At 62.5% G+C, this 56,475-nt stretch carries 53 protein-coding genes (2 of these 53 only partly in view); 26 read left to right on the forward strand and 27 right to left on the reverse strand.

Going from position 1 to position 56,475, the window contains the following annotated elements:
- The 6 genes from Q8L25_RS21015 to cyoA all read right to left on the reverse strand — a co-directional run.
- Positions 1-295, reverse strand: partial view of an ATP-binding protein gene (locus Q8L25_RS21015; RefSeq protein ID WP_308921237.1) — the 5' end (the start) only. 1,055 nt of this gene lie to the left of the window's left edge; the window shows 295 of its 1,350 coding nt (coding positions 1-295); its start codon is at positions 293-295; the stop codon falls past the left edge of the window.
- A complete protein-coding gene (locus Q8L25_RS21020; protein ID WP_374694189.1) occupies positions 279-1,103 on the reverse strand; it encodes an SURF1 family protein in 825 nt (274 codons plus the stop codon). Before Q8L25_RS21020 ends, Q8L25_RS21015 begins: the two co-directional genes overlap by 17 nt.
- A complete protein-coding gene (gene cyoD, locus Q8L25_RS21025) occupies positions 1,100-1,504 on the reverse strand; it encodes a cytochrome o ubiquinol oxidase subunit IV (protein ID WP_308921239.1) in 405 nt (134 codons plus the stop codon). Before cyoD ends, Q8L25_RS21020 begins: the two co-directional genes overlap by 4 nt.
- Positions 1,501-2,136 carry a cytochrome o ubiquinol oxidase subunit III gene (gene cyoC, locus Q8L25_RS21030; protein WP_308921240.1) on the reverse strand — a complete coding sequence of 212 codons (636 nt, stop codon included), beginning with the start codon at positions 2,134-2,136 and terminating at the stop codon, positions 1,501-1,503. The genes cyoD and cyoC overlap by 4 nt, the downstream gene beginning before the upstream one ends.
- Positions 2,129-4,132 (reverse strand): cytochrome o ubiquinol oxidase subunit I, encoded by a 2,004-nt coding sequence (cyoB, locus tag Q8L25_RS21035; protein WP_308921241.1) that lies wholly within the window; start codon positions 4,130-4,132, stop codon positions 2,129-2,131. The genes cyoC and cyoB overlap by 8 nt, the downstream gene beginning before the upstream one ends.
- An 87-nt stretch (positions 4,133-4,219) precedes the next feature.
- Positions 4,220-5,203, reverse strand: a complete 984-nt coding sequence (gene cyoA / locus Q8L25_RS21040) for a ubiquinol oxidase subunit II (protein WP_308921242.1) — start codon at positions 5,201-5,203, stop codon at positions 4,220-4,222.
- Between the two features lie 216 nt (positions 5,204-5,419).
- Between cyoA and Q8L25_RS21045 the strand changes: the two genes are divergently transcribed.
- Positions 5,420-6,766, forward strand: coding sequence for an MFS transporter (locus Q8L25_RS21045; protein WP_308921243.1), 1,347 nt, complete (start codon positions 5,420-5,422; stop codon positions 6,764-6,766).
- 74 nt (positions 6,767-6,840) lie between these two features.
- Here the strand turns inward: Q8L25_RS21045 and Q8L25_RS21050 are convergent, their stop codons facing one another.
- Complete coding sequence (locus Q8L25_RS21050; RefSeq protein ID WP_308921244.1) at positions 6,841-7,296, reverse strand: Hsp20/alpha crystallin family protein; 456 nt, start codon at positions 7,294-7,296, stop codon at positions 6,841-6,843.
- A 421-nt stretch (positions 7,297-7,717) separates the two neighbouring features.
- Between Q8L25_RS21050 and Q8L25_RS21055 the strand changes: the two genes are divergently transcribed.
- From Q8L25_RS21055 to Q8L25_RS21070, 4 genes are read left to right on the forward strand one after another with little or no spacing between them, the layout of a single operon-like run.
- Positions 7,718-11,209: a response regulator gene (locus Q8L25_RS21055; RefSeq protein WP_308921245.1), complete on the forward strand. Its 3,492-nt coding sequence runs from the start codon at positions 7,718-7,720 to the stop codon at positions 11,207-11,209.
- On the forward strand, positions 11,209-12,120 hold the full coding sequence (locus Q8L25_RS21060; RefSeq protein WP_308921246.1) for a CheR family methyltransferase: 912 nt from the start codon (positions 11,209-11,211) through the stop codon (positions 12,118-12,120). The genes Q8L25_RS21055 and Q8L25_RS21060 overlap by 1 nt, the downstream gene beginning before the upstream one ends.
- Positions 12,110-13,294 carry a hybrid sensor histidine kinase/response regulator gene (locus Q8L25_RS21065; RefSeq protein WP_308921247.1) on the forward strand — a complete coding sequence of 395 codons (1,185 nt, stop codon included), beginning with the start codon at positions 12,110-12,112 and terminating at the stop codon, positions 13,292-13,294. Before Q8L25_RS21060 ends, Q8L25_RS21065 begins: the two co-directional genes overlap by 11 nt.
- A gap of 2 nt (positions 13,295-13,296) precedes the next feature.
- Positions 13,297-15,798, forward strand: a complete 2,502-nt coding sequence (locus tag Q8L25_RS21070) for a response regulator (RefSeq protein ID WP_308921248.1) — start codon at positions 13,297-13,299, stop codon at positions 15,796-15,798.
- On the opposite strand, the gene Q8L25_RS21075 is transcribed toward Q8L25_RS21070, so the two are convergent.
- Positions 15,795-18,236: a response regulator gene (locus Q8L25_RS21075; RefSeq protein ID WP_308921249.1), complete on the reverse strand. Its 2,442-nt coding sequence runs from the start codon at positions 18,234-18,236 to the stop codon at positions 15,795-15,797. The genes Q8L25_RS21070 and Q8L25_RS21075 overlap by 4 nt on opposite strands.
- A 165-nt stretch (positions 18,237-18,401) precedes the next feature.
- Here Q8L25_RS21075 and Q8L25_RS21080 point away from each other — a divergent pair, with 165 nt between their 5' ends.
- Genes Q8L25_RS21080 through Q8L25_RS21090 form a run of 3 tightly spaced genes read left to right on the forward strand, consistent with a single transcriptional unit; the run spans position 18,402 to position 19,953 of the window.
- Positions 18,402-19,307, forward strand: a complete 906-nt coding sequence (locus tag Q8L25_RS21080) for an alpha/beta hydrolase (protein WP_308921250.1) — start codon at positions 18,402-18,404, stop codon at positions 19,305-19,307.
- On the forward strand, positions 19,304-19,522 hold the full coding sequence (locus Q8L25_RS21085) for a hypothetical protein (RefSeq protein ID WP_308921251.1): 219 nt from the start codon (positions 19,304-19,306) through the stop codon (positions 19,520-19,522). Before Q8L25_RS21080 ends, Q8L25_RS21085 begins: the two co-directional genes overlap by 4 nt.
- The gene (locus Q8L25_RS21090) at positions 19,519-19,953 is read left to right on the forward strand and encodes a DUF6678 family protein (protein WP_308921252.1); all 435 of its coding nucleotides are present in this window, start codon (positions 19,519-19,521) and stop codon (positions 19,951-19,953) included. The genes Q8L25_RS21085 and Q8L25_RS21090 overlap by 4 nt, the downstream gene beginning before the upstream one ends.
- A gap of 225 nt (positions 19,954-20,178) precedes the next feature.
- On the opposite strand, the gene Q8L25_RS21095 is transcribed toward Q8L25_RS21090, so the two are convergent.
- Positions 20,179-20,688: an SRPBCC domain-containing protein gene (locus Q8L25_RS21095; protein ID WP_308921253.1), complete on the reverse strand. Its 510-nt coding sequence runs from the start codon at positions 20,686-20,688 to the stop codon at positions 20,179-20,181.
- Positions 20,689-20,819: 131 nt separating this feature from the next.
- Here Q8L25_RS21095 and Q8L25_RS21100 point away from each other — a divergent pair, with 131 nt between their 5' ends.
- Genes Q8L25_RS21100 through Q8L25_RS21115 form a run of 4 tightly spaced genes read left to right on the forward strand, consistent with a single transcriptional unit; the run spans position 20,820 to position 25,449 of the window.
- Positions 20,820-21,254, forward strand: a complete 435-nt coding sequence (locus tag Q8L25_RS21100; RefSeq protein ID WP_308921254.1) for a MarR family transcriptional regulator — start codon at positions 20,820-20,822, stop codon at positions 21,252-21,254.
- A 59-nt stretch (positions 21,255-21,313) separates the two neighbouring features.
- Positions 21,314-22,819, forward strand: coding sequence for a DHA2 family efflux MFS transporter permease subunit (locus Q8L25_RS21105; RefSeq protein WP_308925770.1), 1,506 nt, complete (start codon positions 21,314-21,316; stop codon positions 22,817-22,819).
- A gap of 23 nt (positions 22,820-22,842) precedes the next feature.
- Positions 22,843-24,270, forward strand: a complete 1,428-nt coding sequence (locus Q8L25_RS21110) for an efflux transporter outer membrane subunit (protein WP_308921255.1) — start codon at positions 22,843-22,845, stop codon at positions 24,268-24,270.
- An 18-nt stretch (positions 24,271-24,288) separates the two neighbouring features.
- Complete coding sequence (locus tag Q8L25_RS21115) at positions 24,289-25,449, forward strand: HlyD family efflux transporter periplasmic adaptor subunit (RefSeq protein ID WP_308921256.1); 1,161 nt, start codon at positions 24,289-24,291, stop codon at positions 25,447-25,449.
- A gap of 125 nt (positions 25,450-25,574) precedes the next feature.
- Here Q8L25_RS21115 and fusA read toward each other — a convergent pair whose 3' ends face one another.
- Positions 25,575-27,680: an elongation factor G gene (gene fusA, locus Q8L25_RS21120; RefSeq protein ID WP_308921257.1), complete on the reverse strand. Its 2,106-nt coding sequence runs from the start codon at positions 27,678-27,680 to the stop codon at positions 25,575-25,577.
- 237 nt (positions 27,681-27,917) lie between these two features.
- Between fusA and Q8L25_RS21125 the strand changes: the two genes are divergently transcribed.
- Positions 27,918-29,036, forward strand: coding sequence for a phospholipase A (locus Q8L25_RS21125; RefSeq protein ID WP_308921258.1), 1,119 nt, complete (start codon positions 27,918-27,920; stop codon positions 29,034-29,036).
- Between the two features lie 57 nt (positions 29,037-29,093).
- On the opposite strand, the gene Q8L25_RS21130 is transcribed toward Q8L25_RS21125, so the two are convergent.
- The 9 genes from Q8L25_RS21130 to mltG all read right to left on the reverse strand — a co-directional run bounded on the left by Q8L25_RS21130 (position 29,094) and on the right by mltG (position 35,893).
- Positions 29,094-29,294 carry a hypothetical protein gene (locus Q8L25_RS21130; protein ID WP_308921259.1) on the reverse strand — a complete coding sequence of 67 codons (201 nt, stop codon included), beginning with the start codon at positions 29,292-29,294 and terminating at the stop codon, positions 29,094-29,096.
- Between the two features lie 167 nt (positions 29,295-29,461).
- A complete protein-coding gene (locus Q8L25_RS21135) occupies positions 29,462-29,710 on the reverse strand; it encodes a hypothetical protein (protein WP_308921260.1) in 249 nt (82 codons plus the stop codon).
- Between the two features lie 100 nt (positions 29,711-29,810).
- Positions 29,811-30,734, reverse strand: a complete 924-nt coding sequence (locus Q8L25_RS21140) for a methyltransferase domain-containing protein (protein ID WP_308921261.1) — start codon at positions 30,732-30,734, stop codon at positions 29,811-29,813.
- A 240-nt stretch (positions 30,735-30,974) separates the two neighbouring features.
- On the reverse strand, positions 30,975-31,622 hold the full coding sequence (locus Q8L25_RS21145) for an ankyrin repeat domain-containing protein (RefSeq protein ID WP_308921262.1): 648 nt from the start codon (positions 31,620-31,622) through the stop codon (positions 30,975-30,977).
- Between the two features lie 19 nt (positions 31,623-31,641).
- On the reverse strand, positions 31,642-32,421 hold the full coding sequence (locus Q8L25_RS21150) for a TatD family hydrolase (protein WP_308921263.1): 780 nt from the start codon (positions 32,419-32,421) through the stop codon (positions 31,642-31,644).
- A gap of 237 nt (positions 32,422-32,658) precedes the next feature.
- Positions 32,659-33,174, reverse strand: a complete 516-nt coding sequence (locus Q8L25_RS21155; RefSeq protein ID WP_308921264.1) for an N-acetyltransferase family protein — start codon at positions 33,172-33,174, stop codon at positions 32,659-32,661.
- Positions 33,175-33,209: 35 nt separating this feature from the next.
- A complete protein-coding gene (locus tag Q8L25_RS21160; RefSeq protein WP_308921265.1) occupies positions 33,210-34,238 on the reverse strand; it encodes a DNA polymerase III subunit delta' in 1,029 nt (342 codons plus the stop codon).
- A 5-nt stretch (positions 34,239-34,243) separates the two neighbouring features.
- A complete protein-coding gene (gene tmk / locus Q8L25_RS21165) occupies positions 34,244-34,885 on the reverse strand; it encodes a dTMP kinase (protein ID WP_308921266.1) in 642 nt (213 codons plus the stop codon).
- Positions 34,886-34,906: 21 nt separating this feature from the next.
- Positions 34,907-35,893: an endolytic transglycosylase MltG gene (gene mltG, locus Q8L25_RS21170; protein ID WP_308921267.1), complete on the reverse strand. Its 987-nt coding sequence runs from the start codon at positions 35,891-35,893 to the stop codon at positions 34,907-34,909.
- 192 nt (positions 35,894-36,085) lie between these two features.
- Here mltG and Q8L25_RS21175 point away from each other — a divergent pair, with 192 nt between their 5' ends.
- Genes Q8L25_RS21175 through Q8L25_RS21185 form a run of 3 tightly spaced genes read left to right on the forward strand, consistent with a single transcriptional unit; the run spans position 36,086 to position 38,188 of the window.
- The gene (locus Q8L25_RS21175) at positions 36,086-37,162 is read left to right on the forward strand and encodes a folate-binding protein (protein ID WP_308921268.1); all 1,077 of its coding nucleotides are present in this window, start codon (positions 36,086-36,088) and stop codon (positions 37,160-37,162) included.
- 7 nt (positions 37,163-37,169) lie between these two features.
- Entirely contained in the window at positions 37,170-37,460 is a 291-nt protein-coding gene (locus tag Q8L25_RS21180) for a DUF4936 family protein (RefSeq protein WP_308921269.1), read from the forward strand.
- Complete coding sequence (locus Q8L25_RS21185) at positions 37,451-38,188, forward strand: NRDE family protein (protein ID WP_308921270.1); 738 nt, start codon at positions 37,451-37,453, stop codon at positions 38,186-38,188. The genes Q8L25_RS21180 and Q8L25_RS21185 overlap by 10 nt, the downstream gene beginning before the upstream one ends.
- Before the next feature lie 33 nt (positions 38,189-38,221).
- On the opposite strand, the gene Q8L25_RS21190 is transcribed toward Q8L25_RS21185, so the two are convergent.
- Complete coding sequence (locus Q8L25_RS21190; protein ID WP_308921271.1) at positions 38,222-38,983, reverse strand: transporter substrate-binding domain-containing protein; 762 nt, start codon at positions 38,981-38,983, stop codon at positions 38,222-38,224.
- A 246-nt stretch (positions 38,984-39,229) separates the two neighbouring features.
- On the opposite strand from Q8L25_RS21190, the gene Q8L25_RS21195 reads away from it, so the two are divergent.
- The 6 genes from Q8L25_RS21195 to Q8L25_RS21220 all read left to right on the forward strand — a co-directional run bounded on the left by Q8L25_RS21195 (position 39,230) and on the right by Q8L25_RS21220 (position 46,334).
- Positions 39,230-40,231, forward strand: a complete 1,002-nt coding sequence (locus tag Q8L25_RS21195) for a LacI family DNA-binding transcriptional regulator (RefSeq protein WP_308921272.1) — start codon at positions 39,230-39,232, stop codon at positions 40,229-40,231.
- 30 nt (positions 40,232-40,261) lie between these two features.
- The gene (gene xylB / locus Q8L25_RS21200; protein ID WP_308925771.1) at positions 40,262-41,743 is read left to right on the forward strand and encodes a xylulokinase; all 1,482 of its coding nucleotides are present in this window, start codon (positions 40,262-40,264) and stop codon (positions 41,741-41,743) included.
- A 12-nt stretch (positions 41,744-41,755) separates the two neighbouring features.
- Positions 41,756-42,709: a transaldolase gene (tal, locus tag Q8L25_RS21205; protein ID WP_308921273.1), complete on the forward strand. Its 954-nt coding sequence runs from the start codon at positions 41,756-41,758 to the stop codon at positions 42,707-42,709.
- A 74-nt stretch (positions 42,710-42,783) separates the two neighbouring features.
- A complete protein-coding gene (locus tag Q8L25_RS21210; RefSeq protein ID WP_308921274.1) occupies positions 42,784-43,719 on the forward strand; it encodes an ABC transporter substrate-binding protein in 936 nt (311 codons plus the stop codon).
- Between the two features lie 80 nt (positions 43,720-43,799).
- The gene (locus Q8L25_RS21215; protein ID WP_308921275.1) at positions 43,800-45,299 is read left to right on the forward strand and encodes a sugar ABC transporter ATP-binding protein; all 1,500 of its coding nucleotides are present in this window, start codon (positions 43,800-43,802) and stop codon (positions 45,297-45,299) included.
- A 24-nt stretch (positions 45,300-45,323) separates the two neighbouring features.
- A complete protein-coding gene (locus Q8L25_RS21220; RefSeq protein ID WP_308921276.1) occupies positions 45,324-46,334 on the forward strand; it encodes a ribose ABC transporter permease in 1,011 nt (336 codons plus the stop codon).
- Positions 46,335-46,441: 107 nt separating this feature from the next.
- On the opposite strand, the gene Q8L25_RS21225 is transcribed toward Q8L25_RS21220, so the two are convergent.
- The 4 genes from Q8L25_RS21225 to Q8L25_RS21240 all read right to left on the reverse strand — a co-directional run bounded on the left by Q8L25_RS21225 (position 46,442) and on the right by Q8L25_RS21240 (position 49,564).
- Positions 46,442-46,909, reverse strand: a complete 468-nt coding sequence (locus Q8L25_RS21225) for a GNAT family N-acetyltransferase (RefSeq protein ID WP_308921277.1) — start codon at positions 46,907-46,909, stop codon at positions 46,442-46,444.
- Between the two features lie 30 nt (positions 46,910-46,939).
- Entirely contained in the window at positions 46,940-47,935 is a 996-nt protein-coding gene (locus tag Q8L25_RS21230) for an NADP-dependent oxidoreductase (protein WP_308921278.1), read from the reverse strand.
- 83 nt (positions 47,936-48,018) lie between these two features.
- Complete coding sequence (locus Q8L25_RS21235; protein ID WP_308921279.1) at positions 48,019-48,321, reverse strand: Dabb family protein; 303 nt, start codon at positions 48,319-48,321, stop codon at positions 48,019-48,021.
- A 64-nt stretch (positions 48,322-48,385) separates the two neighbouring features.
- The gene (locus Q8L25_RS21240; RefSeq protein ID WP_308921280.1) at positions 48,386-49,564 is read right to left on the reverse strand and encodes an acetyl-CoA C-acyltransferase; all 1,179 of its coding nucleotides are present in this window, start codon (positions 49,562-49,564) and stop codon (positions 48,386-48,388) included.
- Between the two features lie 213 nt (positions 49,565-49,777).
- Between Q8L25_RS21240 and Q8L25_RS21245 the strand changes: the two genes are divergently transcribed.
- Complete coding sequence (locus tag Q8L25_RS21245; RefSeq protein WP_308921281.1) at positions 49,778-51,478, forward strand: MFS transporter; 1,701 nt, start codon at positions 49,778-49,780, stop codon at positions 51,476-51,478.
- A 92-nt stretch (positions 51,479-51,570) separates the two neighbouring features.
- Here Q8L25_RS21245 and Q8L25_RS21250 read toward each other — a convergent pair whose 3' ends face one another.
- The gene (locus tag Q8L25_RS21250) at positions 51,571-51,774 is read right to left on the reverse strand and encodes a hypothetical protein (RefSeq protein WP_308921282.1); all 204 of its coding nucleotides are present in this window, start codon (positions 51,772-51,774) and stop codon (positions 51,571-51,573) included.
- A gap of 185 nt (positions 51,775-51,959) precedes the next feature.
- Here Q8L25_RS21250 and Q8L25_RS21255 point away from each other — a divergent pair, with 185 nt between their 5' ends.
- Complete coding sequence (locus tag Q8L25_RS21255) at positions 51,960-52,742, forward strand: nucleotidyltransferase domain-containing protein (protein WP_308921283.1); 783 nt, start codon at positions 51,960-51,962, stop codon at positions 52,740-52,742.
- On the opposite strand, the gene Q8L25_RS21260 is transcribed toward Q8L25_RS21255, so the two are convergent.
- Positions 52,739-53,638, reverse strand: a complete 900-nt coding sequence (locus Q8L25_RS21260; RefSeq protein ID WP_308921284.1) for a LysR family transcriptional regulator — start codon at positions 53,636-53,638, stop codon at positions 52,739-52,741. The genes Q8L25_RS21255 and Q8L25_RS21260 overlap by 4 nt on opposite strands.
- 110 nt (positions 53,639-53,748) lie before the next feature.
- Between Q8L25_RS21260 and Q8L25_RS21265 the strand changes: the two genes are divergently transcribed.
- Together Q8L25_RS21265 and Q8L25_RS21270 are read left to right on the forward strand one after the other, a co-directional pair.
- Complete coding sequence (locus Q8L25_RS21265; protein ID WP_308921285.1) at positions 53,749-53,988, forward strand: DUF2798 domain-containing protein; 240 nt, start codon at positions 53,749-53,751, stop codon at positions 53,986-53,988.
- A gap of 146 nt (positions 53,989-54,134) precedes the next feature.
- Entirely contained in the window at positions 54,135-54,971 is an 837-nt protein-coding gene (locus Q8L25_RS21270) for an alpha/beta fold hydrolase (RefSeq protein ID WP_308921286.1), read from the forward strand.
- A 49-nt stretch (positions 54,972-55,020) separates the two neighbouring features.
- On the opposite strand, the gene Q8L25_RS21275 is transcribed toward Q8L25_RS21270, so the two are convergent.
- Positions 55,021-56,475, reverse strand: the 3' portion of a protein-coding gene (locus tag Q8L25_RS21275; RefSeq protein WP_308921287.1) for a 3-hydroxyacyl-CoA dehydrogenase NAD-binding domain-containing protein. Its footprint extends 633 nt past the window's final position; the window shows 1,455 of its 2,088 coding nt (coding positions 634-2,088); its start codon lies beyond the right edge, outside the window; it ends in the stop codon at positions 55,021-55,023.

A 56,475-nucleotide genomic window follows, 5' to 3' on the forward strand; every position in this document is an offset into this window, starting at 1 on the left:
GGGCCAGGAACAGCGCCGTGTTCGACACGGGCTGGCGTTCATGCCAGCGCAGCAGGCTGGCGAGGTTGAAGGCGATCAGGCAGGACAGCACTTCGAGCATGTAGGGCACGGGCAGTGCGATGCCCAGCCCCACGCCGACGCCGAAGATGGTGCTGATCTGGCCGATCACGGCCAGCCAGCGCAGCTGGATCAGCAGCTTCATGTTCTGGTGACCGGCCGGATGTTCCATCTCGGCCGCCACCGCGCCGCGCTCCAGTACTTCGCGGTTGGGGACTATTTCAATCTTGCCCGGCATGGTAGACAGGAGAGTTGGCGGCCACCGGCCGCCGGCGACGGCGTGCTTCGCGCACGATCCACCAGCTGATGCCGGCCACCATCAGGGCCAGCGCATACCAGGTCAGTGCATACACCAGGTGGCTGTTGTGGAAGGAAATCACGGTCAGCCCGCCCACCGGTGCGTCCGGTGCGCTTTCCAGTCCCTTGGCGGCATCCACAAAGTATGGCGCCACATTGGTCAGCATGTTCGACTGCGCAATGGCCGCCACGTCGCGCGAATACCAAAGCTGTTTGGCCGCATCGTTTTCACGCAGGAAGCCGCCACGCGGTTCGCTGATGCGCAGCAAGCCGTCGATGGTGACCGTGCCCGCCGGCGTGCCGGCGGCGATGCCCTTGCGGTCCTTCACGAAGCCGCGGTTGACCAGGATGGTCGTGCCGTCGGCCTGGCGCAGCGGCGTGATCAGCCAGAAGCCGCTGCCGAGTTCCGTGGTGGCTTGCACCAGGGTATTGAATAGGGGGAGATAGATACCGGAGAGGCGCACATGGCGGTACTCGTCCGTTTGCTGCGTGACATTGGCCCAGCTTGCGGGACCAGGTGCGTCCGTTGCCGGCGCATGTACACGTTGTTCGACGCGCTCGATCAGGTCAAGCTTCCATTGCAGGCGCATGACTTGCCAGGTGCCCAGGGCACAGAATCCGGCAAAAACGATCACCGCAAGCACGGCCAACGCAGTGCGTATGGCCGTGCCGCGTGGGCCTGGCATGGCATCTTGCGATGCCGTGCCAGGAGCGCGCCCGGTGTTGCCTGGGCGCGGTTGGTTCATCATGGAGCCGATTGCGAATGCATGGCGTCAGGCATCATGCTTGGCATCATGTTGTGGTTCATGTGGTACATGACCCACAGCGAACCGGCCATGGCGATGACGACGATCATGATGGTGAAGATCATCGCCATCATGTTCCAGCCGCCTTCCGATTTGCTGTTCATGTGCAGGAAGTACACCATGTGCACCACCACTTGCACCGCAGCGAAGCCCAGCAGGACCAGGCCCATGGTGCCGGTGTTGGTGATGGTTTTGTTCATCACCAGCCAGAACGGGATGGCAGTCAGGATCACCGACAGGATAAAGCCGATGGCGTAGGTTTTCAGGCTGCCATGGTCATGCTGGTCATGGTAGTGGCCGTCATGGCCGTGGCCATGGTCGTGGTGATTATCGTGGCCGCTCATGGCAGGACTCCCATCAGGTAGACAAAGGTGAAGACGCCGATCCAGATCACGTCCAGGAAGTGCCAGAACAGCGACAGGCACATCATGCGACGGCCGTTTTCCGGGGTCAGGCCATGCTTTTTCAACTGGAACATCAAGGTCACGAGCCAGATCACGCCGAACAGCACGTGCAGGCCGTGGGTACCGACCAGCGCGAAGAACGAGCTCAGGAAGGCACTGCGCTGCGGGCCGGCGCCTTCGTGGATCAGGTGAATGAACTCATACATTTCCAGCGACAGGAAGGCGACGCCGAACACGCCGGTGATGCCCAGCCACAGCAGGGTCGAGCCCAGGTTCTTGCGCTGCATCGCCAGCATGGCGAAACCGTAGGTAATCGACGACAGCAGCAACATGGCCGTGTTGACGGCCACCAGTGGCAGGTCGAACAGCGCGGCGCCGGTCGGGCCGTCCGCGTAGTTGCGGCCCACCACCGCGTAGGTGGCGAACAGACAGGCGAAGATCAGGCAATCGCTCATCAGGTAAAGCCAGAAACCCAGCAGGCTGCCGTTTTCCGGATGGTGCTCGCGCACAAAGAAGTTCTTGCGCTCTCCGGCGGCGGGTGCGCCGGTGTTATGGACGATGGTTTCAGACATGGCTGCTCAGCAATTTAGTGTAAGCGTTTTCGGTACGGATGACTTCGTCGGCCGAAATGTAGTAATCACGCTTGTAGTTAAAGGTGTGGACGATGATCGCCACCATCATGGCCAGGAAGCCGACACCGGCGACCAGCCACATTTGCCAGATCAGGCCAAAGCCGACCACGGCCGCCAGTGCGGAGACCACGAAACCTGCCCAGGTGTTCTTCGGCATGTGGATCTTCGTGAAGCCCGACGTCGGACGCTCGTAGCCGTGCTTCTTCATGTCGGTCCATGCATCGAGTTCATGCACTTGCGGCGTGAAGGCAAAGTTGTAGTCTGGCGGTGGCGACGAAGTCGACCATTCCAGCGTACGGCCGCCCCATGGGTCGCCGGTCACGTCGCGCAGTGCGGCGCGGTTGCGGAAGCTGACATAGAACTGCATGATCATCGAGCCGATGCCCAGTGCGATCGAAACGGCGCCAAACCAGGCGATGATGGTCCAGATCTGCAGCGATGGATCGGTGAAATGATTCATGCGGCGGGTCACGCCCATCAGGCCCAGCACGTACAGCGGCATGAAGGCCAGGTAGAAGCCGACCAACCAGAACCAGAACGAGCATTTGCCCCAGAAGGTGTCCAGCTTGTAGCCATAGGCTTTCGGGAACCAGTAGTTGATCGCGGCGAACACGCCGAACACCACGCCGCCGATGATGACGTTATGGAAGTGGGCGATCAGGAACAGGCTGTTGTGCAGCACGAAGTCGGCCGGTGGAACCGCCAGCAGCACGCCGGTCATGCCGCCGATGGTGAAGGTGACCATGAAGCCGATCGTCCACAGCATCGGCAGTTCGAAGCGGATACGGCCGCGGTACATGGTAAACAGCCAGTTGAAGATCTTCGCGCCGGTCGGGATCGAGATGATCATCGTCGTGATGCCGAAGAAGGAGTTGACGCTGGCGCCCGACCCCATGGTGAAGAAGTGGTGCAGCCATACCAGGTAGGACAGGATCATGATGACGCACGTCGCGTACACCATCGAGGCGTAGCCGAACAGGCGTTTCGAGCTGAAGGTGGCGACGACTTCCGAGAACACGCCGAAGATCGGCAGCACCAGGATGTAAACCTCAGGGTGACCCCAGATCCAGATCAGGTTGACGTACATCATGGCGTTGCCGCCCAGTTCGGTCGTGAAGAAATTGAAACCGGCGGTACGGTCCAGTGCCAGCATGGCCAGCACGGCCGTCAGCACAGGGAAAGCGGCAACGATCAGCACGTTGGTGCACAGCGCGGTCCAGGTGAATACCGGCATTTTCATCCAGGTCATGCCTGGCGCGCGCATCTTGACGATGGTGGCGATCAGGTTGACGCCGGACAGCAAGGTACCGACCCCGGCAATCTGCAAGGACCAGATGTAATAGTCCACCCCCACGTCCGGACTGGCGGCAATGCCCGACAGCGGTGGATACGCGAGCCAGCCGGTACGGGCGAACTCGCCGACGAACAGCGAGGCCATCACCAGCACGGCGCCCATGGTCGTCATCCAGAAGCTGAAGTTGTTGAGGAACGGGAAAGCCACGTCGCGCGCACCGATCTGCAGTGGCACCACGTAGTTCATCAGGCCCGTCACGAAAGGCATCGCCACGAAGAAGATCATGATCACGCCGTGAGCGGTGAAGACCTGGTCGTAGTGATGCGGCGGCAGGAAGCCGGCATTGTCGCCAAAGGCGATCGCCTGCTGGGTACGCATCATCAGCGCATCGGCAAAGCCGCGCAGCAGCATGATGATACCGAGGATCATGTACATGATACCGATTTTTTTATGGTCGATACTGGTGATCCAGTCGCGCCACAGGGTACCCCAGACGCGGAAATACGTCAGCGCCGCGACCAGCGCGATGCCGCCCAGGGCGACGCCTGCAAAGGTCGCCAGCAGGATAGGTTCGTGAAATGGAATTGCATCCCAAGTCAGACGGCCGAAGATAAGCTTCGTCAGATCAATATGGTCTAGCATTGTTACTCTCAGAAAAAAGGGAGGCGCCAGGCAAGCGGCGCCAGTATCTGCCGCGCTAACTGACGCGCGGCGGGATTCATGCGGTTGTTACTTGGCTTGAACGCCCTTTTCAACCACTGCATCGCCAGCGACTGCCGCCGTGACAGACGCTACCGGGCTATCCGCCAATGCCAGTTTGTAAGGCTGGACCGGCGTCACGCACAGCGCGTCGGAAACGATGGTGCGATTCAGGATGGCCTTGTACAGATCGACCGGCACATTGCTGTAGCGGCGCACGGGATCGCGCTCGCTCGGCTGGACCAGGGTCAGGTAATCGTCGCGGTTCAGCGCGCCGCCACCAGCACGGGTGGTCGCCACCCATTTGTCGAAGTCCGCATCGTTCACGCCATGGAACTTGAAGCGCATGCCCGAGAAGCCGGCGCCGCTGTAGTTGGCGGAGAAACCGTCGTAGACGCCCGGCTTGTTGATCACGGCGTTGAGCTTGGTCTCCATGCCCGGCATGGCGTAGATCTGACCTGCCAGCGCCGGAATGAAGAACGAGTTCATCACCGACTGGGCGGTAATCTTGAAGCGGATCGGACGATCGACCGGCGCATACAATTCATTGACTGTGGCAATGCCTTGCTCTGGATAGATGAACAGCCATTTCCAGTCCAGCGCGACCACTTCGACGATCATCGGCTTGGTGCTCTCCGGAATCGGACGATTCGCGTCGATACGGCTCAGCGGACGATATGGGTCCAGGGTGTGGGTGCTGATCCAGGTCAGCAGGCCCAGCACGATGATGATCAGCAGGGGTGCGCCCCAGATGATCAGCTCGAGACGCGTCGAGTGGTCCCAGTCCGGCTCATATTTGGCCGCGGTGTTGTTTTTTCTGTAGCGCCAGGCGAACAGCAGGGTGAGAGCGATTACCGGAACGATAATCAGCAGCATCAGCAGAGTGGAAATGACAATCAGATTGCCTTGCTGGACTGCGATGTCACCGGACGGATTCAGTACCACCGTATTGCAACCTGCCAATAAGGTAAGGGGTAACAGCGCCAGTCCGTGACGAACTTTGAGTGAAAACATACAGGAAAGTCCAGTACAGGGGATGAAGATATGGTACTTTATTCTTACTGGAGCACAATGGCAATTGGACGTTTTGTCCACCCCTGGGCTCGGACTCCATTCAGCAGTTAAGGACTTGTCCTACAGCTACTGTCTGAGTAGTCCTACTCCGGGCTTGAGACTCCTGGGGTAAGTTATACGTGTTGTCGAACTCGAAACTATATAAAGAGGCTCATCATGTCCAGCACGCGCACCCATAGCGGCGATGTACCCGCTGATTTCTCCCCCCACTCTCTGCGCGACGCACGCGGAGCCGGCACCGTCGAATCCCATATCGACCCCGGTGAGATCGCCGTTGGCGTGATCATCGGCCGCGCTTCCGAATACTTTGACTTTTTTGTCTACGCCATCGCCTCGGTGCTGGTGTTCCCGCAGGTGTTCTTCCCGTTCGAGGAACGCCTGGAGGGCACATTGTACGCGTTCCTGATCTTTTCCTTTGCCTTCATCGCCCGTCCCTTCGGCACCGTGATCTTCATGGAAATCCAGCGCCGGCTCGGGCGCAGCGCCAAGCTGACCATCGCCCTGTTCCTGCTGGGCGTGTCCACCGCCGGCATCGCCTTCCTGCCGACCTACTCGCACCTGGGCTTTGCCGCCATCGTCTGGCTGGCCGTCCTGCGCATCGGCCAGGGCGTGGCGCTGGGCGGCTCATGGGATGGCCTGCCGTCGCTGCTGGCCCTGAACGCGCCTGAAAACAAGCGCGGCTGGTATGCCATGCTGGGCCAGCTGGGCGCTCCGGTCGGTTTTTTGATCGCCGGCGGCCTGTTCTGGTACATGCTGACGGCCCTTTCCACGGAAGAATTCCTTGACTGGGGCTGGCGCTATCCTTTCTATGTGGCGTTCGCCATCAACGTGGTCGCGCTGTTTGCCCGCCTGCGCCTGGTGTCGACCAATGAATACGCCAAGCTGCTCGACGAGCGCGAGCTGCAGCCCGTCAGCGTCTTTGAAATGAGCCGCGGCCAGGGCCGCAACGTGATGATCGGCGCGCTGGCCGCGCTGGCCAGCTACGCGCTGTTCCACCTGGTCACCGTGTTCCCGCTGTCGTGGGTCTCGGTCTACCAAACCCGCGCCGCCTCGGACTTCCTGCAGGTGCAGATGGTGGGCGCGATACTGGCCGCCGTCGGTATCGTGCTGTCGGGCCTGCTGGCCGACCGTTTCGGCCGCCGCACCACCCTGGGCACGCTGGCCGTGCTGATCGCCATCTTCAGCGCCTTTATTCCCAGCCTGATGGGTGGCGGCAATACCGGCCAGGACGCCTTCATCCTGATCGGCTTCAGCCTGCTGGGCCTGTCGTATGGCCAGGCAGCCGGCGCCGTGACGGCCAACTTCCCTGCCCGCTTCCGCTATACCGGCGCGGCGCTGACGTCGGACCTGGCCTGGCTGGTCGGCGCCGGTTTCGCCCCGCTGGTGGCGCTGGGCCTGTCGGCCAACTTCGGCCTGGCCTACGTCAGCTTCTACCTGCTGTCGGGCGCCGTCGCCTCGCTGGCGGCACTGAGCCTGAACCGGGCGCTGGAGATACGCAACTGAGTGCTATATAAGTAGCGAAAAAAACGGGACCCGATCGGGTCCCGTTTTTTATTGCCTGATGATTTACACCGTCATTATTGTATTTGCAGCTGCTTGCCGCCCGTCCCCGCTTTTTTCTGCAGGGTCAGCTGCAGCACGCCGTCCACATAGCGGGCTTGCGAATTGCTGTCGTCGACTTCCTGCGGCAGGCTGAAGCTGCGGTATTGCTGGCCATACATCCTTTCGTTGCGCACCGCCTTGCCGGCCTCGCCATCCTCATGCTCCTGTTTCAGTTCGGCGCTGATCGACACGCGGTGGCCGTCGATGGCCACCTTGATGTCGTCGCGGTTGACGCCGGGGATTTCGGCCTTGACCAGGTAGGCTTGCTCGGTTTCGGAAATATCGACGCGCATGCGCGGCACGGCGTCGCGCGCGCGCAGCACGGGGCTGAAAAAATCGCGCATCAGCTCGTCCATGTCGCTGAAGGGATCGAAACGGCTCAGTGCATGAAAGGGATCGCGCGGATCGCGGGACATCAGTTGATTGGCCATGATAATCGCTCCTGTTCGGTTGGTTGCGGCGGCAGGCCGCGCCTATTAATACTAGGCGGGCAACGCACGCAATGTTTGAGACCGATCAAATAAGCACCACGCCATTATGCTAGCGTCCGCCTCTCCCCACGCAGGATGTCAAGGCACCATATCATCCGCCCCGCCACTCTGTGGCTGCATCGGTGCCTTGCCGCCGGCATCGACGCCCCCTGCCGGAATGTTTCACGCGCCCGGCTTTCTGGCAGCGCGCAAATGACCGGTTTCCCTGACATGATTCCTCATCTTTTTGATCACACCGCACGCGTGCGTCATTGCCGCGCTCGCGCCGCCTGCTATGCTAGCGCCTGCCGCACGTTTGCGCCTCAGAAATATTGCTTTTCAGTTAAAATTATTTACCTCTGATTATTCTTCCACGGACCCGATGAATACCAAGACCCCGATCGACACTTTCAGTTTCCGGCGCATTCTTGCCCGTAATGTTACCTTGCCGCTGGTGGTCGGGGTGCTGACCGCCCTGGTCTTCGTCGGCCTGATTGCCTATTTGCTCAGTGCGCTGCGCTCGGTCGAGCATTCCGAGCGCGTGATCGGCAACGCCAATGAAGTGATGAAACTGTCGGTCGACCTGGAAACGGGCATGCGCGGCTATCTGCTGACGGGCGACGAGACCTTCCTGGCGCCGTATAAATCGGGCAAGGCCAAGATCGCGGTGGAGATGACGACCTTGCTGGAGCTGGTGGCGGACAGCCCGATCCAGCAGGATCGCCTGCGCCGCATCCGCGCGCTGCAAAGCCAGTGGACCGAGTACGCCGAATCGATCATCAGCCAGCGCCGCAACAACCAGGAATACCTGGCGCGCGTGCGCCAGGGCGAAGGCAAGCTGGAATTCGACGAAATCCGCCGCGAATTCCTGTCCTTCCTGGGCATGGAACAGCGTTTGCGCCAGGAGCGCGGCGACTCGGCCGAAGCGCGCACCATGATGGCGGTGGTGGTCTTCCTGCTGCTGAGCCTGGGCTTGTCGGGCTTGCTCGCCTTCCTGGGCCGGCGCGAACTGATGCGCTTGTCCGATATCTACAATGCGGCGCTGGAGCAGCGCGGCAAGGATAACGATGTGCTGCAGGAGCAAGCCTGGCTGCGCACCGGCCAGACCGAACTGGCCGACTACACCAGCGGCCAGCTGGCCCTGCCGCAGCTGGGCCGGCAGGTGCTGGACTTCCTGGCCAACCGCCTCGAAGTGGCGGTGGCGACGATCTATGTCACCGAAGACGACGGCAGCCTGCGCCGCGCGGCCGTGTATGGCTTCAGCGACCAGCATATCCAGGACAAGCAGGTCTTCAAGCAAGGCGAAGGCCTGGTCGGCGAAACCGCGCGTGAAAAACGGCTCAAGCATATCAAGCAGGTCCCCGACAATTATCTGATGGTGAACTCCAGCCTGGGCCACGGTTCGCCGCTGGAACTGGTGCTCACGCCGGTGGACAACGAAGGCGTCGTCAACGGCGTGATCGAACTGGGCTTTACCCGCCCCGTGGCCCAGCGCGAACTGGAACTGCTGCGCCTGATCGCCGCCAACGTCGGCACCTCGCTGGAAGCGGCGCTGTACCGCCAGCGCCTGCAGAACGTGCTGGAAGAAACCCAGCAGTTGAATGAAGAACTGGAAGTGCAGCAGGAAGAGCTGCGCACCGCCAATGAAGAGCTGGGCGAGCAGTCGCGCGTGCTGGAACAATCGCAGTCGCACCTCGAAGAGCAAAAAGCGGCGCTGGAGCAATCGAACGAGCAGCTGGCCGTGCAGGCCCTGGCGCTGGACCAGAAGAACGTCGCCATCGGCCAGGCCCACGACCAGCTCGAAGCGCGCGCCGAAGAGCTGCAGCGCGCCAGCCGCTACAAGTCGGAATTTTTGGCGAATATGTCGCACGAGCTGCGCACGCCGTTGAACAGCTCGCTGATCCTGTCCAAGCTGCTGGCCGACAATAGCGGCGGCAACCTGACACCGGAGCAAGTGACGTTTGCGCAAACCATTTATTCGGCCGGCAATGACTTGCTGACCCTGATCAACGATATCCTCGACATTTCCAAGGTCGAGGCGGGCAAGCTGGACCTGACGCCGGAAGCCATCCCCTTCAATGAACTGCTGAGCAGCCTGAAGATGCTGTTCGGCGCCCAGGCACAGCAAAAGAAACTCGCTTTCACCGTCGCGGTCGCGCCTGGCACGCCGCCGTCGTTCGTCAGCGACCGCCAGCGCCTGGAACAGATCCTGAAAAACCTGTTGTCGAACGCCATCAAGTTCACCGATACCGGCAGCGTCTCGGTGCAGGTGGCGGCGGACGCGGCCGGCCATGTGCGCTTCCAGGTACAGGACAGCGGCATCGGCATCGCCGACGATCAGCAGCAAAAAGTCTTCGACGCCTTCCACCAGGCCGATGGCACCACCAGCCGCCGCTACGGCGGCACGGGCCTGGGCCTGTCGATTTCGCGCGACCTGGCCACCCTGCTGGGCGGCGCCATTGAATTGTCGAGCACGCCGGGCCAGGGCAGCACATTCACCCTGGTGCTGCCGATCGACTGGCAGGAACGCGCCGTGCCGGAGGATGAGGCACCGGTGCCCGCCAGGTCCGCGCCGCCGGCCCATATCCGTACCAGCGCGGCCGCCATCGCGCCCCTGCCCGTGCCGAAACCGGTGCCGGTCGCCACCTTCAAGGATGACCGCGAAAGCGTGCCGGCCACGCGCAGCGGGCAGCGCTCGGTGCTGGTGATCGAGGACGAGCCGGCGTTTGCCGGCATCCTGTTCGACCTGGCGCATGAAATGCATTACCAGTGCCTGGTGGCGCACGGCGCCGAGGAAGGCTTGCGCCTGGCGGCCGAGTTCCTGCCCGACGCCATCCTGCTCGATATCGGCCTGCCTGACCGTCCGGGCCTGCTGGTACTACAAAAGCTCAAGGAAAACCCGCTGACCCGCCATATCCCCGTGCATATCGTCTCGGGCAATGACCAGGTGCAGGCGGCGATGCAGCTGGGCGCCGTCGGCTACGCCACCAAGCCGCGCACGCGCGAGCAATTGAAAGACGTGTTCCTCAAGCTGGAATCGAAATTTACGCAGAAAATGAAACGCATCCTGCTGGTCGAGGATGACGAACGCCAGCGCGAAAGCGTGGTGCACCTGATCAGCGACGACGATGTGGAAATCACCGCCGTGGCGCTGGGCGAAGAAGCGCTGGCCCTGCTGAAAACGCAGATTTTCGACTGCATGATCATCGACCTGAAGCTGCCCGATATCCAGGGCAACGAGTTGCTGGAGCGCATGGAGCATGAAGAGCTGTGCTCGTTCCCGCCCGTGATCGTGTATACCGGCCGCAACCTGAGCCGCGAAGAAGAAGCCGACCTGATGAAGTATTCGCGCTCGATCATCATCAAGGGCGCCCGTTCGCCCGAGCGCCTGCTCGACGAAGTGACCCTGTTCCTGCACAAGGTGGAGTCGGAACTGTCGACCGAGCGCCAGGGCATGCTGCAGCAGGTGCGCAGCCGCGAGCGCGTGTTTGAAGGGCGCAAGATCCTGCTGGTCGACGACGACGTGCGCAATATCTTTGCCTTGACCAATGCGCTGGAGCAAAAAGGCGTGGTGGTGGAAATCGGCCGCAACGGTTTTGAAGCGATCAGCAAGCTCAATAGCGTGGACGATATCGACCTGGTGCTGATGGATGTGATGATGCCGGGCATGGACGGCCTGGAAGCGACGCGCCAGATCCGCGCCGACGGCCGCTACAACAAGCTGCCGATCATCGCGATTACCGCCAAGGCCATGAAGAACGACCAGGAAGAATGCCTGCAGGCCGGCGCGTCCGACTACCTGGCCAAGCCGATCGACCTGGACCGCCTGTACTCGCTGCTGCGCGTCTGGATGCCGAAGATGGAACGCATCTGATGCTGATCGACTACACGGAGGCGCAGCTGCAGGCGTTGATGGATGCCATCTATCAGCGCTACAGCTACGATTTCCGTGATTATTCCGCGCCCTCGCAACGGCGCCGCCTGAACCACGCCTTGGGTCGCCTGCACTGCAGCACCCTGGACGAGCTGCAACGCAAGGTGCTCAAGGATGCGGGCGCCTTTGGCCAGCTGCTGCAGATGCTGACCGTGCCCGTCACCGAGATGTTCCGCGATCCGGCGTTTTTCCTGGCCCTGCGCGAACAGGTGGTGCCGGTGCTGAAAACCTATCCGTCGCCGAAGATCTGGGTGGCAGGCTGCTGTACTGGCGAGGAGGCGCTGTCGCTGGCCATCATCCTGCACGAGGAAGGCTTGCTCGAGCGCAGCCTGATCTATGCCACCGACATCAATCCGGTGGTGCTGGACAAGGCCCGCCTGGGCGTTTATCCGCTGCTCAGCATGCAAGACTACGGCGCCAACTACACGGCGGCAGGCGGCCTGGGCAGCCTGGACGAGTATTACACGGTGGAACATGCGACGGCGCGCTTCGACAGCCGCCTGCTGGACCGCATCAATTTTGCCGACCACAGCCTGGCCACCGACAGCGTGTTTGCGGAAACGCAGTTGATCTGCTGCCGCAACGTGCTGATCTATTTTAATAAAGCCCTGCAGGACCGCGCCCTCGGGCTGTTCCATGAATCGCTGTGCCACCGGGGATTCCTGGGGTTGGGCAGCAAGGAAAGCACGAATTTCAGCGCCTTTGCCACGCAATTCGAGCAGCAATCAGGACCGGAAAAGCTGTACCGCAAGCGCCCTTCGTTCGGCGCCCAGCGACAAGAGACGCGGCACAAGCCGCGCCAGGATGCACAGCGAGACGAAGCAACACCAGGAAACCGCCATGATGAATGAAACCCGCACCAAACTATTGATCGTCGACGACCTGCCGGAAAACCTGCGCGCGCTGAACGCGCTGATACGCGAAAACGACCGCAGCGTCTACCAGGCCTCGTCCGGCGAAGAAGCGCTGGCCTTGCTGCTGGAACACGATTTCGCGCTGGCCATCCTCGACGTGCAGATGCCGGAAATGGACGGCTTCGAGCTGGCCCAGCTGATGCGCGGCACCGACAAGACGCGCCATATCCCGATCGTGTTCGTCACGGCGGCCGGCAAGGAAATGAATTTCTCGTTCCAGGGCTATGAAAGCGGCGCCGTGGACTTTTTGCACAAGCCGCTCGATATCAATGCCGTGCAAAGCAAGGTCAATGTCTTCGTTGCCCTGCACCAGCAGCGTGCCGAGACGCGGCGCCAGGTGCAGGCGCTGGAACACAGCCGCCAGCAGCAGGAAGCGCTGCTGCAAGAGTTGCGCGCGACGCAGGCCGAGCTGCAGCGCTCCCTGCGCATGCGCGACGAATTCATGTCGATGGTGGCGCACGAGCTGCGCACGCCGCTCAACACCCTGTTCCTGGAAACCCAGATGCGCACCCTGAACCTGGAACGCGGCAACCTGGCCGCTTTCGCGCCGGAAAAATTGCCGAAGATGGTGGCGCGCGACGCACGCCAGATCCGCAGCATGGTGCGGCTGATCGACGACATGCTCGACGTCTCGCGCATCAGCAGCGGCAAGCTGTCGATACGGCGCGAACCGGTCGACCTGGCCGCGCTGGTGCGGCGCGTGGCCGAGGACCTGGCGCCCGGCCCGGACCAGTTGCGGGTGCAGGTGCAGGAAGACGCGTGCATCGAAGGCTATTGGGACGGTTTCCGCGTCGAACAGATCGTCGTCAACCTGATCAGCAACGCCCTGCGCTATGGCGACGGCAAGCCGGTCGACATCAGCCTGGCGAAAACCCGCAACAGCGCGGTGATCGAGGTGCGCGACCATGGCATCGGTATCGGCCCCAAGGACCAGGAGCGCATCTTCGACGCCTTCGAGCGCGTGATGCACCAGGACCGCACGGGCGGCCTGGGCCTGGGCCTGTTCATTACCAAGCAGCTGGTCGACGCCCACGGCGGCGCCATCACCCTGCAAAGCCAGCCCGGCCATGGCGCGCTGTTCAGCGTGACCCTGCCGCTGGCGGGATCGTGACCATGGCGACCATCCCTGCCCCGGCGCAGTTCCCTGCGCAGTTCCATGATTTCCTGTTGCGGCTGGACCGCAGCCTGCGCCAGCTGGAAGATACCGGCGAAATCCTCTCCGTCTCGGCGCGGCTGCTGGGCCAGCAATTGCAAGCCCAGCAAGTGGCCTGCTTCGATATCGGCCAGCAGTTGCGCTATGCCACCTTGCAACATGCCTGGAGCGACGGCCTGGCGCCCGGCGCGGCCGGCGAATATTTCCTCGGTGAATACGCCGCCGGCCTGGCGGCCGAGCTTGAAGCGGACCGCCCGGTGGCGGTCGACGATGTGAGCGGCGACCCGCGCACGGCCGCGCCAGGCGCCCTGGCCACCTTCGCGCGGCTGGGCATCCAGGCCTTTTTGAATATTCCCATCGTCAAGGACGGCCGGCTGGCGGCCTTGTTCGTGGTGCACAGCCGCGCGCCGCGCGCCTGGCAGGCGGTCGAGATCGCGCTGGCCGTGCAGGCGGCCGAACGCATCTGGGCCAGCTTGCTGCGCGCCCAGGCCCAGGCCCAGCTGCGTGCCCTGAACGCCGACATGGAACGGCAAGTGGCCGAGCGCACGCGCGAATTCGGCCTGACCTGGCGCATCAGCCCCGATTTGCTGGGCGTGCTGAACCTGGAAGGCCGCTTCGAGCATCTCAATCCCGCCTGGGAAACCACCCTGGGCTGGTCCGAGCAGGAAGTGCGCAACATGGCCTTCATGAGTTTGATCCACCCTGACGACCGCGACGCCACCCTGGCGGTCTGGCAAGCGCTGCTGCAGGGCCAGCCCGCGCTGCGCTTTGAAAACCGCTACCGCGACAAGGCCGGCGGCTGGCACTGGCTGCAATGGGTGGCGGTGCCGGAAAATGGCAAGATCTATTGCAGCGCGCGCGACATCAGCGAAGAAAAGGACGCCGCGCAAGCCTTGCGCGCGGCCCAGGAATCGCTCGACCATAGCGTTTCAGCGCTGCTGCAATCGCAAAAGCTCGAAGCGCTGGGCAAGCTGACCGGTGGCGTGGCGCATGATTTCAACAATGTGTTGCAGATTATCTCGGGCAATCTGCAACTGCTGCAAATTACGGTGGGCAGCGATCCGCAGGCGGCCAAGCGCATCGCCAGTTCCAGCGCCGCCGTCGAACGGGGCGCCAAGCTGTCGGCGCAATTGCTGGCCTTTGCCCGCCGCCAGCCCCTGAAACCGCTGGTCACCGACCTGAAGGCGCTGCTGCGTTCGACCGAAGACCTGCTGCGGCGCGCCGTCGGCGAGACGGTCGACACGCAGGTGCATGTCGCCGGCGACGCCTGGCAGGCGCTGGTCGACCCGAACCAGCTGGAAAACGTGATCCTGAACCTGGCCATCAATGCGCGCGACGCGATGGATGGCCGCGGCAAGCTGACGGTGTCGCTCTTCAATTGTGCGCTCGACGGCACGGAAGACCTGGCGGCCGGGCAATACGTGCAGCTGTCCATCAGCGACACGGGCAGCGGCATCGCGCCGGAGCTGATCGACAAGATCTTCGAACCGTTCTTTACCACCAAGAAAGAAGGCGAAGGCTCGGGCCTGGGCTTGTCGATGGCCTATGGTTTCCTGAAGCAAAGCGGCGGCCACCTGCGCGTCGAAAGCACGCTCGGCGCGGGAACCACCTTCCGCATCTACCTGCCGCGCTCGCTCGACGGCGTGACGGAACTGCCTTTGCAACTGACGGGGCCAGTGCTGGGCGGCAAGGAAACCATTTTGGTGGTGGAAGACGATCCGCACGTGCAAACCACCGTGGTCGACATGTTGCACGGCCTGGGCTATAGCGTGCTGAAGGCGTCCGATGGCCAGGGCGCGCTGAACATCGTCGCCGGCGGCGTGCCGGTCGACCTGCTGTTTACCGACGTGGTAATGCCCGGCCCCGTGGCCAGCACGGAACTGGCGCGCCAGGCACGGCAGCTGCTGCCCGAACTGGCCGTGCTGTTTACCTCGGGTTATACGCAGGACGCCATCATGCATGGCGGGCGGCTCGATGCGGGCGTGGAGTTGCTGAGCAAACCCTACAGGCGCGAAGACCTGGCGCGGCGCATCCGCCATCTGCTGGCCAACCGCCAGCATGTGGCCCGCCTGCAGCAGGAACTGGAGCAACCATCGCCCCCCGCCACCGTGCGGACAGGCGGACGCAGCATTTTGCTGGTGGAAGACAACGACGACGCGCGCGCCATGACCAGCGAATTGCTGGACATGCTGGGCCATGACGTGACGGCGGTGGGATCGGCCGAAGAAGCGCTGCCGCTGCTGGCCATGCAGGGCCTGGAAATCTTGCTCACCGATATCAGCTTGCCGCGCATGTCAGGCACCGAGCTGGCCATGCTGGCGGCCAGGGACCATCCGCACCTGCAAGTGGTGTTTTCCACCGGCCACGCGCCGGCCAATTCCGGCGTGCAAGATCCGTCGGCCCGCTTCCTGCTCAAGCCGTTTTCGGTGGAGCAGTTGCAGCAAGCCTTGCAGGCAGACTAGGAACGTTTCAGCGCGGCGGCCAGCTCTTCCAGGCCGAACGGTTTTTGCAGGAAACGCGCCTGGCGGCCATGCGCCAGGCTGGCCGCCCAGCCGTGGCCGGACGCGAAAATCACCTCCAGCTGCGGCGCTTCGGCGCGCGCGCGGCGCGCCAGTTCCAGGCCGGACATGGCGGGCAGGCTGATATCGGTCAGCAATATCTCCAGGTCAGGCAGCGATAACAGCGGCAAGGCTTCCTCGGCGCTGGCCGCGCCATGCACCGTATGGCCCAGCATATTGAGCATTTCCATGCTCATCTCGCGCGCGTCGTCATTGTCTTCCACCAGCAGGATGCGGCGCCCCGACGGATCGGGTGCGCCGGGCAAGCGCCGGTCCGCCAGCAGATGGCGGATGCGCCGCGCCAGGTCTTCGCGCCGGTACGGTTTGCTGAGCAACTCGACGCTGGGTGCCAGCCGCCCGCCCTGCATGATGGCGTTATAGGTATAGCCCGAAGTAAACAGCACGGCCAGCCCCGGCAGCAGCAGTTTCGCCTGGCTCGCCAGTTCGGTGCTGTCGACCGGACCGGGCATGACCACGTCGGTAAACAGCAGGTCGACCCTGGCGCCGGCCTGCAATTGCCGCAGCGCACTGTCGCCATCGTGGGCGTGCAATACTTCATAGCCCAGGCCGCGCAGCATGTCGACCACCGTGTTGCGCACGGCCGCATCGTCCTCCACCACCAGGATGGTCTCGGCGCCACCGAGCACCGGGCCGGCGCGCCACTGCGGCAGGTCGGCCAGCGGTTCGAGCGAGCGCGGCAGGTAGATCTTGAAGGTGGTGCCGGCGCCGGGCGCGCTTTGCACGCGGATATGGCCGCCGCTCTGGCGGATAAAGCCATACGCCATGGAAAGCCCCAGGCCGGTGCCCTCGCCTTCTTTCTTGGTGGTAAAGAAGGGCTCGAAGATCTGCTCGATCACGGCCGCCTCCATGCCATGGCCCGTGTCGGTAATCGTCAGCAAGACGTGTTGGCCGGGTAGCGCATCGGCATGGCCGGCCGTCGCGGCCTGATCCAGGGTAACGTTACTGAGGGAAAAGGTCAGGCGGCCGCCCTGTTCCATCGCGTCGCGCGCATTGATGGCCATGTTCAGCAGCACGTTTTCCATCTGGTTCGGGTCGACCAGCACATGCCACAGTCCCACGCTGACAAAGGTTTCCTCGAAAATCAGTTCGCCCAGCGCGCGCCGTATCAATTCCTGCATGCTGACGAGCAAATGGCCGAGATTGGTGGCCAGCGGGCGCAAAGGTTGGCGGCGGGCAAACGCCAGCAGTTGCAAGGACAGCTTGGCGCCCCGTTCGACGGCGGAGGCGGCCGAATCGAGACGGCTGGCCGCCTGCGGATTGCCGGCCACGGTCAGTTTCAGCAGTTGCAGATTGCCCGAGATAATTTGCAGCACATTATTGAAGTCATGCGCCACGCCACCGGTCAGCTTGCCGATCGATTCGAGCTTTTGCGCCTGCAGCAAGGCTTGCTCGCTGCGCAGCAGGGCCAGGCGCGCCTCTTTCTCGTCGGTCACGTCGCGCCCGACGGCATGGATCAGCTGCTCGGCCGGCACGGCGGTCCAGGCGATGCTGCGGTATTCGCCGTCACCACACCGGTAGCGGTTTTCCATACGCAAGGTGGTGGCGCCGCCAGCCAGTTTTGCCAGGTCCTGCAAGGTGGCCGCGCGGTCGTCCGGATGCACCAGGCTGATGAAGTCCATGCCCAAGGCATCGCTTTCCGCGCGCGCGAGGATGCTGGTCCAGGCCGGATTGACGGCAATGATCACGCCGCGCAAATCGGCCACCAGCATGATATCGGTGGCCAGGCGCCACATGCGGTCGCGCTCGGCCGTGCGCTGCACCATGCGGTTTTCCAGCGCGGCATGATGGCCGGCCAGTTTTTCCAGCCGGCCCCGTTCGATCACGTGCGAGATGCAGCGGGCCGCCACGCTCATGCGGTCGATATCGGCCTGGGTCGGGTGGCGCGCCACCTGGGAAAACTGCCCCAGTACGCCCAGCACATGGCCACGCGCGCCAAACACGGGCGCGACCCAGCAGGCGCGATAGCCATGCAGCATCGCTTCCTTGCGCCCGGCGCTCCAGCCCGGCTCGCGCACGATATCGCCGCAATACACGGGCGCGCCCGTAAACGCCGCCGCGCCAAAGGGCGAAGGATGCGGCCCGTCGTCATCGTGCCGCAAGGCCAGCTGCAAGTCGTCCGGCAAGCTGGGGGCGCACAGGCCGCAAAAGCGGTCGGCCTCGTCAATGAGCGCGACGCAGCCATGCAACTCGTCGCCACTGTCATCGCCTTGCAGCGCCAGCAACAACTGCGCCAGCGCGTCTTCCAGGACCGCACCAGCCGCAACAGAGCCAAGCGCCCTGTGTTCCGCGTCCAGCAAGTGAAGTATGTCGTGTGCGTGCACCGTATCCGTAAGGCTGAGATTGAAGCTGGAATATACCACGGAGCAAAGTTTCTTAGAATGCAATACAGAACACTGTTTTTAAAAAAGGCGACCTGCAAGCAGGTTTTTGCACCATGGCCGCCATGCTAGAGTGTTGCTTTCCTTTTATCTGCCGGAAGCCGCCTGATGACCTTGCCCTCCTCCCTGATCGCCACCGCCCTGCTGGCCGCAGCACAAGGCGCCGTCGCCGCCCCCATGACCTTGGACAACTACCTGGCCCTGAACGGCCCGCAAGCAACGGCGCAGATCGTCTATGGCCCGGCCTCCTCGCAGTACGCCCAGCTGTTCCGGCCCAGCGGTGCGGGCCCGTTCCCGGTGGTGGTGCTGGTGCATGGCGGCTGCTGGACAGTCCAGTTCGGCGGCATCAAGCAGATGCGCAACGTCGCCAACGCCCTCAGCAGCCAGGGCATTGCCGTCTGGAACGTCGAATACCGCCGAGTCGACGAAGAAGGCGGCGGCTACCCCGGCACCTACCAGGACATGCATGCCGCGCTCGACAGCCTGCAACACCACGCCAGCCAGTATCAACTCGACACCAGCCGCATCGTCGCCATGGGCCACTCGGCCGGTGGTCAGCTGGTGCAATGGATTGCAGGAAGAGCAAAACTTCCCAAGACCAGCCCCCTGTACCAGGAGAAATTCCTGCCGATCAACAACATCATCAGCCTGGGCGGCCTGGCCGACCTGCGCCACGAAGAAAAGCTGATCAAAAGCAGCTGCGACCGCGACATCCCCCAGCTGGCAGGCAGCGCCAGCACTGACCGCCCCGACATCTACAGCGACACCAACGCCGCCGACCTGATCCCCAACGGCACGCGTACCGTCCTGATCACCGGCGAGCTCGACACCATCTCCCCCCCGCGCGTGGCACATGATTACGCAGCGAAAGCCGTGAAGGCCGGCGACCATGCGGAGGTGCTGATTTTACCGGGAGCCAGTCATTACGACGAGATCGCGGCGACGTCGCCGGCGTGGAAGATGGTTTTGCCGGTGATCAAACAGATGCTGGGCCTGCAGGGCGACAGCCTATGAAATCCCTGAAATTCAATATCTTCGGCACCCTGATCGCGGTGACAGGTTCTCCCGGCGCATGGCGTGCTTTTTATCCGGGTGCCGATGGAAAGCGCCGGCCAGCCGACTTTATCGTGCCGGACCACGTCGAGGAACATGATCTGTGCGAATACCTCGCCGACCTGTTCCATGAAGAAGCGACACCGCGCAACAACACGGCAAGTCAGATAGCATGAATCAACTGCCCACCGCCGGCAGCGGCCACGACGATGCCATCCGCAAGAAAATCGACGCCGCCGTCTCGAACAGAAACCTGTCGCGCGCCGCGAACAATACGAAGTGGGATGAGCTGATCCACCATTTCCGCCAGCGCGAAGACTGGTGGCCGTCCTACCGCTATAAAGCAGTGACCGGCTTTATCTCCGGCTGGGACGTGGAGTGGCTCTACCACCTGCCGTTCCCGTTCGCCCTGGTCGAATGGTTCGATATCGGCTTGAAAGAACTGGAACCGTCCAAAGGCATGCTGCTGCCACGCACCTATATCGACCATACGGAAGAAATATCCGGCGTGGTCAGGAAAATCGGACTGGAATTCGAGGTGCACGGGGATGTGTTGAGGATCTGGGGGTATTTGCCGAAGTCCCATGACGACTTTCCGCCGGTATAGACGTAGAGACAAAGAAAAACACAAACCAAGCATACAGATAAAGTACGAATCGGCCCAAGCCTCAAGCCAGGGCTTCCCGGGCCAAGCGGGCCTGAAAAATGCCGAGGGCAAGGCGCGGCGACGAAGACAGTACGCATGTACGGCAAGGAGCCGCAACGCAGCCATCGGCATTTTCTCAGGTTCGCGTCTCCGGCCCGCTTTTTTAAAGCTTGTAAAGCAACTCACTCACTGGACACGTGCAAGATACGCTGCCAACTGAGCGAAGGTGGCACCAAATCCTTGCCTCATCGACTCATGCCCCTCCTTGAACGTCGCATGCTCCTGCTCGGAAGCCTCATGCGGCACCGACCGTAGCGTCATCGTCGTCTTGCCACCCTCCTCGGACAACGTCATCGTGTTATGCGCCTTGAGTGGCCAAGTGGCGCTAACCGGATGCGGCACCACATTCCCCTCCCGATCCGCAAACGACAAGATGGAAACAATCTTCTCCGGCGCCTCGATCGCATGATAGGTAAATTTGCCCCACATCTCATAGCCATTGTCGGCCCGCATGCCGTAGTGAAAAATGCCTCCCGGCTTGAGTTCCAGCGCCAGCACGCTGAGCTCGAACCCCACCGGCCCCCACCATTGGGCCAGGCGCTCCGGTTCGACCCAGGACTGGAACACCAGTTCGCGTGGGGCGTCAAACGTGTGGGTAATCACAAAATCGCTGCTGCCCTGCTCTGCTGTAGTCATGACTGTACTCCCGATAAAATGGACCAACCCTGAATGTAGCAGCGTCTGGAAAAATCATAAAGCCCTGCACGTTCAGCATTTCCTAGTGGTAAAATAATAGTTAGACACCTAACCATTAGACGACTTATCTTATGATTTCTATTGAAGAACGCTTCTCCGCCGCGCTCCACAAGACGGCGCGCGGCTGGCGCCATGCGATCGACCGGCGACTGAAAGACCTGGACCTGGGGCAAGCGAGCTGGATGTGCATCGCCATGATCGCCAAATCGCCCCAGCCGCCGTCGCAAAGCGAGCTGGCCCATCAGCTGGGGGTGGAGAACCCGACCATGGTGTCAATGCTGGACCGGCTCGTGAAATCCGGCTTCGTGCAGCGCCAGCCATCGGAACTCGATCGGCGCGTCAAGCTGGTGGTGCTGACCGATGCGGGCATGCAAGTGTATGAAACGGTGCGCAAGGAAGCGGACAGTTTCCGCAAGGAGCTGCTGCAGGGTATAGCTGCGGAGCAGCTGCTGGCCGCCACCGAATTGCTGGAAGCCTTGCAGGCGGCCACGGAGAAGTCGGCGTGAGTTCCATCACCGCAGCATCTCCCCTTCCAGCCTCGGAGGACCCCACGCTGAACCGGCGCATGATCACGATCTCGATCATGCTCGCCACCATCATCCAGGCGCTCGACGGCACCATCGCCAACGTGGCCCTGCCGCACATGCAGGGCAGCTTGTCCGCCTCGCAAGACCAGATCACCTGGGTGCTGACCTCGTTTATCGTGGCGGCCGCGATTGCCACGCCGTTGACCGGCTGGCTGTGCGACCGCTTTGGCCAGAAGAAAACCTTTCTCGTCTCCGTAGCCGGTTTTACGATCGCCTCCGTGCTGTGCGGCCTGTCCGGCACTTTGTCCGAAATCGTTGCCGCCCGCCTGCTGCAGGGCGTATTCGGCGCGGCGCTGGTGCCGCTGTCGCAAGCCGTGCTGCTGGACATCAATCCGCGCGAAAAGCACGGCTCGGCCATGGCCATCTGGGGCATGGGCGTGATGATCGGCCCTATCCTGGGCCCCACCTTGGGTGGCTGGCTGACGGACAGCTATAGCTGGCGCTGGGTCTTCTTCATCAATATCCCGATCGGCGCGATGGCCTTCTATGGCATCTGGCGCTATATCCGCAAGGACCCGCCGAACCGCCGCATGAATTTCGACATGTTCGGCTTTGCCACCCTCAGCCTGTCGATCGGCGCGCTGCAGATGCTGCTGGACCGGGGCGAGCAGAATGACTGGTTTTCGTCGACCGAAACGTGGATCGAGGCCATCGTGCTGGCCATGAGTTTGTGTTATTTCATCGCCCATACGGCCTTGCGTCCGGCCGGCAAGTCCTTCCTCGACTACCGGCTGCTGAAAAACTCGAACTATGTCAGCGGCCTGCTGTTCATCTTTATCGTCGGCCTGGTGCTGTTCGCTACCCGTGCGCTGACGCCGTCGATGCTGCAGGGGCTGATGAATTACCCGGCCGCGATTGCCGGCCTGGTGACGGCGCCCAGCGGCCTGGGCACCATGATGGCGATGCTGATCGTCGGCAAGCTCACCGGCAAGGTCGATACGCGCGTGCTGCTGGGCGTGGGGTTTTCGATCACGGCCTTTTCGCTGTGGCAGATGGCCAATTTCACCCTGGACCTGGTGCCGAAGACCGTGGTGTGGAACGGCATTATCCAGGGCATCGGCCTGGGCCTGGTGTTCGTGCCGCTGAGCGCAGCCACCTTTGCCACCCTGTCGCCGCAGATGCGGGCGGAAGGCACGGCCATCTACAGCCTGGTGCGCAATATCGGCAGCAGTATCGGCATTGCGCTGGTGCAGACTTTACTGGTGCGTAATACGCAGATCGCCCATGCGTCGCTGACCGAACACATCAATATCGCCAACCCGGCCCTGCACGACCCGGCGGTCGCCAGCGTGTTCGACTTGTCATCCGGTGCGGGAATGGCGGCCCTGAATGGCGAGATCAACCGGCAGGCGTCGATGATCGCCTACCTCGATGATTTCTGGCTGATGATGTGGCTGACCATCCTGGTGCTGCCACTGCTGCTGCTGATCAAGCCACCGAAGAAAAACGCGCCCGTCGTGGTCGACCACGCGGCGATGGAGTAACCATCATGTCCAGGAAACCAACCATGAAGCTTTCCCTTGTTGTGCTTGCGCTGGCCCTGGCCGGCTGCGCCAGCATTCCGCCAGACACCCATGTATTGCCGCAGCAGGATCTGGCGACAAAGCAGCTGGCGTCCGATATCCACCTGGCCAGCGAAGGCTGGCCGGCCGCCCAGTGGTGGCGCCAGTTCCAGGACAGTCAACTCGACGGCCTGATCGAACAGGCGCTGTCCGCCAGCCCCAGCCTGGACGTGGCCAATACCCGCATCGGCTCGGCCTTGTCCGCTTTCGACTACCAGCATGCGGACCGCGACCCGCGCGTGGACGTCAACGCCAGCATCAACCGCCAGCGCTATTCGGCCCATGGCCTGACGCCCGCGCCGATCGGCGGCAATTACTACAACGAGGCGGCCGTCACGGTGCAAGCCCATTACGACCTCGACTGGTGGGGCAAGCACAAGGCGCAGATCGCGTCGGCCCTCGGTGAAGTCAACGCGCGCCGCGCCGAGTATGCGATGGCCGAACAGATGCTGGCGGCCGAAATCGCCCGCCATTACTTCAGCATGCAAAACAGCTGGGCCCGCATGGACAATCTGCATGCGCTGGTGGCCTTGCAGCAAGCCCTGGTGACGGACAAGGAAAAGCGCATCGCCAACGGCCTGGGGGTCAACGACGACCATCTGTCCGCGCAAACGCGCTTGAGCCTGATCGAGCAGCAGATCGCCTTGCTGGAAACCCAGATCGTTACCGAACGCGAAGCGCTGCGGGCGCTGCTCGGTGCGGACGGCACGGCGCTGGCCAGCCTGCAATTGCGCGAAGCGCAAGCCTTGCCGCATATGCTGCCCGGCAAGCTGGGCATGGAGCTGCTGGCGCGCCGGCCCGACCTGCAGGCGGCACGCTGGCGGGTGGAAGCGTCGCTGAACCGCATCGAAGCGTCGCAGGCCGCGTTCCACCCCGATATCGACCTGGGCGCATCGTTCGGCCTCGATGCGATCCGGCTCGGCAAGCTGCTCGAAGCCGGCAGCCGCACCCTGTTCGTCGGTCCGGCTTTATCTCTGCCGCTGTTCGACAGCGGCCGCCTGCAGGCGCAGTTGAATGGCGCGCGCAGCGAACGCAATGAGCTGATCGCCGACTATAACCAGAACGTGTTCAATGTGGTGCGTGACGTGGCCCAGGCCGGCGCCAGGATCCAGGGCGTGGAAAACCAGCTGCGCCTGCAGGGCGAGAGCCTGCGCGCCAGCGAGGCGCAGCTGCGCAATGCCAACGCCCGCTTGAAACAAGGCCTGGCCGACCGCGCCACCGTGCTCAATGCGGAAATGACCGTGCGCGGCCAGGTGGACCTGGGCATGCAATTGCAGAACCAGCGCCAGAACGCGGAAATCAACCTGAACGTGGCACTGGGCGGCGGCTACCGCGGCGCCAGCGATTTTGCTTCCACAACAACTACCAAATAATCCATCAGAGAACCGACCATGAGCACCGACAACAATATCGCTACTGAAAACCCCGGCAAGCGCAAGACCGTGCTGATCGCCATTACTGCAGCCTTCGTGCTGGCCGGCCTGGGCTGGGCCGTGTATTACAACCTGGTGTGGTCCAAAGAGGAAGTCACCGACAACGCCTATGTGGGCGGCAACCTGGTGACCCTGTCGGCCCAGGTGACGGGCAATGTCGATGAAATCCGCGCCGACGAAACGCAGATGGTAAAAGCCGGCGCGCCGCTGATTACCCTGAACGCCATCGATGCGGACCTGGCCCTGCGCCAGGCCGAAGCGCGGCTGGGCAATATCGTGCGCCAGGAGCGTGAGCGCTATTCCAGCGTGGCGCAATACGACGCCGTGATCGAGCAGCGCCGCCTGGCCTTGAGCACGGCCCAGGGCAATCTGTCGCGCCGCGCGCCGCTGGCGCTTGACCACACGATTTCCGGCGAAGACCTGGCCCATGCGAAACAGGCGGTCGACGATGCGAAAGCGGCCCTGATCGTTGCCCAGCGCCAGGCCGAGTCCGCCAAGGCCGGCGTGGCCGGCGTGAGCCTGGCCAGCCATCCGGCCGTATTGTCCGCCAAGGGCGACGTGGTGCAAGCCTGGCTGGCCGTGCGCCGCAATGCCGTGATTGCCCCGGTCTCGGGTTACGTGGCCAAGCGCAGCGTGCAGCTGGGCAGCCATGTCACGCCCGGCACGCCGCTGATGTCGATCGTGCCGCTGGACCAGCTGTGGATTGACGCCAATTTCAAGGAATCGGAATTGCGTAATATCCGCATCGGACAACGCGCCACGATAGAAACCGATCTGTACGGCAGCAAGGTGGTGTATCACGGCAAGGTGCTGGGCATGTCGGCCGGCACCGGCAGCGCATTTTCCCTGTTGCCGGCACAGAATGCCACCGGCAACTGGATCAAGGTGGTGCAACGCGTGCCGGTGCGCATCACCCTGGACCCGAAAGAACTGGCCGCCCATCCGCTGCGCATCGGCCTGTCCACCACCGTGACCGTGGACACCAGTCACGCGGAAGGCGCGACCCTGGACCAGCCGATGGTGGCGTCGGCCTTGTACACCACCAGGGCATTGAGCCAGCCGGTGGCGGATGCGGAGAAGATTGCCGATACGATTATTGCGCAGAATTTGGCGCATTAAGCACCAGCGTGATAAAACCGTAAGTCGGATTAGGTGGGGCCGCCGAGGCCAAAGGCCGTAATCCACAACATTGTTGGCCGAGGCCGGTGGTGTTGTCGGATTACGCGCTTGCGCGCTAATCCGACCTACCTGGTTTTTCCTGCGGCTACTTGGTCAAGAATATGCTTCGGCACGGCCGCATAATGCTTGAACTCCATGGTATAGGTCGCCCTGCCCTGCGTCAGCGAACGCAGGGTGGTGGAGTAGCCGAACATCTCGGCCAGCGGCACCAGCGCGCGCACGATGCGGCCCGAACCGCCGGGGATATCGTCGACGCCCTGCACCATGCCGCGCCGCGCCGTCAGGTCGCCCATCACATTGCCCATGAAGTCTTCCGGCGTTTCCGCCTCGACCTGCATCATCGGTTCCAGCAACACGGGCGCGGCCTTGCGCATGCCGTCCTTGAAGGCAATCGAGCCGGCCATGCGGAACGCGTTTTCGTTCGAGTCGACGTCGTGGTAGGAACCGAAAGTCAGGGTGGCTTTCACGTCGACCACCGGGTAGCCGGCCAGAACGCCTGATTTCAGGGTTTCAATGATGCCCTTGTCGACGGCGGGTATGAATTCGCGCGGCACCACGCCGCCCTTGATGGCGTCGACAAACTGGTAGCCGGTGCCCGGTTCCAAAGGTTCGAGTTTCAAGACCACGTGGCCGTACTGGCCGCGTCCGCCCGACTGCTTGACGAACTTGCCTTCGATATCCTCGACCATGCGCGTGATGGTTTCGCGGTAGGCCACCTGCGGCTTGCCCACATTGGCTTCGACGCCGAATTCGCGCCGCATGCGGTCGACCAGGATCTCCAGGTGCAGCTCGCCCATGCCCGACATGATGGTCTGGCCCGATTCCTCGTCCGTATGCACGCGGAAGGATGGGTCCTCCTGCGCCAGCCGGTTCAGGGCGATGCCCATCTTTTCCTGGTCGGGCTTGGTTTTCGGCTCCACCGCCTGCGAAATGACGGGTTCCGGGAAAATCATTTTTTCCAGCACGATGATATGGTCGATCGCGCACAGGGTGTCCCCGGTGGTCACTGCTTTCAGGCCGACGGCGGCGGCGATGTCGCCCGCATACACTTCCTTGATTTCCTTGCGTTCATTCGCATGCATCTGCAGGATGCGGCCCAGCCGCTCGCGCGCGCTCTTGGTGGGGTTGTACACCATGTCGCCCGAGTTGACCACGCCGGAATACACGCGGAAAAACGTCAGCTGGCCGACGAAGGGGTCGGTCATGATCTTGAAGGCCAGCGCCGAAAAATGTTCGTTGTCGGCCGGGTGGCGTTCCACTTCGTTGTCGTGCTCGTCATGGCCCATGATGGGCGGCACTTCGACGGGCGACGGCAGGTAGTCGATCACCGCGTCCAGCATGGCCTGCACGCCCTTGTTCTTGAAAGCGCTGCCGCACAGCATGGGCACGATTTCATTGCGGATGGTGCGCGCGCGCAAGGCCTGCTTGAGTTCGTCTTCGGAAAATGCCCCGCCGTCCAGGTAGCGCTCGGTAAATGCGGGCGTTGCCTCGGCCGCCTGCTCCACCAGCTTGTCGTGCCATTCCTGCGCCTGGCCTTGCAGCTCGGCCGGAATATCGCCATACGTGAACTGCACGCCCTGGCTGGCGTCGTCCCAGGTAATCGCACGCATTTTTACCAGATCGATCACGCCCGTAAAATGGTCTTCGGCGCCGATCGGCAGCTGGATCGGTACCGCCACGCCTTTCAGGCGGTCGCGGATCTGCTGGCGCACGCGTAAAAAGTCCGCGCCGACCCGGTCCATCTTGTTGATGAAGGCGATGCGCGGCACATGGTATTTGTTGGCCTGGCGCCAGACCGTTTCCGATTGCGGCTGCACCCCGCCGACGGCGTCATACACCATCACGGCGCCGTCGAGCACGCGCATCGAACGTTCCACCTCGATCGTGAAGTCCACATGGCCGGGCGTGTCGATGATATTGATGCGGTGTTCGGGGAAGTTGCCGGCCATGCCTTTCCAGAAGGCGGTGGTGGCGGCCGAGGTGATGGTGATGCCCCGCTCCTGTTCCTGCTCCATCCAGTCCATGGTGGCCGCGCCATTGTGCACTTCGCCGATCTTGTGATTGACGCCCGTATAGAACAGGATGCGCTCGGTGGTGGTGGTCTTGCCGGCATCGATATGGGCGCTGATGCCGATATTGCGGTAGCGTTCGATGGGGGTTCTGCGGGTCATCACACTCTCCTTGCCAGGGCCGGGAAAATCAACGATGCGGATCTTTCAGTGTAGCAGACAAGGCCCACAAGCATGCAAGCGGCCAAGTGTTTACCATGCGTACAACACACCATGGGGTGCGCACGCCAGCGGGCCGGAATAAACGGGGCTTTCAGATATACTTTCCGGTGAATAAGATTAACAAAGTTTAATCTAGATCAAAACGCGCTGCATTCACCGACCTGTCCCTTTAGCCCTATGAAAATCGATCCAAGAAAAATAATTATTTGCACGCTGCTGGCCTCGCCAGCCTTTGCCATGGCCGGCGAACTGGAACAACAAATGCAGCGTTGCGCCGTGCTCGGCGACGCCAGCGCCCGCCTGGGCTGCTTCGACGTGCTGGCCAAGGCCGTGGAAGAAGCGACCATCGCCACCGGCGGCAATGCGCATGCCACCGGCGCCACCCTGGCCGTGGCGGGCGCCGCCACGCCAAGCACGGCGGCCAATCCGGCCGGCGTGGCCACCCCGGAAGCCGTCAATGCGGCCGTGCCCGCCGTCGCCCAGACTGGCGCGGCGCCACCGGAGGCGCCGATTTCGCGCGTGACGCAGTTGTGGGAGCTGGACGATCCATCGAAGCGCGGCATGTTCAATATCCGCCCGCACCGCGACAATTATTTGTTGCTGGCCAATTACAGCAACGCCTCGAACGACCAGCCGTTCAAGGAATTCACGCCGGGCGGCGTCGAGACCCAGCACGTGGAACTGACGTACCAGCTGAGTTTCAAGATGAAGATGCTGGAGGATATCGCCTCCACGCCGATCGACCTGTGGTTCGGCTATACCCAGCAAAGTTTCTGGCAGGCGTATAACCGCAAGGCGTCGAGCCCGTTCCGCGAGACCAACTACCAGCCGGAAATGATGCTGGTGATGCCGATCAACAAGCGCTTTGCCGGCGTGGATTTCCGCTATGCCAACCTGGGCTTTGTGCACCAGTCGAATGGCCAGACTTCGACCCTGTCGCGCAGCTGGAACCGCGTGTATGCGGAACTGGGCATGGAACGCGACAACCTTGCCGTCACGGCGCGCTACTGGAAGCGTCTGGACAACAGCAAGTCGGACAATGACAATATCGACATCATCGACTACATGGGCCACGGCGACGTGCGCGTCAGCTACCGCAACGACGGCCATGAATTCTCGGCCACCTTGCGCCGCAACTTCAGCAAGAACCATGGCTCGGTGCAGGCAGGCTGGGCTTTCCCGGTGAAAGCCAACCTGAAAGGCTATCTGCAGCTGTTTTCCGGTTACGGCCAGAGCCTGATCGATTACAACTATTCGCAGAAGTCGATCGGCGGCGGTTTCCTGGTCGATTTCTGATCAATTTACACAATGCAAAAATGGCGCCGACGGCGCCATTTTTTATGCAAGACAAGATCAGCGGCGGCTACCGCCACCCAGCACCCGCGCCGGCAGCATCACGATGGCGCGCAGCAATTCGAATACGCCTTCGACGCCGATGCCGATCAGGCGGAACGGCAGCAGGATCAGCCAGGCCAGCGGATACAGCACGAGGGCCAGCAAGGCCAGCGGCCAGCACACGATCAACAGCAGCAGCCACAGCACGAATCCAAGCATTGTCGTCTCCCGAAATAAATGTGCGGAGCAAGCCGCGCTTGCCCCGCTACCGAGACACCACTATAAAAACATGCTGGCGTTGCGGCAACGGCAATGCGACGGAATGCAGGCTGGCGCGACGGGAGGAAGAAAAACGGGAATGGACGGCGGCCGCTGGTTGTCCGGGCCTATTGCCCGACGCAGATCACTTTGGTGACGTATTCGTGGGCGTTGGGCTTTTTACTGGTGGCCCATTTGATGGCCTGGTTGGCTTCGGTAATCGTCATGACGGTCGCCTTGTCCTTTGATTTGATAAAGGATACGCCCTCGAAGACGCCTTCCTTGCTGCGCATGACCTTGGCAAATACGGGCGGCCTGGTTTCACCGTCGCTGATTTTGTTTTGCTGTACGAGGTAGCGCTGATCGATCTGTTCCATAGTAATAAAGCTGTCCGGTGGGTAAAACACGGAATATACCCTGAATGGCGCAACGCCGCAGGAGGAAATGCTGCGGCGTTGCCATCGTCACAATGCAGCGTCAGGCGTAGACGACCGTCTGCGGGGCCGGCTGCAGGTTGACGTCGTACAGCACCTGCACGTTCATCGAGGCCTCCAGCGAAGGAATCGAGCCGCCGGCGCGGTACTGGAAGCTCACTTGCAGCACGTCGCCCGCCTTCACCGTCATGGCCTGCGGCAATGGCAGGCACATATAGTGATTCAGCCAGTCGATGGTGGTCGAACGCTCGGGCACCACCGCCAGGATATTCTTGGTCACGAAACGCAGGGCGTTCAAGGTACCGCTGCGCTCGACGACAAACTTGCCGTCAAAGCCGAACAAGGTGTCGGTCGGCTGCGTAAAATCGATGATGCTGTAGACGGCCGGCGGCGCCAGTTCCAGCACGCCAGGGTGGATCGCCGTGGTTTCCTGGAATTGCACGATCGGCGCATAAAAACCTTCGAAATCGTATTCCTGCTGCATCGGCTGCACCGCCATGATCACCGCTTCCGGCACAAACAGCGGCAGCGGTCCGCCAAAGCGGGCCAGGTAGCGGCGCTTGAACGATTCGATCACTTCCACCTGCTTTTCGCGCAGCATGCCGACATGGATCATCTCGCAGATGACGACGTCGACCGGCTCGGGCGGCAGGTACTCGAAGGCGTCGGCATGCACGACTTCGACTTTTTCGCCATTGGCGTTGAGGGCGAGCATCTTGCGCGCTTCCTTGACCATGTCCGGATTGAACTCCACGCACCAGACCTTGTCGGCCTTGGCTGCCGCGAAGCACGACAGCACGCCGGTGCCGCCGCCCAGTTCCAGCACCTTCATGCCCGGCTTGACCGCATAATCGATGGCCGACTTGAAGCCATGCATGCGGTTCTGGTCCATCAGCATATTGTGATGGTAATGCACGGGGATGAATTGCCCCAGATAACAACTCTCGATCTCGCGTTCATTCAGCATGGGTGTCCTCATGGGGGCTGGTTCCGTGTTCGGTTCGATTTTGTCGTTCCAGAAAGCAGTGACATCGCATGGGCTGCGTGCGGGCCGGCGGCAAAACAGCCGGCGCCTGGCGTAAAAGGGACTGCCCATTGCGTGACTCCTGATTAATGCGACACAGGCATTATCGTCAATCAGGATCAAACACCATCGGCGGAGATGAGGGGGAATTCCGTGCCAGTTCGGAAATGGTTGCCGGCCGCTTCAGTTGCGGCGGCCGCGTTCCTGTTGGAACTTGTCGATAATCGCGGCCACGCCTGGCTTGTCGGCCGCCAGCGCAAACTGGGCCGCGGTCCAGCCGTGACTGCTTTTCAAGGTGGGATCGGCGCCCGAGGCCAGCAGCAGTTTGACGGCCTCCTCCTGCCCTTCGCGGGCGGCAAACATCAGCGGCGTGATATTGGTCGGCGCATAGGCATCGACCTTGGCGCCACGTTGCAGGAATACTTGCATGATGGGTATATCACCGGCCGAGGCCGCATAGTGCAGCGCCGTCCAGCCGCTCTGGTTGACCTTGGCGCCCTTGGCCAGCAAGGCATCCACTGCTTCGCGCTTGTGCTTGTAAGCGGCCATCATCAACGCCGTATTGCCATTCGCCGAGCGCGCTTCCAGGTCGATGCCAGGGGTTTCCAGCAGCACCTTGAACACCTTGTCGGCGTCGTCGCGCAATGCAATCACCAGCGCGATATCGCCGCGCTGCTCATCGGGCAGGTTGGGATTCATGCCCTCATACAACATCTTGCGCACGCCACCCGCATTGTCGATCGACACGGCGCGGAAGAAACTGACCGGATCGGGCGCGGCCAGCACCGCGGTGGAAACGCACAACAAGGCGGAAGCCACCATATGACGCATGAGAGTTTGCATGAGGACTTTACGCTACCTGGTTGAAAAGCTTGAAGAAGTTGCTAGTCGTCTGCTCGGCAACCTGGGCCAGCGGGATGCCTTTCAGCGACGACAGATATTCCGCCACATGGGCAACATAGCCCGGTTCATTCATGCGGCCGCGAAACGGCACCGGCGCCAGGTAGGGCGAATCGGTCTCGATCAGAATCCGATCCAGCGGCACTTCCAGGGCGACGGCCTGCAGGTCTTTTGCGCTCTTGAAGGTGACAATGCCGGAAAACGAAATATAGAACCCCATGTCGATCGCCGCTTTCGCCACCTCCAGCGACTCCGTAAAGCAATGCATGACGCCGGCCACGCCGCCGGCCGCCACGCCGGCACCTTCTTCGCGCATGATGCGGATGGTGTCCTCGCTGGCCGCTCTTGTGTGAATAATCAAGGGCTTGCGCGTGATTCTTGAAGCTTTGATGTGAGTACGAAAGCGCTCGCGCTGCCACTCCAGGTCGCCGGTCAGGCGGAAATAATCGAGCCCGGTCTCGCCGATGGCAATGATTTTCGGATGATCGGCCAAGCGCACCAGGTCTTCGACGGACGGCTCCGGAGTGTCCTCGTAATCGGGATGGACGCCGACCGAAGCGAAAATATGCGGATACTGTTCCGCCAGGGCAAGCACCTGCGGAAAATCGGGCAAGTCGACCGACACGCACAAGGCATGCGTCACCTTGTTCTCGGCCATTTTGGCCAGAATTTCAGGCATGCGAGCAGCCAGCTCGGGGAAATTGATATGGCAGTGGGAATCGATATACATAAGAGGAATTGTACCGGACGCAGACAAACAGCGTGGAAGATGACACGGCGGAAGACGCCAACCCAGACGCAAGCAACAGCAAAAGTCGCCAGCCAAGGCGCCTCGGGCCAAGCGAGCCTGAAAAATGTCGAGGGCAAGGCGCGGCGACGAAGACAGTACGCATGGTCGGCGAGGAAGCCGCAACGCCGCCATCGGCATTTTCTCGGGCTCGCGTCTCCGGCCCGCCGTTTTTAAAATCTAAGCAACACGTTTGCCCAGAATAATCAGATCGCGTTCGACACCATCAAGATTCGCCACCTTGGGCAAATTCGCCCAAACCTCAAAGCCAAACTTGCGGAACAAACCCAGCGACGGCGCATTATGCCCAAAAATAAACCCCAGCACCGTATGCACGCCAACAGAGGGCGCATGCGCGATGGCTTGCGTCAGTCCGTAAGCGCCGATCCCCTTGCCGCGCGCCTCCGGCGCAATATAGACGGACAACTCCGCCGTCCCCGAATACGCGGGCCGGCCGTAAAAATTCGAGTACGACAACCAGCCCAGGACAGCAGGCGAAGCGGAATCATCAGTAGAAGACTCAATAATCCACAGCGGCCGGCGCTCCGGCGTATGGTCGTGAAACCACGCCAGGCGCGACTCCACCGTGACCGGCTCCGTATCGGCCGTCACTTCGCGTGAAGCAATCGTGGTGTTATAGATGGCGACGATGGCAGGCAGGTCGTCGATGGTGGCAATGCGATGGCGATAGTTCATGTGTTATATAAGATAGTGAATGCAACTATTTGATTTTATTGACAGCTTGCCGCATAGTCGAGCAGCATGTCTTCCAGAAACAGCTTGGGCGACAGCGGATGGTCGGCAATCGCGCGCCGCTCGTTGGCGGCCTTGATGGCAGCCATCAGGCGGCTGACATTGATGCGCGCAGCCAATGCCTCCAGCTCGCGCCGGTGGCGCGGATAGTAGCGGATGGTGCCGGCCAGCTTCATTGAAAACACGTCATACAGCCAGCGCTGCAAGGACGCCACCAGCGGCGCCAAGGGCGACTTCTGCAGCTTGTCGGCCGCTTTCAACGCCGCCTCCACGCCCGGATGGGCCAGCACTTGCAGCAGTTGTTCGGTTTCCTCGCGGCCACCCGATTCGGACTGGGCCAGCGCCGCCAATGGCGCGCCGCCCTGCTCGCGCAGCCAGCTGTCGGCGTCATTCAGACCCTGGGTTTTCAGCCAGGCCAGCGCCTGTTCATGGCTGGGCATGGGCAGGGCGAACTTGCGGCAACGCGACAGAATGGTCGGCAGCAGACGGTCCAGGCTGTTCGACGCCAGCAGGAACAAGGTGCCCGGCGGCGGCTCCTCCAGGGTTTTCAGCAAGGCGTTCGAGGCCGGCGTATTGAGCGCCTCGGCCGGATACAGCACCACCACGCGCAAGCCCTGGCGGTGGGTCGAGATGTTCATGAAGTCGGCCAGGTTGCGGATCTGCTCGATCTTGATGTCTTTCGACGGCGTCCTGGTCTTGGCGCTTTTCTTGGCGGTTTCCTCGCCTTCGCCGTCCTCAGGCACGTCGTCTTCCAGCGCTTCCGGGCGCACGCGGCGGTAGTCGGGATGGTTGCCCTGCACAAACCAGCCGCAGGAAGCGCAAGCGCCGCAGGCATGGCCGTCGGCGCGCACGTCTTCGCACAGCAGGGCCTGGGCGAAATGTTCGATAAAGTCGGCCTTGCCGATGCCTTGCGCGCCATGGAACAGGATGGCGTGCGGCATGCGCGGGCGCAAGGCTTGCAATTGCCGCCAGGCGTCCTGCTGCCAAGGATAGAGTGAATTGGTCATCTCAATCAACCACTTACGGAATTAGTCTCAAGCAAAACATCAAGCAGCTTTGCCAGTTCGACTTGAATATCGGCGATGCTTTGCGTGGAATCGATGATGCGGAAACGCTGCGGAAACTCGGCCGCGCGGCGCAGGTATTCATTGCGCGTGGCGGCGAAAAAGTCGGCTTGCTCCTGCTCGAACTTGTCGAGCGACCGCGTGGCGTCCAGGCGGGCGCGGGCCACGGCCAGCGGCACGTCGAACAGGAACGTCAGGTCCGGCTGCAACTGCGGGTGGACCCAGGCTTCCAGCGCCTCCATCTTGCGCAAGTCCATGCCGCGCCCGCCGCCCTGATAGGCAAAGCTGGCGTCGGTAAAACGGTCGGAAATGACCCACTCGCCACGCGCCAGGGCGGGCGCGATCACTTGCGCGATATGTTCACGGCGGCTGGCAAACATCAGCAGGGCTTCCGTTTCCAGGTGCATTTTTTCATGCAGCAGCAGTTCGCGCAGCTTTTCGCCCAGGCTGGTGCCGCCCGGTTCGCGCGACGAGACCAGTGTCACGCCGCGCTGGCGCAGGTAATCGGCGACAAAGCCGATATGGGTCGACTTGCCCGCGCCATCGATACCTTCGAAGGTGATAAAACGGGCGGTAGATGTTTGAGTCATGAAGCAACTTATCTTGAAATGTTAACGCTGGTATTTGTTCACGGCGCGGTTATGGTCGGGCAAGTTATTCGAAAACTCGCTGGTGCCATTACCGCGCGCGACGAAATACAGGGCTTGGGTACGGGCCGGCGCCAGCGCGGCCGTCAGCGACTGGGCGCCGGGCAAGGCGATCGGCGTGGGCGGCAAGCCGCCGCGCGTATAGGTATTGTACGGGGTGTCCGCTTCCAGGTCGCGCTTGCGGATCTTGCCCTGGTAGGCATCGCCCATGCCGTAGATGACGGTCGGGTCGGTCTGCAGCAGCATGCCGGTCTTCAGGCGGTTGACAAACACGCCGGCGATCATGGCGCGCTCGGACTTTTGCCCGGTTTCCTTTTCCACGATGGAGGCCATGATCAAGGCCTCATATGGGTTCTTGTACGGCAAGGCCGGATCGCGCTTGTCCCATGCTTCCGACAGGCGGGCGATCATCGCCACATGCGCCTGCTTGAAGATCTGCATCTCGCTGGCGCCCTTGGCGAACAAATACGTGTCCGGGAAGAACAGGCCTTCGGGCTGCGGATATTCGGGGCTGATCTTGGCCATCAGCTCGCGGTCGCTCAATTGCTCGGTATCGTGCTTGAGGCCCGGGTGGCTGGCCATGATCTGGCGCATCTGCCTGAAGGTCCAGCCTTCGATGATGGTCAGCGACTCCTGCGCAAATTCGCCACGCGCCAGTTGCGTGATCAGGCGCTGCGGCGAGGTGCCGGGCTTGAGTTCATACGAGCCCGCCTTGATCTTCGAGGTCTTGCCCTCGATGCGGGCCAGCAGGTTGAATAGCAAGGGCTCGATCGGGATGCCGGCGTCGGCAATCTGCTGGCCGGCCGCGTGGGCGCCGCTGCCAGGCATGATGGCGAACGGGATCACCTCGCCTTCGGTGGTGATGGGCTGCTGGGCCCAGTACACAAAGGTGGCGCCGGCGCCGATGGCGGCGATGACGGTACAGACTACCAGTTTTTTAAAGAAAGCCATTGTTCCAATTCTTGTGATGCGCATCAGACTAGGGTAAAGGCCGGACGCGCTGACCATGATCATTCATTTGTGAATAAAACCCGCTGAAAGCGCCGCTAACTGGACGATTCTGTCCGCTGCCGACGCGTTTGACGCGACATCACTATAATGAACCCGTAATCATAATGCTTAATTGCTGATCTAATGGAAATTATGAATAACTGGAATCAATTTTTACTGGCGCAAGGCGCCCGCAGTGCCGATACCGGTACCGCCGACATTGCCGATTTTGGCACCGCCTTGAGCGTGGCCCAATTGCAGGACGGCTTCGTGGCGCCGGTCACCGACCAGGGCCTGATCGGCGTAAACGGCGACGATGCCGCCAGCTTCCTGCACAGCCAGCTGACCAATGATGTGGAACACTTGAACCAGGAGCAAGTGCGCCTGGCCGGCTATTGCACGCCGAAAGGCCGGCTGCTGGCGAGCTTTTTGATGTGGAGAAACGCCACCACCGTCTACCTGCAGCTGTCGCGCGGCATCCAGGCGCCTGTCCAGAAGCGCTTGCAGATGTTCGTGCTGCGGGCCAAGGCCAAGCTGCATGACGCCAGCGGCGACGAGGCCAACCAGGTGATCCTGGGCCTGGGCGGCAAGCATGCCTCCGCCGTGCTGCCGCAATGGTTCGACAGCCTGCCGGCCACGCCGTTCAGCAAGGTCGAAGGCAATGCGGGCACCTTGCTGCGCGTGGCCGATGCGTTTGGCCTGCCGCGCTACCAGTGGCTCACTTCCGCCGCCAACGCCGAAGCCATCTGGCCGCAACTGACCGAAAAACTGGCCAAGGGCGGCAACGATGCCTGGCATTTGTCGGAAATCCATGCCGGCGTGCCGCAGATCAGCCAGGCGACACAAGAGCAGTTCGTGCCGCAGATGGTCAATTTTGAATTGCTGGGCGGCGTCAATTTCAAGAAGGGCTGCTACCCGGGCCAGGAAATCGTCGCGCGCAGCCAGTACCTTGGCAAGCTCAAGCGCCGTACCACGCTGGTCAGCATCGACGATGCGCAGGCCAGGGCGGGGAGCGAGCTGTTTGCCGTCAGCGACCCGCAGCAGCCTTGCGGCATGATCGTCAACGCGGCCGCCAATGGCGCCGGCGGCGTCGATGCGCTGGTGGAAATGAAGCTGGCGGCCATCGAAGAAGGCGGCAGTACGCCAGGCGCCGTCAGGCTCGGTTCCGCCGAGGGCGCCGCCGTGCGCTTCCTGGCCATGCCGTATGTGCTCGACGCACTCGACCTGTGAGGACGCCATGAAAGACTTGTATATCTATTACCAGGTAAAAGAAGAGCATGCGCAGGCGCTGGAAGCGCGCGTGCGTTCCTTGCAGGCAAAACTGGCGGCCGGCTCGGGCGTCTCGCCCCAGCTGAAACGCCGCCCGGAAAGCCGCGACGGCCTGCAGACGTGGATGGAAATCTACCCGGTGGTCGGCGAAGGCTTTGCCGAACAGCTGGCGGCCGCCGCCGACGAGGCCGGCTTGCTGAGCCTGACGGCAGGCGGGCGCCACGTGGAAACCTTCATGGACTTGCCCCCATGTGCCTGATCGTTTTTGCCTGGAAAGTCAATCCGCACGTACCGCTGATTGCCGCCGCCAACCGCGACGAATTCTATGAACGCGCCAGCGCCCCGGCCGGCAGCTGGCCGGAACACCCGCAAGTGTATGCGGGCCGCGACCTGCAGGCCGGCGGCAGCTGGATGGGCATCACGCAAATGGCGGCAGGCGCCTCGCGCTTTGCGGCCATCACGAATATCCGCAGTCCGCAGGACCACCGCGCCGATGCCCCCTCGCGCGGCGCGCTGGTGGCCGACTACCTGGCCGGCTCCATGTCGGCGCACGATTATGTCTCGCAGATCCGTCCCGGCTGCGCCGCCTACAACGGTTTCAACCTGGTGCTGGGCGACGCCGAGACCCTGATCTGGTTTTCCAACCGCGGCGACGGCGACCCGCGCAACGGCCAGCCACTGGAACCGGGCATCTACGGCCTGTCGAACGCTCTGCTCGACGCGCCCTGGCCCAAGGTGCTGAAAACCAAGGCCCAGTTCGCCAGCCTGATGTGCCTGGGCGCGCCGGACGACGCGTATTTCGAGATGCTGGCCGACACCACCCGCGCACCGGACTTCCGCCTGCCGGACACGGGCGTGCCGCTGGACCTGGAACGGGTCCTGTCGGCCGTCTGCATCGAGACGCCGGGCTACGGCACCCGCACCTCGACGGTGGTCAAGCTGTTCCCGGACGCGCCGGGCGAGCTGCACGAGCTGCTGATCCAGTAAGGAGCCGGCAAGGATCAGGTAAAGGTCCGATAACTACAGTGGCGTCACCTGGTAGCGCGCGCCCAGTTCGCGCAGGAAAGGCGTGCCGCGCAGCTGCTGGTACTGGCCGCGCAGCGCTTCCACCGTGGCGGCCGGCGTGGCCAGGCTGGCCGCCAGGTAGTAGTCGGAATCGTCCGACAGCAAGATGGTGCGCTTGAGTGCGCTTTCCGGCACGCCGGCCTTGGCGCACAGGCCACGGATGGAAAAGGGATTGCCGGCAATCAGGTCGACCCGTCCCACCAGCAATTTCCTCATGCTCGACAGTTCGCTATTGGCCAGGTCCAGCCGCCCCGCACGCGCCAGGCCCAGCGCCGTGAGCTGGGTTTGCGCCACATCGTCGCGGTTCACTGCGGTCCTGTAGCGCGCCAGGTCGGCCAGCGTGCGCACATTGATGTCGTTGCGCTTGCTCAACTGGTACAGATACACCTGCCGCCGGGCCAGCGGCGCGATCCACTGGAACTGCTTTTCGCGCTCGGCGGTCCTGGCCATGCTGAAAATCAGCACATTCGGCAGTTGCTGGGCCATGCGGTAGGCGCGCGCCCACGGGTAGGACGCCATCGCGTAATCATGGCCGCCACGCCCCAGCAGCTCGCGCACCAGCTCCACGCTGTAGCCGGTCAGCTTGCCCTGCTCGAAAAAATTGAAGGGTTCAAACTCTTCCGTCACCACGCTCAGCTTCGCCCGGGCCAGCACCGGCCGCTCCCCGGCCCAGGCCGGCAGCCACAGTGTCGCCAGGCATAGCGCGATGCTTCCCATACCCCGTCTTCTTGCCCGCATCGCCCTGTCGTTCCCTATCAATAAAGTCATTCGATGACCGCGCCTCGCACAGGACAGGACCACGGCAGGACCCATGACAATACACGATCATGCAAACAAGTTAACAAGAAACTTCGTGAAAAATAAAAAGAAAGCGCTTGCGCAAGCGCTTTCTTTTATTTAGCATGTCATATAACAGCAAAGCAGCAAATAAAAACAGCGGTACCAAAAAACACAGGAGACACCATGGCCACCATGGAAGATGTAGCGCGGGCGGCGGACGTATCGCTGTCGACCGTCTCGCACGTAGTCAACGGCACCCGCAAGGTCAGCCCGAAAACCGTCGCCGCCGTCAACACGGCGATGCAGCAGATCGGCTATGTGCCGAACATGCTGGCGCGCGCCCTGGCTGGCTCGTCTTCCGGCACCATTGGCGTGGCCATCTCCGCGTTTACCAATCATTACTTCAGCGAAACCGTGCGCGCCATCGAGGCGGCCTGCACGCGCCATGGCCTGATGATGCTGTTTTCCGATACCCATGACGACCCCGAGCAGGAACTCAAGGTGGTGCAGAACCTGCACCAGCGCCGGGTCGACGGCATCGTGCTGGCGCCGTCGGGCGATCCGCACAACCGCGCGCTGGACTATCTGAACAGCAACAAGATCGCCTCGGTGCTGGTCGACCGCATGTCGCCGCTGGCCTTCGACCAGGTCGGCGTGGAAAATATCGAAGCCACCTGCGAACTGGTCAGCCATCTGATCACCGTGCACGGCCACCGCCGCATCGGCTTTATCGCCGGCGCGCCCGGCCTGTCGACCACCGACGAACGCATCGACGGTTATCGCCTGGCGCTGGCGCGCGCCGGCCTGCCGTTCGACCCGGCCCTGCTGCAATGGGGCCATTCCAATCTCGAGCGCAGCGGCGCGGCCACGCGCGAACTGCTGGCGCTGCCGCAGCGCCCGACGGCGATTGTCGCCGGCAATAACCTGATGACCATCGGCACCATGCATGCGCTGCGCGACGCCCATGTGGCCGTGCCGCAAGACGTGGCGCTGGCCGGCTTCGATGATTTCGACTGGGCCGATTACTTCAGCCCGCGCCTGACCGTGATGGCCCAGCCGCTGGAAGAGCTGGGCGCGATGGCGGTCGACCTGCTGATCGAGCGGCTGGCCCATCCACAACGTGCGCAATATGTGCAGCGCTTGTCGCCGGTGCTGCGCGTGCGCAACTCATGCGGCTGTTCCTGATTCCTTGACCTGAAGACCATGACCAACAAAATTTCCCTCGGTATCGATCTCGGTACTTCCGAACTGAAAACCGTGCTGATGGACAGCCACGGCGCCATCCGCGGCCAGGCCTCGGTGCGGCTCGACGTGTCGCGCCCGCACCCGGGCTGGTCCGAACAGGCGCCGCAGGACTGGTGGGATGCCTGCGTGGCGGCGCTGGCGCAATTGCGCGCCGCCTGTCCTGACGAGTTTGCCGCAATTGCCTGCATCGGCCTGTCGGGCCAGATGCATGGCGCGGTGCTGCTCGACTGCGACAACGCCTGCATCCGGCCCGCCATCCTGTGGAACGACGCGCGCGCCCATGCCGAGGCGGCGCAACTGGCGCATGACTACCCGGCCTTTGCTGAAGTCACCGGCAGCCTGGCGATGGCCGGCCTGACGGCGCCAAAACTGCTGTGGCTGCAAAAACACGAGCCGCAGGCGTTTGCCGTGATCGACTGCGTGTTGTCGCCGAAAGACTATCTGCGCCTGCGTTTGACGGGACAGAAAATCACCGACATGTCCGATGCGGCCGGCACCTTGTGGCTGGACGAAGCGCGCCGCGCCTGGTTCGCGCCCATCGTCGAAGCGTGCGGCCTGCGCCTGGAGCAATTGCCTCCGCTGGTCGAAGGCGATGCCGCCACCGGCACCGTGCTGGCGACTATCGCCAAACGGCTGGGCTTGCCAGAGAACGTGGTGGTGGCCGGCGGCGGTGGCGATAACCCGGTCTCGGCCGTGGGCATCGGCGCCGTCCATGCCGGCGACAGCTTTATTTCGCTGGGCACCAGCGCCGCCATCGTCTCGGTCACCGAGCAGCCGCTGGGTAATCCGAACGGCGGCGTGCACAGCTTTTGCCACGCCCTGCCCGGCCGCTGGTACGCCATGGGCGCCATCTTGTCGGGCGCCAGCTGCCTGCGCTGGGCCACGGGCGTGCTGAACCAGGCCGGCGAAGCGGCGCTGCTGGCGCTGGTCGAGGCCGATATTCCGTTAAGCCAGACCGTCACGCCCGGCGCGCCGCTGTTCCTGCCGTATTTGTCGGGCGAGCGCACGCCGCACAACGATCCGCAAGTGCGCGGCGCGTTTTTGCAATTAGGCCATGATAGCAATCCGGCGCAGCTTGGCTATGCTGTACTGGAAGGGGTGGCGTTTGCCTTGCGCGACGCGATGGCGGCAGTCATCTCGACCGGCGCCACCGTGCCGCACTGCCTGCTGGTCGGCGGCGGCGCGCGCAGCCAGTACTGGGCGCAATTGCTGGCCAACGTGCTGGGCCGCGAAATGCGCACCCTGCACAACAGCGAATTGTCGGCCAGCATGGGTGCGGCCAAGCTGGGCTTTGCCGCCATCGGCCACACCGGCCTGCTGGCGACGGGACTGCCGATCAAGAACAGCTTCGCACCGGATGCCGCGCAACATGCCGCGCTCACCATCCGCTATAACAAATACCGCAGCCTTTTTCCTGCCGTTCAGGCCCTGCATCAACTGTCGTCTACCTAAGGACAAGTCACGATGAATCAACTGCAACAACTGAAGCAAGCGAGCACCGTCGTCGCCGACACCGGCGATTTCTTGCAATTGGCCCGTTTTGCGCCGCAAGACGCGACCACCAATCCTTCCCTGATCCTGAAAGCGGTGCTGCAGCCCGATTACGCGCCCTTGCTGGCCAGCACGGTCGCCGACCACAAGGGCGCCTCGCTCGACGATATCGTCGACCAGGTGCTGGTGCGTTTTGGCCTGGAAATCCTGAAAGTGGTGCCGGGCCGCGTCTCGACCGAAGTCGACGCCCGCCTGAGCTTTGACCGCGCCGCCACCGTGGCCCGCGCCCGCCGCCTGATCGCCCTGTACGAAGCGACCGGCATCACCCGCGAACGCGTGCTGATCAAGATCGCCGCCACCTGGGAAGGCATCCAGGCCGCGCGCGAACTGGAAGCGGACGGCATCTTCTGCAACCTGACCCTGCTGTTCGCCTTCTGCCAGGCGGTCGCCTGCGCCGACGCCAAAGTGCGTTTGATTTCGCCTTTTGTGGGCCGTATCTACGACTGGCACAAGAAGTCGCTCGGTGCATCGTGGGACGAAGCGGCCCGTTCGCTGTCCAACGATCCAGGCGTGCAGTCGGTCACCCGCATCTACCAGTATTACAAGCAGCATGGCATTGCGACCCAGGTGATGGGCGCCAGCTTCCGCAACACGGGGCAAATTACCGCCCTGTCCGGCTGCGACCTGCTGACCATCAGCCCCGACCTGCTGGCGAAACTGGAAGCCTCCGACGAACCGTTCGAGCGCGCGCTGGGTGCGGACCCTGGCGCGCCGCAAGCGGCCATTACGTACGACGAAGCGGCTTTCCGCTACGCCCTGAACGATGATGCGATGGCGACCGAAAAGCTGGCCGAAGGCATCCGTGGCTTCGCCGTCGATGCGGCCAAGCTCGACAAGATGATCGAGAGCCTGCGCCAGGCCGCCTGAAGATGATTTTTACCCCCTTGTTTTTCACCCGTAGCACAACTTGTTTTTCACAATAAGAACCTCTGGAGATACTCATGAAAAAAGTTATTACCGCCTCCCTGCTGTTGTCCGCCGCCTGCGGCGCTTTTGCCGCCGACAAGCCATTGAAATCGATCGGCGTCAGCGTGGGTGACCTGGCCAACCCGTTCTTCGTGGCGATCGGCCGCGGCGCCGAAGAAAGCGCAAAGAAAATCGGCGGACCTGGCGTGAAAGTGACCACCGTGTCGAGCAAATATGACTTGAACACCCAGGTCGACCAAATCGAGAACTTCATCGCGAATAAAACCGACATCATCATCCTGAACGCCGTCGACTCCAAGGGCATCGCCCCGGCCATCAAGAAAGCGCGCAACGCGGGCGTGACCGTGATCGCCGTCGACGTCGGCGCCGTCGGCGCCTCGGCCACCGTGATGTCCGACAACACCATGGCCGGCGACGTCTCGTGCGCCTACCTGGCCAAGCAGATCGGCGGCAAGGGCAATGTGGTGATCCTGAACGGCCCACCGGTGACCTCCGTGATCGACCGCGTCAACGGCTGCAAGAAAACCCTGGCCGGCTTCAAGGACATCAAGATCCTGTCCGACAACCAGAACGCCGGCGGCAGCCGTGACGGCGGCATGACGGTGATGTCGAACCTGCTGACGGCCCATCCGAAGATTGACGGCGTGTTCGCCATCAACGATCCGACCGGCATCGGCGCCGAACTGGCGATCAAGCAAGCCAAGCGCACCGACGTGAAACTGATCACCGCCGTCGACGGCGCGCCGGACGGCCAGAACGCCCTGAAAAACAAGGCAGGCCTGTTCGCCGCCACCTCGGCGCAAAACCCGTACCGCATGGCCACCGAGGCAGTGCAGATGGGCTACGACATCATGAACGGCCGTACGCCGAAGCAAACCATGGTGTTGCTGCCGACCCCGGCCATCACCAAGGAAAACGTCGCCACCTACACCGGCTGGGTAAAAAACTGATCTGGCTGACCTGAACCACGTGCCGTCCACCCCGGCCCCGCCGGTGGCGGGCGGCAGTTTCAAAGCAAGGAAGGACAGTCATGAGCGACGAAATCATTTTTGAAATGCGCGGCATCGAGAAGCGCTTTGGCGCCACGCGCGCGCTGCGCGGCGTGCACCTGACGGTGCGCAAAGGCGAAATCCATGCCGTGATGGGCGAAAACGGTGCCGGAAAAAGTACCCTGATGAAGATTTTGTCCGGCGTCTACACGCCGGACGCCGGGGAAATCATCCTGGACGGCAAGCCGATCAAGATCCGCAATCCGGGCGAAGCCCGCGCGCTGGGCATCAACCTGATCTACCAGGAACTGAGCGTGGCCAAGAACATGACGGTGGCGCAGAACGTCTTCATGGGCAGCGAGCCCAAGGGACCGTTCTGGACCGTCAAGGGCGGCGAGATGCGCGCCCGCACCAATGCCATCCTGGCCGACCTGGGCTCGCGCTTCAATGCCGACACCATGGTCGCCACCCTGTCGATCGCCGAGCAGCAGCAGGTGGAAATCGCCCGCGCCCTCGTGCACGAAAGCCGCATCCTGATCATGGACGAGCCGACGGCGGCGCTGTCCGACCGCGAAACCGAACAATTGTTCCGCATTATCGAAGAGCAGCGCGACAAAGGCCTGGCGATTCTCTACATCAGCCACCGCATGGCCGAGGTGGAGCGCCTGGCGCGCCGCATCACGGTGCTGCGCGACGGCGCCTATGTGGGCGAGCTGGGCAAGGACGAACTGGACCAGAAGAAAGTCGTGCAGATGATGGTGGGCCGCCCCGCCGACGACTTTTATTCGCACCAAAGGCGCACCACGCGCGGCGCCGAGCGCCTGCGGGTGGAAAACGTCGGCGCCGGCAAGGTCAAGCCGGCCAGCTTCGTGCTGCACGCCGGTGAAGTGGCGGGCCTGGCCGGCCTGGTGGGCGCCGGCCGCACGGAACTGGCGCGCCTGATCTTTGGCGCCGACAAGAAGCAATCGGGCCAGGTCTGGCTCGACGGCAAGGAAGTCCATATTGCCGAACCGCTGGCGGCGATCCGCCACGGCATCGGCTACCTGCCGGAGGACCGCAAGAGCCTGGGCCTGTTCATGCAGCTGTCGGCCATGGAAAACATGTCGATGAATATATTGTCGCAGCACGCCACCGCCGGCGTGGTCGACCGCCGCGCGCTGACCAGACTGACGCGTGAATCGATCGGCAGCCTGAACGTGAAAGTATCGGGACCGGAAGGCATCGTCGGCGGCCTGTCGGGCGGCAACCAGCAGAAAGTGCTGCTGGCGCGCTGGCTGGCGATCAAGCCGAAAGTGCTGATCCTCGACGAGCCGACGCGCGGCGTCGACGTCGGCGCCAAAAGCGAGATCTACAAGATCATCCACCAGCTGGCGGACGCGGGCACGGCGGTGCTGTGCATTTCCAGCGAACTGGCCGAACTGGTCGGCATCTGCGACCGCGTGATGGTGATGTGCGAAGGCAGGCTGACCGGCGAAGTGACGGGCGACGACATCACGCAGGAAAAGATCCTGGCCTACGCCACCCATCTGGACGCCGCTTAAAACATCAATACAGGGAGAATCATCATGACCACGACCACCACCGGCGGCGCCGCAAGCGCCAGCCAACCTTTCAATGCCTCGAACCTGATGCGCCGCCTGGGCATGCTGCCCGTGCTGGTGGTGCTCTACCTGGCCATGTACGGCCTGACCGTGTATTTCTCGGCCGATGGCGAATCGACCTTCATGACCAGCACCAACACCATGAATATCTTCCGCCAGGTGTCGATCAATATCGTGCTCGCTTCCGGCATGACCTTCGTCATCCTCACCAGCGGCATCGATCTGTCCGTCGGCTCCGTGCTGGCCGTGTCGGCCGTGGCCGGCATGCTGATGTCGCTGTCGGCGCAGTTCGCCGGCTTTTCGATCCCCACCTTTTTGATCGTCGGCCTGCTGCTGGGCGCACTGAACGGCGTGCTGGTGGCGCTGGTGGGATTGAATCCGTTCGTGGTGACCCTGGGCACCATGACGGCGCTGCGCGGCGCGGCCTATCTGCTCGCTGACGGCACCAGCGTGCTGAACACGGAAATCCCGAGCTTCGAATGGATGGGCAACGGCAGCTTTCTGGCGATCCCGTGGCTGATCTGGCTGGCCGCGCTGGTGGTGATCCTGACCTGGTTTATCCTGCGCAAGACCACCCTGGGCCTGCATATCTACGCCGTCGGCGGCAATATCCAGGCTGCACGCCTGACCGGCATCAAGGTCGGCCTGGTCCTGATGTTTGTCTACACGATCAGCGGCCTGTTCGCCGGCCTGGGCGGCGCCATGTCGGCCAGCCGCCTGTACGCCGCGAACGGCAACTGGGGTACCGGCTACGAGCTCGACGCAATCGCGGCAGTAGTGCTCGGTGGCACCAGCCTGATGGGCGGCGTCGGTTCCGTCTGGGGCACCGTGATCGGCGCCCTGATCATCGGCGTGATGAACAACGGCCTGACCATCCTGGGACTGTCGTCGTTCTGGCAGTATGTGGCCAAGGGCGTGGTGATCGTGCTGGCGGTGATACTGGACAAATGGCGCCAGTCGCACGCGCAGAATTGATGGTAAAGGTTGTTGTCGGGTTACGCGCTGCGCGCTAACCCGACCTACGGTTTACACCGCATGTCGGGTAGGTCGGATTAGCGCCTTGCGCGTAATCCGACGTTCTCTCAGAATTCCAGGCGCATTTCAATATGCGCGATCCCCGCCTCCGCAAACTCTTCCCCCTGCTGCACAAAACCATGGCGCGCATAGAACGGCGCGGCCACGGTCTGGGCATTGAGCACCACGGCCGCATCGCCGCGTTCGCGCGCTTTCTCCATTAATTTCTGCAGGATGGCGCCGCCGACGCCGGTGCCACGGCCCGCCTTGCGCACGGCCATGCGGCCGATATGGCCGTCGGGCAGCAAGCGGCCCGTGCCGATGGCGTGACCGTCGTTGTCATAGGCGACGGCATGCAGGCAGACGGCGTCCATCTCGTCGAGCTCGATCTCGGCGGGAACCTTCTGTTCGTCGACAAAGACTTCAAAGCGGATGGCGGAGGCGTCGTGGCCCAGGGTGGCCCAGTCGCCGAGGCGGATAGTGTAGTTGCTGATATCGGTGCTCATGATGGCGTGGAAGTGGAAACAGGCCGCCATTGTCGCACGGCCTCTTCCACCAGAACAATATCAGGAGAGCTTGACCAGCTGCTTGCCGAAGTTACGTCCCTTCAACAAACCGATAAACGCTTCCGGCGCATTCGACAGCCCTTCGGCGATGGACTCGCGGAATTTCAGCTTGCCTTCCGCCACCAGCTTGCCCAGCTCGGCCAGGCCTTCCGGCCACAGTTCCGGCTGTTCCGAGACGATAAAGCCGCGCACCGTCAGGCGGTTGATCAGGATCAGGCGGAAATTGTCGATCGGCGTAGGCTGACCGTCATAGCCGGCAATCCAGCCGCACAGGGCGATGCGGCCAAACGCGTTGGTGCGCGCCAGCGCCGTATCGAACACCTTGCCGCCGACGTTTTCAAAGATGGCGTCGATGCCGTCCGGGGTGGCCGCCGCCAAGTCAGCTTCCAGCTTGCCCGCCTTGTAGTCGACGCAGGCATCGAAGCCCAGCTCGTCGACCACATACGCGCATTTTTCCGGGCCGCCGGCGATGCCGACCACGCGGCAGCCTTTCAGCTTGGCCAGCTGGCCCACCACGCTGCCCACCGCGCCGCTGGCGGCCGACACGACCACCGTTTCGCCCGCTTTCGGCGCCATGATATGGTTCAGGCCGTACCAGGCCGTCATGCCGGGCATGCCCACCGAACCGAGGTAGGCCGATTCGGGAATATGCGTGGTGTCGACCTTGCGCAGCATGGTGCCGTCGGACACCGCCACTTCCGTCCAGCCCAAAGTACCGACGACGGTATCACCAACGGCAAACTTCGCATGCTTCGATGCGATCACCTCGCCGATGGTGCCGCCGATCATGGTTTCATCGATGGCCTGCGAAGCGGCGTAGCTCTTGCTCTCGCTCATGCGGCCACGCATGTAGGGGTCCAAGGACAGGTAATGGTTGCGTACCAGCAGTTCGCCGTCCTGGATGGCGGGCATCTCGACGGTTTCCAGGCGGAAGTTGTCAGGCTGGACTTCGGCTTTGGGGCGGGAGGCGAGGACGATGCGTTGATATGTGGTCATGTGTGCTCCTGATGATCGGTGGAATCAGCAGAGGGCTGGGGTCAGACCCGGCGGGTCTGACCCCGGATTTCTGCTGCGTTAAGTTAAACTTCGTAGTCCATGCACTGCCGCGCTTCACGCACGGCGCCAAAAAACGGCTTGATCTTCACGTGTTCCGGATGGTTCTGGTAGGCGTCAAGCGACTCGCGGCTGTCGAATTCGCTGTACAGCACGATGTCGTAGGTCGCTTCCAGGCCGGGCTGGGCCACGGCCGCTTCGAATTTCAAAATGCCGGGCACGAGAGCAGAGCAGCTGTCGAGCAGGGCCTTGAGTTTCAGGGCGTTGGTGGCGCGGTCGGCGCCTTCGGCGTGGTCCTTGAGTTTCCAGAAAACGATGTGCTTGATCATGATGTGCAATGGAGTACGAAAGAGAGCCAATACTGTAACCGCTATCGGCTCACTCTGCAGAACACTAGGCCACTTCGAACAAACCGGCCGCGCCCTGCCCGCCGCCGATGCACATGGTCACCACCACATATTTGACGCCGCGGCGCTTGCCTTCGATCAGCGCGTGGCCCGTCAGGCGCGCGCCCGATACGCCGTAAGGGTGGCCGACGGCGATCGCGCCGCCGTTCACGTTCAGGCGGTCCAGCGGGATGCCCAGGGTGTCGGCGCAGTACAGCACTTGCACGGCGAACGCTTCATTGAGTTCCCACAGGCCGATATCGGCCACCGTCAAGCCGGCTTTTTTCAGCAGCTTCGGAATCGCAAACACGGGGCCGATGCCCATTTCGTCAGGTTCGCAGCCGGCCACGGCAAAGCCGCGGAAGATGCCCAGCGGTTGCAGGCCCTTCGCTTCGGCCACTTTCGCGTTCATGACGATGGCCATCGCCGCGCCGTCGGAAAACTGGCTGGCGTTGCCGGCGCTGATCACCCCGCCCGGCACGGCCGGACGGATTTTCGACACGCCTTCATAGGTGGTGTCGGCCCGGATGCCTTCGTCGGCGGATATCGTCACTTCGCGCGTGGTCAGCATGCCGCTGGCCTTGTCGGCCACGCCCATGGTGGTGGTCATCGGCACGATTTCCGCATCGAACAGGCCGGCGGCCTGGGCGCTGGCGGCCCGCTGCTGGCTTTGCGCGCCGTAATGGTCCTGGCGCTCGCGCGAAATGCTGTAGCGCTGGGCCACCGTTTCGGCCGTTTGCAGCATGGGCCAGTACAGGGCTGGCTTGTTTTCCTGCAGCCACACTTCGCGGTACATATGCTTGTTCATTTCGTTCTGCACGCAGGAAATCGATTCGACCCCGCCGGCCGCATAGATATCGCCTTCGCCGGCGATGATGCGCTGCGCCGCCGTGGCGATCGCCTGCAGGCCCGAGGAACAGAAGCGGTTGATGGTCATGCCGCCGGTCGTGACCGGGCAGCCGGCGCGCAGGGCGATCTGGCGCGCGATATTGCCGCCGGTGGCGCCTTCGGGAAAGGCGCAGCCGGCCAGCACGTCTTCCACTTCGCCCGCCTCGATGCCGGCGCGTTCGATGGCGGCGGCCAGCACATGGCCGCCCAGGGTGGCGCCATGCGTCATGTTGAACGCGCCTTTCCAGGACTTGGCCAGGCCCGTGCGGGCGGTCGATACGATGACGGCTTCATTCATGTGATGTCTCCTGGGTGATAGTAAGTAGGTGGCTGAGAATAGCATAGATAAGTACGGTCGTTCGCTCCTGCAAAGACCTTGCAAAGGCTGTGCAAATGACTGCAATTGTAAGCGCCGCGTAAGGTTCCAGGGACAGACTGGCCCGTAGCTGTTGCAAGAATGGTCAGCAAGACCTCGGCAACGGTTCACTATAAAACATAGGGAGACAACACCATGGCAACACCATCCGGCTCGGCCGACGTACGCAAGTTCGCGGCCAAAGGGGCGCCAATGACCAAGGAGGAACGCAAGGTCATCTTTGCTTCCTCGCTCGGCACCGTCTTTGAATGGTACGACTTTTATCTGTACGGTTCGCTCGCATCGATTATCGCCAAGCAATTCTTTATCGGCGATCCCACCACCACCTTCATTTTCGCGCTGCTGGCGTTTGCCGCCGGCTTTATCGTGCGTCCGTTCGGCGCGCTCGTGTTCGGCCGCCTGGGCGACATGATCGGCCGTAAATACACCTTTTTGATCACCATCCTGATCATGGGCGGCTCGACCTTTATCGTCGGCCTGCTGCCGGGCCATGCCTCGATCGGCATCGCGGCGCCTATCATCCTGGTCATCCTGCGCATCCTGCAGGGCCTGGCGCTGGGCGGCGAATATGGCGGCGCGGCCACCTATGTGGCCGAGCATGCTCCCGAAGGCAAGCGCGGGGCGTTCACGGCCTGGATACAGACCACCGCCACCCTGGGTTTCTTCCTGTCGCTGATGGTGATCCTGGGCACCCGCCTGGCGACCGGCGAAGCGGAGTTCGAAGCCTGGGGCTGGCGCGTGCCGTTCCTGGTGTCGGTGGTGCTGCTCGGTATTTCCGTCTGGATCCGCCTGGCCATGGATGAATCGCCGGCATTTGCCAAGATGAAGGCCGAAGGCCGTACCTCGAAAGCCCCGCTGACCGAAGCGTTCGGCCAGTGGCGCAACCTGAAAATCGTGATCCTGGCGCTGATCGGCCTGACCGCCGGCCAGGCCGTGGTGTGGTACACGGGCCAGTTCTACGCCCTGTTCTTCATGATCCAGACCCTGAAGGTGGACCTGGCCACGGCGAATATCCTGATCGCCATCGCGCTGCTGCTCGGTACGCCATTCTTCCTGTTCTTCGGCAGCCTGTCGGACCGCATCGGCCGCAAGTACATCATTCTCGGTGGCTGCCTGATTGCCGCGCTGACCTACTTCCCGATTTTCAACGGCCTGACCCATTTTGCCAATCCGCAGCTGGAAACGGCACTGAAGAACTCGCCCGTGGTGGTGGTGGCCGATCCGGCTTCCTGCCACTTCCAGTTCAACCTGACGGGCACCAAGAAATTCCCGTCCTCGTGCGACATCGCCACCGGCTTCCTGTCGAACAGCTCGGTGAACTACACCAAGGAAGACGCGCCGGCCGGCTCCATCGCCAAGGTACGCATCGGCGCCAAGGAATTCACCTCGTTTAACGCCGTCATGACGGCCGACGGCCTGAACTTCGACGCCGACAGCAAGGCCAAGGAAGCGGCCTTCAAGAAGGAAATCGGCGCCGGCGTCAAGGAAGCGGGCTACCCTGCCAAGGCCGACCCGGACCGCATCAACAAGCCGATGGTCGTGCTGCTGCTGTTTATCCTGGTGCTGTATGTCACCATGGTGTACGGCCCGATCGCCGCCATGCTGGTGGAAATGTTCCCGACCCGCATACGCTATACCTCGATGTCGCTGCCCTACCATATCGGCAATGGCTGGTTCGGCGGCCTGCTGCCGACCACCGCCTTTGCGCTGGTGGCGTTCAAGGGCGATATCTATTATGGCCTGTGGTATCCGATCATCGTGGCCCTGGCCACAGTCGTGATCGGCACCCTGTTCGTGCGTGAAACCAAGGACAACAATATCTACGCCGACGACTGATGTACCGTGTGCACCGGCCAGCGCGCCGGTGCCTCAGGAAAAACGCCGCCGGGATTGCTCCCGGCGGCGTTTTTTCATGCACGAACGACGGATTATTTGTCGCTCGCACCCTTCTTCAGCTGGTCACGATGCTGCACATATTCCTGGTAGCTGGTCTGGTTGCGCTTGCGGCAGGCGTTGCGGTCATCAAAATTGTTGAGGCTGTTGCAGTACTCGCCGATCTTATCCCGATTCGCGTCATACAAAACCTCACAGCCGGTGATGGCCAACAAACAGGGGACGATCAGATATTTCATTGCATCTCTCATGGCATGGTGTAAATAAACTGCGGGAAGGACTGCATGGCCAAAAACGCTTGACATCTTTATCTTAACGCGATCAAGGCGCCAAGTACAAGCGCTCGGTTTTACTTTCTGGAAAGATGTGTGCCATCGCTAGTGCTGGCGCATGCTACAGTCCGCCTTTTGAAGCCAGAATTCGCATGACCGTCACCACAAGTACCATTCCACCGGCTCCCCACGGCCCTTTCCAGCCAGCCTATCTTGACCTGATCGATGACCTGCGCACGGCGCTGCTGGCGCAGGCCGGTGAGCTGCTCGATGGCATCTATCTGTACGGCAGCGTGGCGCGCGGCGATGCGACACCCGGCGTGTCGGACCTGGACGTGACCCTGATCCTGCGCCACCGCCCTGCGCCGCGCGACGCCAGCATGCTCGAAGCGCTGCGCCTGGCGCTGGCGGCGCGCCATCCGGAAGTGAGCAAGATCGATTTCGATATCGGCACCCGCATCGACGCGCTGGCGCCGCGCCACCTGCACAGCTGGGGTTACTGGCTCAAGCACCACTGCCGCTGCATCTGGGGCAACGACTTGTCGCGCTGTTTCACGCCCTTCCCGCCGTCGCGCACCATCGCGCTGGCCGTCAATGGCGATATCGTCGAAGTACTCGAACGCCAGGCCCGGGAGATCGAGCAACTGCGCGAGCTAGACACTGCCAAGCTGGTGCGCCGCCAGCGCGAAGCGGCGCGCAGGCTGCTACGCGCCACCAGCGTGCTGCGCGCGGAAGATGAACCGTCGTGGCCGCAAACCCTGGAACAGCATGCGGCATTGTTTCTCAGCAGTTATCCGGCGATGCGGGAGCAGATCGACTTTTTCATGCGCCATGCCGGCCAGGGTGGCGCGCCGGACGATCAATTCGTCACGCGCCTGCGCGCCTTTGCCGGCTGGCTGCAGCTGCAGTTACAGTTGCAACAACAGCAAAGCTAGGCCGGCTGGTTCAGCGCTGGGCAGTTTTCCGCGAACTGCGCCAGGTGTTCCAGCAACACCCGCACCCTGGCCGGCAGGTAGCGGCGCTGGGTCCAGACCGCGTACACATGGCGCGGCTGCGGCATCCAGTCGGGCAGCACGCGCACCAAACGGCCATCGGCCACCTCCTGGCGGCATTGCAACAGCGGGCACAGCAGCACACCGATGCCAGCTTCCGCCATCTCGACCGCAAGGCGCATTTCATTGACCCGCAGCCGCGCCTGCGGCTGCAGCACCATCTCGGCGCCGTCGCCGGGGCGGTGCAAGCGCCAGGTGCGCAGCGGCTCGGCCACGATCAGTTCATGCTGTTCCAGGGAAGCGAGGTCCTGCGGCACGCCGGTGCGCGCCAGGTAGGCGGGCGCGGCCACCATCACCAGCGCCGCGCTGCCCAGGCGGCGCTGCATCAGCGAGGAGTCGTCGAGCGCGCCGACGCGGATCGCCAGGTCGGCGCCGCTGGTCACCATGTCCTGCAGCCGGTTCGACAGTTCCAGTTCCAGCCGTATTTCAGGATACTGCCGCATGAAGCTGACCCAGGCCGGCGTCAGCAGGCCGCTGGCAAAATTGACGGGCGCCAGCACGCGGATCGAGCCGGACACGGCCGACAAGCTGGCGTCGAGCTGGCGCGTCGCCTGCCGCAGGGCATGCACCAGCGGCCGGCACTGTTCATAGTATTGCCAGCCTTCCGCCGTCGGCTGCATGCGCCGCGCGCTGCGGTTGAGCAGGCGGTAGCCCAGCTGGCTTTCCAGCTTTTGCAGGCGGCGCGTGACGGTGGCGGCAGGCAGCTCTTCGGCGGCCGCCGCCGCATTCAGGCTGCCGGCCTCGACGATGGCGACAAACAGGGCCAGGTCATCCAACATGGTCGTTGATCAATTCCATTTTTGAAATTTCAGATTAAAAATATGCGTCTAGTATAGATTGTTGCAAGTGACTATGCTGCCTGTCTGTTCACTTTTTTGAAAGACTCACCATGTCCGTAGCCCTGCGTTTGCGTTTTGTATTTGCCGTCATCATGTCGCTGGTCATGACCTTGCTGATGAGCGCCTGGGTGACCTGGCTCAATATCGGCTTGCAGGACGACTTCCTGGCGCGCTGGCGCCATGCTTTCCTGGCCGCCTGGCCGGTGGCCTTCTGCGCGGTGATGCTGTTCGCGCCCCATGTGCAGGGCATCAGCCGCCAGATCGTGCTGCGCTTCAGGCGCTCAAGCTGACACGCCCCCAGACGGCGGCAGGCCGTGTGCCAGCGCACGCTGGTGACAAAAGCACGGGCATTTCCCTCTGTTCAATGTTTTCATCGCCGTATGATGTGCCTATAATGGGTGACGTCATACCGATCCGTGAACCAAGAAGGAGATTCATGCAGCATCTATCCGCCGTCCGCCCCGCGCGCGCCATTCTCCTCGGCAGCGTAGCGCTGTTGATGTCCGGCTGTTCCATGTTGCCCTCGTCCGCCCCCAAGTCGGGCCCGCCCGCCAGCGCCACCCTGCCCGACGCCACCATCGCCTACACCCTGACCGGCCAGGGCGCCCTGCCGGTGGTCTTCCAGTCCGGCCTCGGCGACGGCAAGGATGTGTGGGACGGCGTGCTGCCGGAAGTTGCGAAAAACCACCGCGTGCTGGTGTATGACCGGCCCGGCTATGGCGCCAGCCAGAAGACCACCACCCCGCGCGACCCCTGCACCATCGCCGCCCAGCAGCGCGCGCTATTGGGGCAGGCAGGCTTGAAACCACCGTATATCCTGGTAGGGCAAGGCTTGGGCGGGCTGTATCAATATGTGTATGCCAGGCTGTACCCGCAGGACGTGGCCGGCCTGATCCTGCTCGACCCCACCCATCCGCAACAGTGGCAGCGCATGCAAACCGACGCATCCACCTACGCCATGCTGCTGAAGACCCGGCGCAAGCTGATGTTCAACAGCACCGAAACGGCGGAATTCGACGCTCAGGCGCAATGCCTGCAACACATCGACATGAAGACGCCGCTGCGCGCGCCGGCCATGCTGCTGGTGCGCGACAAGTTCGGCATCGAGGAAATGGGCTCGTACGAGACCCTGGTACGGGCCCAGGAAAAGGACTGGCAGCGCCTGTCCGGCGCCCCCGCCATCGAGCGCATCACGGGCGCCGGCTATTACATCCAGAAGGACAATCCCGTGATCGTCAATGAAGCAGTCAAAATGGTGGTCAAGAAGAAATAAAGAAAGGGGCAGATGAATCTGCCCCTTTTTCATTCGCCGTCAAGCAGCATCAGCTATTGAATCCCTTGCCCTCGCCCGCCAGCTTGACCAGCAGCGGCGCCGGCGTCCAGGCCTCGCCATGGCGCCCCTGGGCATAGCCGGCAATCGCATCGAGCACATTCGGCAAGCCCACCGTATCGGCATGGAACATCGGCCCGCCGCGGAACAGAGGGAAGCCGTAGCCGGTCAAATACACCATGTCGATATCGGAGGCGCGCAGGGCGATGCCCTCTTCCAGGATGCGCGCGCCCTCGTTCACCAGGGCATACACCAGCCGTTCGACGATTTCCTTGTCGCTGATCTTGCGCCGCTCCACGCCGATGTCCTGCGAGTGCCGCACGATCATGGCGTTGACCTGCTCGGACGGATAGGCCTTGCGGTCGCCCGCCTTGTAGTCATACCAGCCGGCGCCCGTCTTCTGGCCGTAGCGGCCCAGCTCGCACAGCAAATCGGCCGTCTTCGAATACGTCACGTCCGGCTTTTGCACGTAGCGGCGCTTGCGGATGGCCCAGCCGATATCGTTGCCGGCCAGGTCGCCCATGCGGAACGGGCCCATGGCGAAGCCGAATTGTTCGGCCGCCTTGTCGACTTGGGCCGGCAAACAGCCTTCTTCCAGCAGGAAGCCGGCCTGACGGCTGTATTGCTCGATCATGCGGTTGCCGATAAAACCGTCGCACACGCCGGAAACGACGCCGGTTTTCTTCAGTTTTTTCGACAGCGCCAGCGCGCTGGCCAGCACGTCCTTGCCGGTGTCCCTGCCGCGCACGATTTCCAGCAGCTTCATCACATTGGCGGGGCTGAAGAAATGCGTGCCGATCACGTCCTGCGGGCGGCCGGTAAAACTGGCGATCTGGTCCAGGTCCAGCGTGGACGTATTCGACGCCAGGATGGCACCCGGCTTCATGACGGCATCGAGCTGCCTGAACACCGCTTCCTTGACGCCCATCTCCTCGAACACGGCTTCGACCACGATATCGGCCTGTGAAATATCCGCATAGTCCAGGGTGCCGGTGACCAGCGCGATGCGCTGCTCGGCCTTGTCCTGCGTCAGCTTGCCCTTTTTCACCGTGTTTTCATAATTCTTGCGGATAGTCGCCAGGCCCTTGTCCAGCGCTTCCTGCGTCGTTTCCAGCAGCTTGACGGGGATGCCGGCATTGGCGAAATTCATGGCGATGCCGCCGCCCATGGTGCCGGCGCCCACAATCGCCGCCGAAGCGATCGCGCGCACGGGGGTGTCGGCCGGCACGTCCGGCACCTTGCTGGCCACGCGCTCGGCAAAGAAGGCGTGGCGCAGGGCCTTCGATTCCGGCGACTGCACCAGCTGCATGAACAGTTCGCGTTCGAATTTCAGGCCATCATCGAATTTCATGGTCACGGCCGCCGCCACCGCTTCCACGCATTTCAACGGCGCCGGGAACGGGCCGGCCATCGCTTGCACGGTATTGCGCGAAAACTGCAGGAACGC

Source organism: Janthinobacterium sp. J1-1 (assembly GCF_030944405.1).
GTDB lineage: Bacteria > Pseudomonadota > Gammaproteobacteria > Burkholderiales > Burkholderiaceae_D > Janthinobacterium.

Bases quoted from the DNA above. Each gene is read 5' to 3' on its own strand.
- Q8L25_RS21020 (WP_374694189.1), bottom strand. From the start codon at position 1,103: ATGATGAACCAACCGCGCCCAGGCAACACCGGGCGCGCTCCTGGCACG.
- cyoD (WP_308921239.1), bottom strand. From the start codon at position 1,504: ATGAGCGGCCACGATAATCACCACGACCATGGCCACGGCCATGACGGC.
- cyoC (WP_308921240.1), bottom strand. From the start codon at position 2,136: ATGTCTGAAACCATCGTCCATAACACCGGCGCACCCGCCGCCGGAGAG.
- cyoB (WP_308921241.1), bottom strand. From the start codon at position 4,132: ATGCTAGACCATATTGATCTGACGAAGCTTATCTTCGGCCGTCTGACT.
- cyoA (WP_308921242.1), bottom strand. From the start codon at position 5,203: ATGTTTTCACTCAAAGTTCGTCACGGACTGGCGCTGTTACCCCTTACC.
- Q8L25_RS21045 (WP_308921243.1), top strand. From the start codon at position 5,420: ATGTCCAGCACGCGCACCCATAGCGGCGATGTACCCGCTGATTTCTCC.
- Q8L25_RS21050 (WP_308921244.1), bottom strand. From the start codon at position 7,296: ATGGCCAATCAACTGATGTCCCGCGATCCGCGCGATCCCTTTCATGCA.
- Q8L25_RS21055 (WP_308921245.1), top strand. From the start codon at position 7,718: ATGAATACCAAGACCCCGATCGACACTTTCAGTTTCCGGCGCATTCTT.
- Q8L25_RS21060 (WP_308921246.1), top strand. From the start codon at position 11,209: ATGCTGATCGACTACACGGAGGCGCAGCTGCAGGCGTTGATGGATGCC.
- Q8L25_RS21065 (WP_308921247.1), top strand. From the start codon at position 12,110: ATGATGAATGAAACCCGCACCAAACTATTGATCGTCGACGACCTGCCG.
- Q8L25_RS21070 (WP_308921248.1), top strand. From the start codon at position 13,297: ATGGCGACCATCCCTGCCCCGGCGCAGTTCCCTGCGCAGTTCCATGAT.
- Q8L25_RS21080 (WP_308921250.1), top strand. From the start codon at position 18,402: ATGACCTTGCCCTCCTCCCTGATCGCCACCGCCCTGCTGGCCGCAGCA.
- Q8L25_RS21085 (WP_308921251.1), top strand. From the start codon at position 19,304: ATGAAATCCCTGAAATTCAATATCTTCGGCACCCTGATCGCGGTGACA.
- Q8L25_RS21090 (WP_308921252.1), top strand. From the start codon at position 19,519: ATGAATCAACTGCCCACCGCCGGCAGCGGCCACGACGATGCCATCCGC.
- Q8L25_RS21095 (WP_308921253.1), bottom strand. From the start codon at position 20,688: ATGACTACAGCAGAGCAGGGCAGCAGCGATTTTGTGATTACCCACACG.
- Q8L25_RS21100 (WP_308921254.1), top strand. From the start codon at position 20,820: ATGATTTCTATTGAAGAACGCTTCTCCGCCGCGCTCCACAAGACGGCG.
- Q8L25_RS21105 (WP_308925770.1), top strand. From the start codon at position 21,314: ATGATCACGATCTCGATCATGCTCGCCACCATCATCCAGGCGCTCGAC.
- Q8L25_RS21110 (WP_308921255.1), top strand. From the start codon at position 22,843: ATGAAGCTTTCCCTTGTTGTGCTTGCGCTGGCCCTGGCCGGCTGCGCC.
- Q8L25_RS21115 (WP_308921256.1), top strand. From the start codon at position 24,289: ATGAGCACCGACAACAATATCGCTACTGAAAACCCCGGCAAGCGCAAG.
- fusA (WP_308921257.1), bottom strand. From the start codon at position 27,680: ATGACCCGCAGAACCCCCATCGAACGCTACCGCAATATCGGCATCAGC.
- Q8L25_RS21125 (WP_308921258.1), top strand. From the start codon at position 27,918: ATGAAAATCGATCCAAGAAAAATAATTATTTGCACGCTGCTGGCCTCG.
- Q8L25_RS21130 (WP_308921259.1), bottom strand. From the start codon at position 29,294: ATGCTTGGATTCGTGCTGTGGCTGCTGCTGTTGATCGTGTGCTGGCCG.
- Q8L25_RS21135 (WP_308921260.1), bottom strand. From the start codon at position 29,710: ATGGAACAGATCGATCAGCGCTACCTCGTACAGCAAAACAAAATCAGC.
- Q8L25_RS21140 (WP_308921261.1), bottom strand. From the start codon at position 30,734: ATGCTGAATGAACGCGAGATCGAGAGTTGTTATCTGGGGCAATTCATC.
- Q8L25_RS21145 (WP_308921262.1), bottom strand. From the start codon at position 31,622: ATGCGTCATATGGTGGCTTCCGCCTTGTTGTGCGTTTCCACCGCGGTG.
- Q8L25_RS21150 (WP_308921263.1), bottom strand. From the start codon at position 32,421: ATGTATATCGATTCCCACTGCCATATCAATTTCCCCGAGCTGGCTGCT.
- Q8L25_RS21155 (WP_308921264.1), bottom strand. From the start codon at position 33,174: ATGAACTATCGCCATCGCATTGCCACCATCGACGACCTGCCTGCCATC.
- Q8L25_RS21160 (WP_308921265.1), bottom strand. From the start codon at position 34,238: ATGACCAATTCACTCTATCCTTGGCAGCAGGACGCCTGGCGGCAATTG.
- tmk (WP_308921266.1), bottom strand. From the start codon at position 34,885: ATGACTCAAACATCTACCGCCCGTTTTATCACCTTCGAAGGTATCGAT.
- mltG (WP_308921267.1), bottom strand. From the start codon at position 35,893: ATGGCTTTCTTTAAAAAACTGGTAGTCTGTACCGTCATCGCCGCCATC.
- Q8L25_RS21175 (WP_308921268.1), top strand. From the start codon at position 36,086: ATGAATAACTGGAATCAATTTTTACTGGCGCAAGGCGCCCGCAGTGCC.
- Q8L25_RS21180 (WP_308921269.1), top strand. From the start codon at position 37,170: ATGAAAGACTTGTATATCTATTACCAGGTAAAAGAAGAGCATGCGCAG.
- Q8L25_RS21185 (WP_308921270.1), top strand. From the start codon at position 37,451: ATGTGCCTGATCGTTTTTGCCTGGAAAGTCAATCCGCACGTACCGCTG.
- Q8L25_RS21190 (WP_308921271.1), bottom strand. From the start codon at position 38,983: ATGGGAAGCATCGCGCTATGCCTGGCGACACTGTGGCTGCCGGCCTGG.
- Q8L25_RS21195 (WP_308921272.1), top strand. From the start codon at position 39,230: ATGGCCACCATGGAAGATGTAGCGCGGGCGGCGGACGTATCGCTGTCG.
- tal (WP_308921273.1), top strand. From the start codon at position 41,756: ATGAATCAACTGCAACAACTGAAGCAAGCGAGCACCGTCGTCGCCGAC.
- Q8L25_RS21210 (WP_308921274.1), top strand. From the start codon at position 42,784: ATGAAAAAAGTTATTACCGCCTCCCTGCTGTTGTCCGCCGCCTGCGGC.
- Q8L25_RS21215 (WP_308921275.1), top strand. From the start codon at position 43,800: ATGAGCGACGAAATCATTTTTGAAATGCGCGGCATCGAGAAGCGCTTT.
- Q8L25_RS21220 (WP_308921276.1), top strand. From the start codon at position 45,324: ATGACCACGACCACCACCGGCGGCGCCGCAAGCGCCAGCCAACCTTTC.
- Q8L25_RS21225 (WP_308921277.1), bottom strand. From the start codon at position 46,909: ATGGCGGCCTGTTTCCACTTCCACGCCATCATGAGCACCGATATCAGC.
- Q8L25_RS21230 (WP_308921278.1), bottom strand. From the start codon at position 47,935: ATGACCACATATCAACGCATCGTCCTCGCCTCCCGCCCCAAAGCCGAA.
- Q8L25_RS21235 (WP_308921279.1), bottom strand. From the start codon at position 48,321: ATGATCAAGCACATCGTTTTCTGGAAACTCAAGGACCACGCCGAAGGC.
- Q8L25_RS21240 (WP_308921280.1), bottom strand. From the start codon at position 49,564: ATGAATGAAGCCGTCATCGTATCGACCGCCCGCACGGGCCTGGCCAAG.
- Q8L25_RS21245 (WP_308921281.1), top strand. From the start codon at position 49,778: ATGGCAACACCATCCGGCTCGGCCGACGTACGCAAGTTCGCGGCCAAA.
- Q8L25_RS21250 (WP_308921282.1), bottom strand. From the start codon at position 51,774: ATGAAATATCTGATCGTCCCCTGTTTGTTGGCCATCACCGGCTGTGAG.
- Q8L25_RS21255 (WP_308921283.1), top strand. From the start codon at position 51,960: ATGACCGTCACCACAAGTACCATTCCACCGGCTCCCCACGGCCCTTTC.
- Q8L25_RS21260 (WP_308921284.1), bottom strand. From the start codon at position 53,638: ATGTTGGATGACCTGGCCCTGTTTGTCGCCATCGTCGAGGCCGGCAGC.
- Q8L25_RS21265 (WP_308921285.1), top strand. From the start codon at position 53,749: ATGTCCGTAGCCCTGCGTTTGCGTTTTGTATTTGCCGTCATCATGTCG.
- Q8L25_RS21270 (WP_308921286.1), top strand. From the start codon at position 54,135: ATGCAGCATCTATCCGCCGTCCGCCCCGCGCGCGCCATTCTCCTCGGC.